This window comes from Helicobacter sp. 23-1048 (genome assembly GCF_053654545.1).
On the sequence record NZ_JBSIUT010000002.1, the window covers coordinates 1 to 57,671 of the forward strand.

Sequence of the window (57,671 nt, forward strand, 5' to 3'; positions counted from 1 at the left end):
ATTTAAGTAGAGTTTTTAAGAATCTAGCCGATAAACTTCGCCATATCAAGGATTCTATTAGCGTAACCACATTCGTTGTCATACCACGCCATTACTTTTGCTAGTCCATTTGGTAGGGTGAAAGTCAAATCGCTCGCCACAATGCCACTATACGAATTATCGATAAAATCACTGCTCACACGGAATCTCTCATCGATTTGGAGGATTTTTTTCATTGTGCTTTTGCTTGCGTTTTTGAGTGCGTCATTTATGTCTTTAGCACTTGGATTTTTACGCAACTTCACGCTAAAATCCACCATTGAGACATCAGCCACAGGCACGCGCAAGCTATGCCCGTGTAATTTGTCTTTGAGGTTTGGGAGCACTTTATAGAGGGCTTTTGCTGCGCCTGTGCTTGTGGGGATAATGTTTAGTGCTGCGGTGCGCGCACGCCGTTTGTCGCTTTTATGCGCGTTATCGAGCAGGTTTTGGTCATAAGTGTAGCTGTGAATGGTGCTAAGCACGCCAGATTCTATCCCAAATTCAGAATCTAGCACTTTAGCAATGGGTGCGAGGCAGTTTGTCGTGCAAGAAGCATTAGAGATAATTGGTTCGTTGTTATAGCATTCATCATTCACACCCAGCACAAATGTGGGCGTATCATCAATAGCTGGCGCGGAGATAATGACTTTTTTCACGCCTTTTGCTAAATGTGTTTGCATTGAAGCACAATCTAAAAATTTCCCGCTTGATTCCACCACCACATCAGCACTGCTTAAGTCAAGCTCATTTCTAGGGATATTGCAAAAAAGTGGGATTGTTACATTTTGTATGTGAGGGGAGATTGCTTTAAACTCTAAGATTCCATAATGTTCATCTTTTGGCGTGAAAGTTACACTTTCAAATATGCGTTTATGCACAGAATCATTTTCTAGCAAATATGCGAGCATTTCTCCATTAGCAATATCGTGCAGTGCGACAAACTCGACATCACTGCGCTTAATGCCCTCGCGCACGATACTTCTACCAAGTCGTCCAAGCCCATTTAATGCAATTTTTCGCATTCTTTTATCCTTTTTAGAATCTAAAGGCGATAATTCTAGCACACGATTTGTGTTTTTGATTATTTTAGGCGTTATTTTGGAAATACATTTGCTTACATAACTAATGGAAAAGTAGGCGTTTTAGAATAGCAAAAGAGTATTATTAAGGATTAGTGATGAATTTTTCAAAAATTGGATTTGTGCTTGCCGCACTAGGCAGTAGCATTGGGTTAGGGCATATTTGGAGATTTCCATATATGGCTGGAGAGAATGGTGGTGGAGCGTTTGTAGTGCTTTATCTTATTTTGGCATTAAGCATTGGTGTGGCGATGCTTGTGGTAGAAATGCTCATCGGGCATACAGCGCGTAAAAATGCGATTGATTGCTATCCCGCACTTATGGCAAAAAATTCTCACACAAAAGAGAATCCGCGTTTTGGTTGGTTTGGATTTACCGTCATTGGCGGTCCTTTTATCCTCTCATTTTATGCCATTATTTTGGGTTGGATTTTTTATTATTTAGGACTTGGCTTTAGCGCGTATCCAAGTAGCACGCAAGAGGCAAAAGAAATGTTTGAAGACCTCGCTGTGTATTCGTTTTGGATTCAGAGTGTGTGCTTTAGCGCGATGCTTGCATTTACGGCTTTTGTCGTGGCAAAGGGGATAAAAGATGGCATAGAGCGGTGTAATGTCGTTTTTATGCCATTGCTTTTTGTCATTTTTATTGGATTGCTTGTATATGCTTGCACGATGAGTGGGTTTGCCCAAAGTGCGGAGTTTTTGTTTAGTTTTGATATTACTAAAATCACTCCGCGTGTGTTTATCGAGGCTATGGGGCAGGTATTTTTCTCCCTCTCGCTTGGTGTGGGGACAATGGTTACTTATGCGATTTATACCCAAGAGAAGCAAAATCTACTAAAATCATCTTTGTGGATTGTGTTTAGTGGTATTGTGATTTCACTGATTGCGGGGTTGATGATTTTTGCGTTTTTATATGAGTTTGACGAGAAACCCTCACAAGGCGCAGGACTTATTTTAAAGGCTTTGCCACTTGCCTTTGGTAAAATGAATGCAGAAATCGCTCAAGGTGTCGGGCAAGTGGTGGGTGCGTTGTTTTTTATCGCAGTGATTTTTGCTGGCATTACCTCGACTATCTCTATTTTAGAGCCTTGTGTGGCAGTGGTAAAAGAGAAGTTTAATATCTCACAAAACAAAAGCACTTGGCTTGTTAGTCTTTGTATATGGGCTTTTGGCGAGGTGATTATCTTAAGCTCACAACCAAGTTTGGCTGAGAGTTTTAGTATTTTTGGCAAAAGTCTTTTTGATACTGTGGCGTTTGTCTCTAGCGATTTTATTATGCCAATAGGGGGAATCTTAGCCATTGTATTTGTGGGGTATTGTTTGAAAAAAGAGTTTTTAGCCAAAGCAAGCGAGCATTTTTTCAACAAATGGCAGTTTAGTGTTTGGTTTTTTATCGTGCGGTTTGTCGCACCTATTGTGATTATAGCGATTTTGGTGTGGGAGATTGCCTCACAAATCCCTGCAAGCGATTAGCGTTGAATGAAGCATTTTCTTTGCCAAAAAGATTTTTTAGACAAGCATTATGAGGCATATAACATTAGGAATAATATCAATGAACAAAACCCAGACCCATTGCTTGTGGTGCGAAAATATGAGGGGCATAAACATTTTGCAGAAATTGCCCTTTTTTGTGCGTTGCTCTCCTATGGCAGCGCAAAAGAGATTGTGAAATTTTTGGGGCGAATTGATTTTGCACGCTTAGATTCTCTTACTTTTGTAGAATCTAGCGCGCCAACTTCTTTGTATTATCGCTTTCAAAGCGAGCAAGATATAAGAATGCTCTTTGCGCTATTTGCACGCTTGATTGCTGAGGGAGGGATTAAAAAGATTTTTATGCAGGGATTTCATCAAAGCCAATACACACCACACAGAATTTTAAATGCTATTTATCATAGTATTGATTCTTTGCGCGTGTATGCGCACGATATGGGTGAGATAAGCTATGGAGTGGATTTTGCGTTAGGGAGTGTGCCACAAGATTTGAGCGCAGATTCTATAACGCACGCATTTAATGCTAAGACAAAAAGTCCCTTAAAACGATGGAATATGTTTGCGCGATGGCTAGTGAGAAAGGACAACATTGATTTTGGCATTTGGAATGATGAGATTAGCCCGCGAGAGCTCATTATCCCGCTTGATACTCACACTTTTAGGCTTGGACGAGAGATTGGGTGCATTTCGCGCAAAAGTGCGGATTTGCACTCCGCGTTAGAACTCACTGCATACTTACAAACGCTTTGTAAAGATGACCCCATAAAGTATGATTTCGTGCTTTATCGGCTAGGACAGACACATAGAGCGACTATACAGGAATTATTGTGAATCTACGCTACCTTGATATATTACGCACCAAAAAAGAAGATCACAAGAAATCCCCCGCAAGCGATACGCGCGTAAAGAATCTCCTTGCCTTTTCTGGTGGGGTGGATTCTAGTGCGTTGTTTCACGCACTGCTTGAGCACCAAATCCCCTTTGATATAGCGATTGTAAATTATGCTGTGCGGGCACAATCTAGCGATGAGGTGGCGTATGCCAAAGAACTTGCAAAGACTTATGGCAAGCGAGTTTTTGTCCATAATGCAAAGCACATTTCCTCAAACTTCGAGCATAATGCCCGCACTATCCGCTATGAATTTTTTCACTCTCTTTGTAAAGAGCACCATTATAGCAACCTCATTGTAGCCCATCAGCTTAATGATAGGCTAGAGTGGCTTTTAATGCAGTTGTGTCGTGGGAGTGGGATTTGTGGATTGAGTGGATTTCGTGGTGTGCAAGAGAGTGAAGATTTTTACATTGTGCGTCCAATGTGCGAAATTTCTCGCGATGAAATTGTGGCGTATTTGCACGCACACAATATTAAGTTTTTTACCGATGAGAGCAATGAAGATATGCAATTTACACGCAACTACATTCGCTTGGAGTTTGCCAACAAGCTCCTTGCAAGGCATAAAAGTGGAATCTTGCAAACCTTAGAGATTCTTAACACTCAAGTGCGTGAGTTGTTTATCGCGCCTATGCGCATCACACCAATGCTCTTTGTCGCGCCATTACATAGCGTGAGGGAAATAAATCTCCAAAGCATTGATAGTGCGCTTAAATCTTTGGGTTATGTGATGAGTGTAAAACAACGCAAGGAATTAGTGCGCTTAGATTATCATATAGAGATTTGTAAGACAGGAGAATGCTTTATCGTGGGGAGTAGTAGAGAGTGGATATTTATCACAAAGCGTGCAAGCAAAAAAAAGATAAGTATGCCTAAACACATTAAAGAGCAATATCGCGTGAAAAAAATTCCCAAAAACATTCGCCCTGCATTATTTGAAGCAAAAATCTATGACAAGGCATTAGAGCAAATGCTCTTAAAAATACAGAATCTCGCTCGTTAATTAGTTGCTCTTAGCGTTTGGTAGGCTTTTTCTATTTTTTGTAAAAGTGGAGCATTTGTTTCAAGTATTGTTTTTGAGATATTTTTGTTATCGAGCACCGTGCCTTTTGTCTTTTTCAAAACTTCCGCATACGCAGATTCTAACTCTTCATCACTAAAGCCTTCTTGTAAGCCTAAAACCTCTAGGGCTTCTTGTTTGCTTAATTGCTCGCCACCAGTGTATAATGACTCAAATCCGTCATAAATTTTATTAAAGTCGTCATTGTCGATTTCAAAATACGCAGCAATGTCAATAATCATCTCTCTTTCAGCATCGCAAAATTCATTATCCGCATACGCCAGCACAAATAAAAACTCTACAACCTTTAATCGCTTTTTATACTCGCCCTTTGTTTTTTCGTTAAAGTCCATACAAAGCTGTTCTAAATCTCTCGGGTTTGCGTCATTGTAGATTTCCAATAAATTTTCTTTGCTTATTTTGCTAGAATCTTTTGCCATTTCATCAATCATATCTTCCACGAGCACGCATTGTGCTTCGCAAGCGTTTCCATCGGCACGGCAAAATACACCTAAAATCGCACTTAAGATTCCATATTCGCTTTCTTTGGCTTTATTATATGCACGATTTTTTTCATCATCGACAAAGCTCACTCTTGGCATTGGGCTAGGACTTGGTGCCTTTGTGAATTCTTGCGGGTGGAGCGGATTTTTAAGATAATCTTGTAGGGTAATATACAAAAAATACGCGACACCAGCACCAATGAGTAATAAAATAAATTCCATACACTTCCCCCTAAAAATATAAAGTATTTTAGCAAAACCAAATCCACTTTGTATGAAATTTCACGCAAAAAGTGGATTTTTCGCCAATACTTTAAAATTGCAAGTTATCTATTGAGCTTTTTTTCTAGCTCGGCGACAAACTGCCAAGTTTTCACCACAGAATCTGGATTCAGTGAAATCGAGCTAATACCCTCTTTCACAAGGAATTCCGTTACTTCTGGGTAATCACTTGGTGCTTGCCCGCAGATTCCACAATATTTATTGTGCTTTTTGCACGCTTCTATGGCTTTTTTAAACATCACAAACATTGCTGGATTGCGCTCATCAAAGATATGGCTTACTAGCTGTCCATCTCTATCTACGCCTAAAGTCATCTGTGTGAGGTCGTTTGAGCCAATGGAGAATCCATCAAAGAGTTGTAAAAATTCATCGGCTAAAATCACATTCACAGGCAATTCGCACATTACATAAACTTCTAATCCATTGCGCCCAGATTCTAATCCATTACGCCGCATAATCTCAAGCACCTTTTTGCCCTCTTCAGGAGTGCGTAAAAACGGAATCATTACTTTCATATTGCCCAATCCCATTTCATCGCGCACCATTGCTAATGCCTCACATTCCCATTCAAACGCATTGCGATATAAATCAGAGTAATATCTACTCGCCCCGCGGTATCCTAGCATTGGATTTTCTTCTTGCGGTTCGTAATAACTCCCTGCTATCATTCCTCGATATTCATTTGATTTAAAGTCGCTAGTGCGCACGATGACAGGATTTGGGTAAAAGGCTGAGCAAATCATACCAATGCCCTCAGCGATTTTTTTGACAAAGAAGTCTTTGGGGCTTTCATAGCCTGCCATAAGTTTTTCAATCGCTGTTTTTTCTTTGATTTCTTTGCCTTTGCCATTTTGAATATCAAGTAGCGCAAGGGGGTGTGCTTTAATTTGATTTAAAACAATAAGTTCCATTCGTGCCAAGCCAACTCCTGAATTTGGTAAATGAGCGAAACTAAAGGCTTTTTCTGGATTCCCAACATTCATATAAATTTTTGTCTTTGTTTTGCCAAGATTGTCTAACTCAACAACTTCGATTTCGTATTTATACTCCCCAGCATATACATAGCCCTCTTCACCCTCTGCGCAAGAGACTGTAACTTCCATTCCTGTATAAAGTCTATCAGTCGCTCCTGCTGCACCTACGATAGCAGGCACGCCAATTTCACGCGCTACAATCGCTGCGTGGCAAGTGCGCCCGCCACGATTAGTAATCACCGCAGCTGCTTTTTTCATCGCTGGCTCCCAATCAGGGTCAGTATTATCCGTTACGAGAATCTCCCCCTCTTTAAAGGTATTCATATGCTCTAAGTCATTGATAATACGCACTTTTCCAAATCCAATCTTGCCACCAATGGCGCGTCCTGTCAAAAGAACTTCTTTATTTTCATTTGGATTGACAAATTTGAATTTCTCTAAGCGATTGCCACCTTGATTTTTAAGTTTTTGGCTTTGCACAGTCTCAGGTCGCGCTTGAACGATAAAAATCTCGCCACTATCGCCATCTTTTGCCCACTCCATATCCATAGGGCGATATTCACCCGCTTCTTTAGTATAGTGCTCCTCAATCTTTACCGCATAACGCGCAAGGGTTAAAATGTCCTCATCGGTTATGGAAAAAGTGCGAAGTTCCTTTTGTGTTGTTTTGATATTTTTTGTTGGGTGTTCGCTTCCTCGTGGAGCATAGACCATTTTTTGGTGTTTATGCCCTAGTTGTCGTTTGATAATAGGTCGTTTGCCATCTTTTAGTGTTGGTTTAAATACATAAAACTCATCAGGATTGACCGTCCCCCCTACGACATTTTCACCAAGTCCCCAAGATGAGGTAATAAACACAGCATCTTTAAAGCCCGTCTCTGTATCAATGCTAAACATCACCCCAGCGGAAGCCTTATCTGCACGCACCATTTTTTGCACGCCCACAGAAAGAGCGACTTTAAAATGGTCAAATCCTCTTGACGCACGATAGCTCACAGCCCTATCAGTAAATAATGAAGCAAAGCACGACTTAATGTAGTGGATAAGCTCTGCCTTGCCCTTAATGCTGAGATAAGTGTCTTGTTGCCCAGCGAAGCTCGCATCGGGCAAATCTTCTGCTGTGGCACTGCTTCGCACGGCGACATCTGCTTCACGCATATTATACTCATCGCTAAGTTTTTTATATGCAGTGAAAATCTCTTCGCGTAAGTCTTCAGGGAATGGCGTGCCAAAGATAAGCTCGCGGATTTTTTTCGAGCGCGTTTTAAGCACATCGATTTCGGTTACATCTACACCCTTAAGCAAGTCGATGATTTTTTGGCGGATTCCACCAGAATCCAACAGATACCAATACGCCTCACTTGTGATAGCAAAGCCATTTGGCACTTTTATTCCTTCGCTTGCTAATTCTTGAAACATCTCGCCAATACTAGCATTTTTACCACCTACGATAGGCACATCTTTGTTGTTTAGTTCCTTGAAAAACTTAATATACTTCACACTTTCTCCTTGTTGGTTTTTTATTTAATGAATCTTAAAATATTCTAATCAACCAATATTTAAGATTCTATAAATTGTATCATTTTTTGTAACATCGTTATTTTTTTTGAAACACCATTGTTTTATCCTTAATTCTTTATTAAGATTGCATAAGAATCTGCGCAATCCGCTCTGAACTGCCTTGCATCAAATACTCTCTTAGTTTTTTTGATTCTTTTGTATATGTTTCATAGTTAAAATTTTCATAACCTTTTAGGAGGTTTTGCACACTTAAATCATCTTGGATATACTCATTATGCAGTCTTGCTTCGCCTTTGCCAACGGGTTGTCCCAAAGCCGCTTGGTATAAAATGTTTGCCAATCCTACGACATTTAAATGCACAAATGCTCTAACGATATAAAATTCAACCTTGCGCATTGTGTAAGCAAGGCAAAATGGCGCACCCAATAGCGCAGCTTGTAGTGTTGCTGTGCCAGAGCAGATGAAAGCAAACTTACACGATTGCAAATGAAACACCGCATCAAAGCTTACGCTAAAATTTTCAATTTCTTGTCCATAAATTTTATACAGTTCTTGTTTGCTCAGTTTGGCAAAATGAATTGGGAGCACCAGCACTTTTGGGCTATCATTGAGTTTTTGTGAGAGTTCTATAAAGAGCGGGAAAATACGCTTTATTTCGCTTTTGCGACTGCCGGGCATAAATACGATATTCTCGCCACGCGCTTTTATGGACTTTAATGGAAGGGAATCAAGCAATGGATGCCCGACAAATTCTGCACGATTTTCTTTGAGTGCATTAGGATAGAGTGAGAGCTCAAATGGGAGAGTAGCGCAGATTCTATCACAAAACTTCTCAATAGTCTTTGCCCTCCAAGGTTTCCAAGCCCACACTTGAGGGAGAATGTAATACATTATTTCAGGTTTTTTGTTATTTTTGCGAAGTTTTTTTAGTCCTTTTGCTAGTGGGATATGAAAGCTCGAGCTATCAATAAGCAGTGCTTTATCACAGGTATTGGCGAGTTGCACCATTTCATCATTCACGCGCTTGTAGAAAAAGATTCGCTTAAGCACATCAACAAAGCCCATAGTTGCAAATGCGCTTAATTCGTAGCTTGATTTTACATCTATGTATTGGAGATTCTCAAACACACTGCAATCAAAAATCCCGAGCAACTCGACTTTTTCTTTATTTGTGCGTGCTAACTCGTTTAAATGCTTGCCAAGTTCGCGCAAGTGGATATTGGCACTTGGTTCTAAAGCACTGATAAAAATACGCATTAGTCTTCCTTTGTATTAGTAGAATTTTCTAATACGCAAGAATCCACGCTAGATTCTGTGTTTTTGTTGCTTTGCGAGAGATTGTTTAAAATCTCAAGGTCATCGAGCGATTGGAGGATTTGCTGTGCTTTTTTATCTTGTCTATTTTGCTTGTGTTGGTAATTTTGCTTGTCGCGCTGCTCTAATTCGAGCTCTTGAGCTAAATCGCGCACTTCAATTTGCAATCGTTTGTTTTGGAGTTCTAGTTTTAGAAGTTTATCTACACGATATTTTGGGTCTGGAGTCTTGTCTGGGAGGCTTTGTTGCTTTTCATCGATGATGGATTCTAAGTGTGCTTTTTGTTTTTTGAGGACGCTGATTTGCTCGCGTAGTTGTTTTAGCTCCTCTTTTGTTTGTTTGATTTCGTCTTGATAATTTGCTATTTCAATTCTAAACTCCGTGCGTTGCTTTTCAAAAATATTCATCACTTCCCATAGGCTCATTGTTTCAATGTCTTGGTGTAAGAATTGGTTAAAGATTTGAGAATCTATGTCTTTTTTCACGCGTTTTCCTTTGTTTCTAACTCTAAACTAAGTAAGAGCAAATCCTTTCCCTGTATGATTTCTACGGCATTGCTTCCGCATTTTTGACACTTTGAGTAGGGCATTTGTCTTGGTGTGCTTTCTTGCTTGCAATCCTTGCAAAGAATCACAATATCTTGCTTTTTAATCTCTAAAGTGGCGTTTTGACACAAAGCGTAATCATTTCTAAACACCTCAAAAGTATTTGCCAAAAGCTCGCTATCCACTCCGCTATGCTTCCCTACACTAATGACAATCCTCGCTATATTGTGGGCTTTATTTGTCCTTGCTACTTCGCAAGATTGCTCCAAAAGCGCACTTACAATAGAATACTCGTGCATTGCTATCCTTTAGCCAAGATTGCATATCCTTGCATTATACAAAATCTTAAAAAATTTTTAGTCTTATCAAGCCTTTTTTAAGCTACAATTTGATTTTATTACAACACTTTTGCTTTCAAGGAGTGAGAAAGACAATGCAACGCGTAAAAACCAAACAAATTTTCGTGGGTAATGTCGCCATTGGCGGTGATGCGCCCATATCAATCCAAAGTATGACTTTTAGTAAGACTTGCGATATTGAGGCGACAAAAGCTCAAATCGATAGACTTGCTCTTGCGGGTGCTAATATCGTGCGTGTGGCGGTAAGCAGTGAAGAGGACGCCAAAGCACTTAAGACACTGAAAGCAGTTTCGCCTCTGCCAATCGTTGCGGATATTCATTTTCGATATAGATTTGCCCTTATTGCTGCAGAATCTGTGGATTGCATTCGCATAAATCCGGGCAATATTGGCAGTAAGGAGAAGATAAAGGCAGTCGCTGATGCGTGCAATGCGCGCAAGATTCCCATTCGTATCGGGGTAAATGGTGGGAGTTTGGAGAAGCAATTTGAGCGCAAATATGGCGCGACACCGCAAGGAATGATAGAATCTGCACGGTATAACATTGGGCTTTTGGAGGATTTTGGGTTTCACAACATTAAAATATCTCTTAAAAATAGTGATGTGGTAAGCACAATGCAGGCATATCGTGGATTGCGCCCTTTGGTTGAGTATCCATTTCATTTGGGCGTTACAGAAGCGGGCACACTTGCACACTCAAGCGTGAAGTCTGCTATGGCGTTAGGCGGGCTTTTAATGGAGGGCATTGGCGATACAATGCGTTGCTCTATCACAGGTGAGTTAGAAGAAGAAGTCAATTTAGCGCGTATGATTCTTAAATACAGCGGACGGCAAAAAGAGGGCATTACACTTGTATCTTGCCCTACTTGTGGGAGGATAGAAGTGGATTTGGTGAGCGCAGTAAGAGAGGTAGAAAAGAAAATCGCCCATATTAAAACACCTCTACAAATTAGCGTTATGGGCTGTGTTGTGAATGCGCTTGGTGAAGCCAAACACGCAGATATTGCCATTGCTTTTGGCAAGAAAGAGGGGCTTATTATCAAAGAGGGCGAGCTTGTCGGCAAGTATAAAGAAAATGAAATTTTAGAAATCTTTATGCAAGAAGTATTTAATCTTGCTGAGCAAAGAGCCAAACAAGATTCTTAAAAGATATTTCTAAGTTTGGCAGGAGGTGTGGTTTGGAATCTCTCAATCATAGTGCAAGTGTAATGCTGGGAGATATTGCGCTTGGCAAGGCATTTTTTTTGCGATTACACAATGCTTTTTTGCTTGCAAATAAGGGAGATATAATTGAGGTGTTAAGCGACTTTGATAATTTGGAATCTGAACTTAGCTCTTGGGCGCAATTTAGTGGCGAGAAGTTTCTTTTTAAAAAGCCATTAAAAAACACTTACAGCTATTATTTACAAAAAACTTCTCACAATAAATTTCTTACACCCATTACAAGCGTAGAAGACATTGCGCCATTAGAGATTGGGCTAGCTCCTAGAGGCGTGGCTTGTGAGATTGGTGTGCCTCATTATCATTTTGAGCTAGGCGCGAAGGAAAATGTATGGACGCAAAATGTAACAAAACTCTATGAAGATGCTAAAAACGCACAATGGAATGCTACAAATGACATCGCGTGGAGTGAAATCGCGCATTTTCCCCCAGCGTATGAGCGCGCACTCGCTCAAATTATGACTTATTTGATTGAAAATGAATTTTCCGCGTTATATATTCCAAGTTATTTCTTAAATCGCATTTCGCCGTTTTTTACTGAAGTCCCGCTCTTTCTTTCTAGTGTCATAGGCGATGAGGCGCGCCATATTGAGGTATTTTTCAAACGCGCTAAAGCCACAGGACTTGGTTTGCAACATTCCACCATAACAACACAACAAAGCCTTTACACGCTTTTTAGGGAAAAAGATTATGTCAAATCAAGCTTTTTGCTCCATATAATGGGCGAGGGGACATTTATTGATTTGCTCGCTTTTTTAGAAAAATATGCTAAAGATGCGCCAACAAAGAGAATTTTTAACCTCGTTCGCATTGATGAATCTCGTCATGTAGCCTATGGTATGGCGCATATAAAAACCGCTCTAAAGGCAAATCCACAAAAAATTACTTTGTTAAAAAATGCAGTGTTTTCACGCAAAGATTATCTTGATGAGCTCAGCACAGAATCCACCCTCCTTATAGAATCTTTAGCCATTTATGCGGGTGGCGATGATAGCGCAAAGGCGTATAAAATGGGACTTGAGCTCGTAGATGAGCTTAAGAAAAAAATGCAGACAAATCGCACGCAACGACTTGTCGCCTGTGGCATTGATGAAGAACTCGCCAATGAAATGAGTAGGGCACATACGCCAAATTTTATGTAGGGGTGATGAAGCAATGAGTAGCGATTCTAAAACACTTGATTGCGTGGAGCTTACGCGCACACTTATTACTTATCCAAGTGTTACGCCAAATGAATGCGGGATTTATAAAGTAATTATGCACGCCTTTTCTCATCTGCCATTTGAATGTATCACGCAGGAAAGAAATGGCACAAAAAATTTATTTTTGCATACCAAAGATTCTCAAACTAACGATTCTAGTCCTGTGGGCAAGCCTCATATTTGCTTTGCTGGACACATTGATGTCGTGCCTGCTGGGGAAGGCTGGAGTGAGAATCCTTTTGGCGGTGAAGTGAAAAATGGGCGTATTTTTGGACGCGGAAGCCAAGATATGAAAAGTGGCGTAAGTGCATTTGTGTGCGCACTCAAAGCCTTTGTAGAAGAGAATCCAAAAATTATAGAATCTTGTAAGATTTCTATCTTGCTTACAAGTGATGAGGAGGGCGATGGAGAGTTTGGCACTCGCTATATGCTAAAGCATTTGGAGAATCTTAATCTTTTGCCCACAATGGCAATCGTAGCTGAACCAACTTGCGAGAAAGTTTGTGGCGATACCATAAAGATTGGACGGCGTGGAAGCGTAAATGGGAAAATCACCATTTTTGGCAAACAAGGACACGCGGCATATCCGCAACATTGCATTAACCCCACAGAGCTTCTTGGTGTGCGTTTGGGAGATTTGGCAGGGGTGGATTTGGATAATGGCGATGAGAGTTTTGAGCCTTCAAAACTTGTGATAACGGACATTCGTGGCGGTATGGAAGTAGTGAATGTAACGCCTGATAAACTCACTATAATGTTTAATGTGCGTAATTCTCCAGCCACAAAAGTCGAGCACATAGAATCTTATATTAAAAAAGTGCTAGATGGGCTTGATTTTGAGCTTTCAATCAAGCAAACCTCTCAAGGATTTATTACACAACGCGATAATGCGTTAGTAGCCTTAATGCAAGAGAGTATTCAAGCTGTGTGTGGCATAACGCCAGCGTTAAGCACGAGTGGTGGGACGAGCGATGCGAGATTCTTTGGCGCACGCGGGATACCTGTGGTAGAAATTGGCGTTACTAATGATAGAATCCACGCTATTGATGAATGTGTACCAATAGAGCAAATTAGGCAGTTACAAAGCATCTTTGCACGATTCCTAATCAATCTTAAGCACCGCTAGGAACGCCTCTTGAGGCAAATCCACCTTGCCGATTGCTTTCATTCGCTTTTTGCCCTCTTTTTGCTTCTCTAGCAGTTTGCGCTTGCGGGTTATATCGCCTCCGTAGCACTTTGCCGTTACATTTTTACCCATAGATTTTACCGTCTCGCGTGCGATGATTTTGCTCCCAATGCTCGCTTGAATCGCCACTTCAAAGAGTTGTCGCGGGATTAGCCCTTTCATCGCTTCGACTAGTGCGCGCCCTTTTTCTTGTGCCTTGCTCCTATCGACAATGATTGAGAGCGCATCGACTATTTCGTTTGCCACGCGTATATCAAGCCGCACCAAATCCCCTTCTCTAGATTCTATGGGCTCATAATCAAAGCTCGCATAGCCCTTCGTGCAAGATTTTAGCTTGTCATAAAAATCCATTACGATTTCATTGCTCGGCAGGGCGTATTGCAGTAGGACGCGATTTTGCGTGATATAGTCCATTTTTTCTTGCACGCCACGGCGGTTTGAGAGAAGCGTTATGATATTGCCGACAAACTCGCTGGGGGTTATGATATTTGCCCGCACAAAAGGCTCTTTGATAAATGCGATTTTTTGCACTTCGGGCAGTTCGCTAGGATTTTGCACGCTTAGTACACTCCCGTCCGTGCAATGCACCTCATACACCACTGTGGGTGCAGTGGCGATGAGACTTAGCCCAAACTCTCGCTCCAATCGCTCCTTTACCACCTCCATATGCAGCAGTCCTAAAAACCCCACTCGGAATCCAAATCCCAACGCTACCGAAGTTTCAGGCTCATAGCTAAGCGCGGAATCATTGAGGGCGAGTTTATTAAGTGCGTCTCGTAGCTCCTCAAATTTATCCGTTTCAATCGGGTAAAGCCCCGCAAACACAAATGGTTTCGCAGGCATAAATCCCTCAACAGCCTTAGCTGTGGGATTACTAGAATCTGTAATCGTATCGCCCACGCGCAAGTCATTAAGCGATTTTAGTCCAAGACACACGATACCGATTTCGCCACAAGAGATTTGTTTGGTAGCGATTTTTTGCACGGGGTGGGGATAATAAAGGCTAAGCACCTCGTATTTTTTGCCCGTGCTCATTATGAGAACTTCGCTTCCTTGCGTGAGATTCCCATCTTTTAGTCGCACAAGTGCTAGCGCGCCTAAATAATTATCAAACCACGAATCATAAATTAACGCCTTTGTGGGTGCATTTGGATTCCCGCTTGGGGCGGGGATTTTCTCTATTATTGCTTCGATTAGATTTTGGATTCCCACTCCGCTTTTGGCACTCACTTGCAGGGCGTTGGTGCAATCTAGCCCTATGCTCTCTTCAATCTCTATGCTGACTTTGAGCGCGTCAGCAGCGGGCAAGTCGATTTTGTTGATTACAGGGAGAATCTCCAAATTATTATCCAGCGCGACATAGACATTTGCGATAGTCTGCGCCTCTACGCCCTGTGTAGCATCAACGACAAGCAACGCCCCCTCACACGAGCTAAGCGAGCGTGAAACTTCATAGCTAAAATCCACATGTCCGGGGGTATCGATGAGATTGAGTGTGTAAGTCTTGCCCTTGTAGGCGTAGTTTAGTCGCACGCTTTGGGCTTTTATGGTGATACCGCGCTCTTGCTCTATATCCATAGTATCCATCATTTGGGCGTGCATTTCGCGCTCACTCACCGCGCCACATACTTGGAGGATTCTATCTGCGAGCGTGGATTTGCCGTGGTCGATATGGGCGATGATAGAGAAATTACGGATAAGATTTTGCATTTTGTGCCTTTTAGTTTTGTGTTAAATTATTATGAAATCTAAGCAAAATTGTAGCAAAGCAAACCTAAGAAAAGCAAATTTTAAAATACACATTTTGCTTTGCGTTTATCTCTTGGTTTTTGTATTATAACAATTTTGTTATATAATGCCACGCGTGTGAAATAAGTTAGCCAAACTATTTCTATAAGGAGAAAAAATGAAAACACAAATAGATAAAAAAGTAGTGGCGGAGTTTTTTAGATTCTGTGAAGAAAACGCAGTAGAGTTTATCGACTTTCGATTTACAGACATCAAAGGCGTGTGGCATCATCTTGGATTTTCCGCAAATGCCGTGAGCGAGGATAGTTTCGAGGGTATCCCCTTTGATGCGAGTTCGATTGAGGGGTGGCAGCCTATCAACAAATCCGATATGATTCTTATCCCAGACCCCGTGCGATATTTCATCGACCCATTTACCGCAGATACCACCGTGGTGGTGTTTTGTGATATTTGGGATATTTACAAAAACGAGCCTTATGAGAAATGCCCCCGCTCTATCGCTAAACGCGCAAGCGAATACCTAAAATCTAGCGGTATCGGCGATGTGGCGTATTTTGGACCTGAAAATGAATTTTTTGTCTTTGATTCTATCAAAATCAAAAGCGCGGTGAATTGCCAATACTACGAAATCGACACAGAAGAGGGCGATTGGAATCGCGACAAAGAGTTTGATGGCGTAAATATCGGACACCGCCCGGGCATAAAAGGAGGCTATTTCCCCGTGCCTCCTGTGGATAGTATGATGGATTTGCGCGCTGAAATGGTAAAAGTGCTAAACCAAGTGGGATTAGAAACCTTTGTCCTCCACCACGAAGTCGCACAAGGGCAGGGCGAAATCGGCGTGAAGTTTGGCACGCTAGTAGAAGCTGCGGATAATGTGCAAAAATTTAAATATGTCGTAAAAATGGTAGCACACCTAAATGGCAAGACTGCGACATTTATGCCAAAGCCCCTGTATAACGACAATGGAAGCGGAATGCACACGCATATAAGCATTTGGAAAGGTGGTAAAAATCTTTTCGCGGGCAACGCATATCAGGGGCTTAGCGATATAGCATTGCATTTTTTAGGTGGAGTGCTAAAGCACGCCCGCCCGCTAGCAGCCTTTACCAACGCTAGCACAAACTCTTATAAACGGCTAATTCCCGGATTTGAAGCCCCTAGCATTCTCACTTATTCTGCGCAAAATCGCTCTGCTAGCATACGGATTCCATACAATAGTGGCGAAAAAGCAAAGCGAATGGAGTTTCGATTCCCCGATAGCTCGAGCAATCCTTACCTAGCATTTAGCGCATTGCTTATGGCAGGGCTAGATGGAATCGAGCACAAAATCGACCCTGGCAAGCCTATGGAAGTCAATCTCTTTACCCTCACGCTTGATGAAATCCGCGAAAAAGGTATCAAACAGCTTCCGCACACGCTCCGCCACGCTATCGAGGAAATGCTCCAAGACAAAGACTACCTAAAGCAGGGCAAAGTCTTTAGCGAGGAATTTATCCAAACTTACAAGCAATATAAATTTGAAAGCGAAGTGTGGCCGTGGGAGGGGCGACCACACCCATTTGAGTTTATCACGACTTATAGTTGCTAGGTTGTGGGGCTTAAAGTGGTGATTTGATGGATTTTCCATAGTTCGTTGCATAAGCCCTACGCAATGGAGGGGGAATGTTTGCCCTCATTGCGAGCGGATTTGTCAAAATCCGCGTGGCAATCCAAAACCCTGTCATACTGAGCTTTTGTCAAAAAGCGAAGTATCTCAAACAAATCTAGAATCTAGAGATATTTCGATTTTTTCAAGCCTCAATATGACAATAAGAGAGATATTTCGTTTGCTACGCAAACTCAATATGACAAAAAATAAATTGCCACGCGCAATAAATTGCGCTCGCAATGACAAAGCCAAATACAGAATTTAAAACAAAAATAAACAAAAAATACAAAACTCTAAGGGGACAAAATGAATACAAACCATTCTCAAAATAAAGCCCTCTCTCTCTCTCTAATAACAACCAAAATCTAACCCCAACTTTAGACACCAATCCCACAACTTCTAGCCAAAATCCCCAAACACAAAACTACCATACACAAAATCCCCACACTAATGATAATCACAAATCCATAGCCCCAAGCCAAAAGCCCACAAATTCCAAATTCACAAACAACACCGACCCAAACACCCTTTTAAACAAATTCAAAGATATTATCAACAACGATAGCATAAAAATCACGCACTTGTGCTTTCTCATAGGCTTTTTCCGCGCGAGTGGATTTACACATTTATGGGATTTGATTGCGCCTAAAATCGCGCGATTTCAATCTATCCGCATTCTCGTTGGATTAAACGCAGATTTACAAACTGCCAAACTAAACCATTTAGCAGAGGATTTAGCGCGAAATCCGCATAAACAACACGAGATTTTCGCCACATTTAAGGACAATTTTTACCACGCACAAGCAGAGCATTTCGCTACTGCGCCATATTGCGCTTCAAGCGAGACTTCATTTGAGCTACTCATCACCGCGCTAAAAGAGTCCAAACTCCAAATCCGTATCATCAAAGATAAGCCAACCCACGCAAAATTCTACATTTTCTCCACCGAGCCTACCACATCGCACACAGGGCAGACAAACTACAACGGCTCACTTATCGTAGGTAGCTCAAATCTAAGCCAAAACGGCTTGTATAAAAACTACGAGTTTAATCTCGAATCTAGAGATAGCGATGATATAGGCTACGCGCTTTTTGAGTTTGAGGAGCTTTGGGGCAAATCTATCGCGCTTACAAGCGAGGATGCCGTAAGGCTAGAATCCACCATAAAAGAGCGCACCTATCTCAAAGAATGCACCCCAAAAGAGATTTATTACAAACTTTTAATTCAATACTTTGGACTAAACAAAATCAAAGTAGATTCTAGCCTTAAATCCTTTTTCCCGCGCAAGTTTAAAAAGCCCGATTATCAGCTTACCGCCGTAAGCGAGGGGCTAGATAAACTGCAAAAATACAATGGCTTTTTCCTAAGCGATGTCGTAGGGCTTGGCAAAACTCTCATTGCCTCTATCATTGCCAAAAAGTTTGAAAGCGAAGATGAACATTTTAAAACCCTTGTCGTTTGCCCTGCAGCCTTAAAGGCAAATTGGGAGGAGCATTTAGAGCTAGTGCGGCTAAATCACCGCAAAGTGCTAAGCTATGATATGCTCCAAAAGCAAGTCAAAAATCCTAGCGAATATAGCCTAGTCATCATCGATGAGTCTCACAACCTAGCCCACACAAGCACAGGGCGGTATGAAGCCCTGCAAAATATCACAAAGACGCCGACCCCTAAAAATGCGCGTAAAAAAGTGATTTTGCTCTCTGCCACCCCGCAGAAAAACTCCCCACAAGATATAGAATCCCAACTTTGCCTTTTCCAAGACAAACTTGCTTGCAATATCGAGGACATAGACAATTTAGAAGCATTTTTCGCCCCGCTAAAAAGCGATTTTAAAAAAATCAAAAAAGAGCTAGAATCCGCGTTTAGCAAAGATGACTTCGACACAATCAACGCCCAAAAAGCAAAGCTCCAAGCCATTTCACAGCACATTAAAGACAAATTATTGCGCTTTGTTATGGTTCGGCGCACGAGGGCGGATATTACGAGTATTGAGAGTTTTGCGCGAAATCTAGCGGAGCAAGATATTGTGTTTCCCCAGATTTTGCCACCAAGCGAATTGCTCTATGATTTGGGAGAAAAAGCCCACGCCCTAGCTCTAAACACCCTGTATTTGCTAAATGAGCAGCAAAACTCCATAGGCAAGTTTGGCTATTTTCGCTACCTCATTTATCCAAATCTAAATGAAAACGGAAAAGCAAAATTTGAAAAAGAATATGGCAAAAGCAACTTCACCCAAAAAGCCCAAAGCCTAGCAGGACTTATCAAAATCATTTCATTCAAACGCTTTGAATCAAGTATGGAAGCATTCAAAGCCACGCTAAACGCCCAAATCACTTCGCTCAAAGCATTTCTAAAAATGTTTAGCAACGGCACAATCGCAATCCCAAAATACCTAAGCAATCTCTACACATTCTACGATGATATTTTAAGCGATGAGGGGAGCGAGAAAATCGCGCAGTATTTAGACAAAGACAAAGCCTTTATATTGCAAAAAGAGGATTTTGCTCCAAGCTATGAAGCAAATTTACAATCTGATTTAGCCACACTCCAAACTTTGCTAGCCAAATGGCAAGAAATACATACCGACCCCAAATTAGACACGCTCAAAGCCAAGTTGCAAGACTTTTTCCAAACCCAAAAAAGCGAAAAAATCATCATTTTCACAGAGGCAAAGGCAAGTGCGGATTATCTAGCGACAAATCTAGCAAACCACAAAGTCCTAAAAATCGATTCTAGCAATAGAGAAGCAAACGCCCAAGCTATCCGCGAAAACTTTGATGCAAACTACGAATCTAAAAAAAATGATTTTCATATCTTAATCACCACCGACACACTCGCAGAGGGCGTAAATCTCCACCGCTCACATATCATCATAAACTACGACTCCCCGTGGAGTGCCACAAATCTAATGCAAAGAATCGGGCGTATAAACCGCGTAGGCACGCCACACGAGAAAATCCACATTTATAATTTTAAGCCTAGCAATTTAGGCGATGCGATTTTAGGATTTAACGCTAAGGCATATCAAAAGCTCCAAAGTTTTCATTTCACTTTTGGGGAAGATAGCGCGATTTATGATAGTAGCGAGGAGTTTGGCACACAAAAGCTTTTTAGCGATACGATTTACAAAGAGCAAGATGAAAAAAGCGATGATACGGAGTTTTTAAACGACATTAAAAAGCTCTATGTAAATAATCCCGATGAGTTTGCTCGCATACACGCGCTAAAGCCAAAATCGCGCACCTTTATCACGGATACTTTGCAATGCTTTTGCTATATGAAAAATCTAAGTGGCAATAACTATTTTTACGCCATTCACAGCGAAGATTCTAGAAAATCTAAGGTTTATCCAAGCGACTTTTTCACAATGGCGCGCTATCTCAAATCCCGCATAAACACCAAACCCACAAAGCCTACCAAATCCCAAACCACACAGCATTACAGCGATATAGAGCGCATTATAGAGTTTCACAAATCCCAATTTAGCGCACCACACAAAGACACGCTATTTGAAATCCCAAACACCACAAAAGACCCCAAAGTCCAAAAAGCCCGACTAAAAATCACCAACGCCCACTCTATGCTAAGCGAGGCACAAATAGAAACAATCGTGCGTGTGCTAGACAAAGGGATTTTGACAAATCTCTACAAAGACATTGACAAAGCAAAGAGCAAAGAGGATTTTGAGCGCATTTATCAACAATGCCAAGACAAAATCCCAAGAGAAAATCCCACGCCCTCCACAGAGGACAAAACCCCACAAATCCAACTCTCCATTTCAGCATTTCCACACAACCCCACAAATTCCCCCTCGTTAGCGGAATCTATACCCCACCCTAAATCCCTCCCGCAAGGGGAGGGACTTTCTTTAGTTTCCCCCTCCCTTGCGGAGGGGGATACAGGGGGTGGGTTGTCATTGCAAACGAGCAAAGCGAGTGTGGCAAACCAAGTAGCCCCGTCATTGCAAGACTTGCCAAGCGCAAGTCGTGGCAATCCACAAAAACAATCTTGTCATACTGAGCTTTCGCAAGAAAGCGAAGTATCTCACTCAACAAAAGAGATTTTTCGCTCCGCTCAAAATGACAATAGAGATATTTCAGGCTTAGCCCTCAATATGACAAAAACTAATCACACAAAGGACACCAAATGAACGACAAAATCACACATTTCACACAAAGCACATTTGAGATAGAATCATTCAAAGCGATTTTAGTAGAGATTTTCCCGCAAATCCACTTCATAGAGCCAAACAAGCGCACATTGTCCCACAGCATACTAAAATCCCAAACCGCCATTTGTGAGAACTTCAAACTTAGCAATAAAAATTTTGACATATATATCTTTGAGTGTGAGAGTATCCGCGCAAAAGTGGGCATCCACACCGAGCTAAAATCTATCCTAAAACACGCAGGATTAGACGCGATTTTAGCGATTTTCCACACGCCAGATTCTACCTCGTTAGCGCGTGGCGACTCTGAATCTTCCCTCTCCCTTGCAAAAGAACCCCACCCTAAATCCCTCCCGCAAGGGGAGGGATTTTCTTTGGTTTCCACCTCCCTTGCGCGTGGCGACTCCACACTTTCCCCCTCCCTTGCGGAGGGGGTTAGGGGGTGGGTAAATCCAAACAATCCGTCATTGCAAACGAGCAAAGCAAGTGTGGCAATCCAAAATAAAAACATAGATTGCCACGAGGATTCTACGAATCCTCTCGCAATGACAAAAAAAGCAAATTCTAAGATTTTTGATGAGATTGTGCCAGAGCGAAAAAGAGCGAATGAGGCGCACTTAAGCGTGCGCCGCAATGAAGCGAATTTGAGCTATGGTGCAATCTCGCAAAAAGCTGAATTTGCAAACGAATTTCGCCTATCTTTAATCACCAGCGGTTACGACTACGAAGCAAACAAACCCACTTACTCCAACCTAAAACGCCAAAGTTTTATTTTAGGGCATACCAAAACCGCCACCGCGCAAAAAGCCCTAGCAAACCTCATCGCCAAAGCCCAAAAATCCCCACTCACGCAAAAAGATTTAGAGGAAGCCTTTTCCCAAGAGCCTGTAAGCAAAGAGTTTTATAACAAAATCATTACACAATATTTAGAGATTTTAGAGCGTAGCCACTTCCCCACACACGCTAGCGAGTATGACAAGCGCAGTTTTGTTTTGCGACTACTTTGCAGAATCTTATTTTGCAAATTTTTGGAGAAAAAAGGCATTATAAATTGCGCGATTTGGGATACAAATTTAAGCAAAGATTATTACCACGAAGCATTAGAGCCACTCTTTTTTACCACGCTAAACACGCCAAAAGATTCACGCGATTATGACTTTTTGCCCGAGCAAATCATTAACCTTTTAAGCGTGATACCTTATCTAAATGGAGGCTTATTTAGCCCACAAGATAATGACTTTTTTAGCACACAAAATCCACACGCCCATCTCCACGACCTACATATCCCAAATCAATCTTTTAGCAATCTTTTTGCGTTGCTTGATATGTATAACTTCACGCTTGATGAGCAAAGCCCTAGTGAGCAAGAAGTAGCCCTCGACCCAGAGTTGCTAGGCACGGTGTTTGAGAGCCTTTTATCTCAACTTTTTACGGATAACAAAGTAGAAAAACTAGACAAAAACACCCTTCGCAAAGCCACAGGGAGCTACTACACGCCCCGCGAAATCGTGCGCTATATGGTGCGAAGTGCGATTTTAGCGCATTTGCAAACACGGCTTAAAGACAAAGTCGATTTACAATTTTTAGAAAACCTTGTGTTTGATTCGTCATTGCGAGATTTTGCGAAGCAAAATCGTGGCAATCCAAATACCCCAGAATCGTCATTGCAAGAAAATCCACAGGATTTTCGTGGCAATCCACAAAATAAAGCCATAGATTGCCACGAATCTGCCACTTTTGACAAAGTCGCAGATTCTTGCTATGACGCGCAAACGCGACTAATCCTAACAGCCCTAAATAATATCAAAATCCTAGACCCCGCCTGTGGTTCGGGTGCGTTTCCTATGGGGATTTTGAGTGAGATTATCCGTATCCAAAGCGATTTAGGCGACACACGCCCACCTTATACGCGCAAACTCGAAATCTTGCAAGAGTGCATTTATGGCGTGGATATTCAGCCGATGGCTACCGAAATCGCGCGACTTCGTTGCTTTTTATCCCTTATCATTGATGAGGATTTTAGCGATAATAAAGAGCCAAACCCCCTGCCAAATTTAGAATTTAAATTCATTAGCGCAAATTCGCTCATTCCCCTGCCAAAAGATAATGCCCTGCAATATGACGGCTATATAGCCGATATGCGTGAGCTAAAATCTTTACGCGAAGCATACTTTACCGCTCACGCGCAAAATCCAACCGAATCGTCATTGCGAGACTTGCCAAGCGTAAGTCGTGGCAATCCAAAATCTTGTCATACTGAGGGCGAAGCCCGAAGTATCTCAAACATACAAAACAGAGATATTTCGGTTTCTACGAAACCTCAATATGACAAAAAAATATATTCCCCCTCCCTTGCGGAGGGGGATACAGGGGGTGGGTTAAAAGCGCAAAATAATAGTCCCGCAAAATTTGCAAACGGCGATTCTACCCACCCCTTAAGCCCTCTCTCCGCAAGGGAGGGGGGACAAAAGGCAAATCCTAACGCAAAATCTCGCAATGACGCCCACAGCTCCAAATCCACTATCCAAAAAGCATATATGACTTTACGCACCAAAATCGCCACCACCATTCAAGCTGTCCAGCGACAAGATTTCGCGGACAATCCTATCCTAGACTACGACCCGTTTAGCAATACCAAACCAGCGCAGTTTTTTGACAGCGCGTATATGTTTGGCGTAGAATCTTTTGACATTGTGATAGGCAATCCACCCTACGGTGCGAAAATCGATGAACCCCAAAAGCAAAAATTTAAAAACGCCTATAAACACGCCAAGCAAGGCACTTTGGATACTTACAAACTTTTTATAGAAAAGGGCTTTGACTTACTCGCCCAAAATGGCAATCTTAGCTACATTGTCCCACTTAGCGTAACAAGTAGCAAGTCAAATACGCAACTCCACAAAATGCTTTTGGATAATTGCGAATGGATTGAGGTTAGCAACTACGGCAATGCACCAGCGCGGATTTTCCCAAACGCAGACCAGCGAGTAAGTATCATAAACTTTGCCAAGACGCTTACAAAAGCCAAAAATCTCTTTACCACAAAGGTAAATCTACGCCACAGCACTACTTCTATCGCAGAGATAATCGACAAATTGCACTTTATAGATTCGCTTGATTTTATCCAAAATGGCGCGTTTTGCAAGATAGGATTGCCTATCGAAAAATCTATAATGCAAAAGCTTTACGCCCAAACGCACACGCTAAAAGACGCAATGAATGGCGATGAGCAAATCTATTATAGGGACACAGGCGGTAGATATTATGATTTATACACAAGTTATTCTACGACAGAATCCACTACGCAAAAGAGTTTTGCGGTGAGCGATTCAAAAGCGTTAGTCGCGCTAATGTCAAGCACTCTTTTTTGGTGGTTTAGAAATGCTTATAGCGAGGGACGACATAGCTATGTGTATGAATTTGAGCGATTTCCTATCCCAACATTTAGCGATAAAGTCCTAAAACAATTATGCGATTTGGGCGAAAAATATGAAAGCGATATAGAGAAAAATGCAGATTTTAGCAATGGCGTAAAAACCTACAAACTCCGCAAATCCAAACACATAATCGATGAAATCGATAGGCTAATTTGCCCGCTGTATGATTTGAGCGATGAGGAAACAGACTTTATCATAAACTACGACATAGCCTTCCGCACGGATTAGAATCTAGATTCGCGATATATCCAAAAAACCGCCGATGAGATTGTAAATCTCGTGGATACGATTTTGGAGGCAAAAAATCTTTGTCATACTGAGCTTTCGCAAGAAAGCGAAGTATCTCAATCAACAAAAGAGATTTTTTGCTCCGCTCAAAATGACAACAAAGATATTTCGGTTTCTGCGAAACCTCAATATGACACAAAAATCCAAGATTTACAATCCCAAATCGACTCGCTAGTCTATGCCCTCTACGAGCTAGATTCTAATGAAATCAAAATCGTAGAATCCAAAACACATTAAAAACTAAGAATATTTTAAGTTTTTTTATGCAATAATCCGTTTGTGTTCGAGGGGATGCGTTTCCCCTACCTTCTTAAAACTTCATTTTAATAACTCATCTATCAAATCATTCAAAAATACTTGTATCTTAGCAGTTTCAAGGTTTATTACAATTTTTGGATTATTAAATCTTGCACTCAATCGTGGCTTGTTGTAGTTATTTAGCTTATAGAGATTTTCAAAATGAAATGCACGATTGCGTAAGTTGCGGAGTAAATGCAAAAGCAAATTTGCCTTTTGATAATTTTGTAGATTTGTCTTATCTTTGAATCTACTGGTATTTTTCGCATAATACCGCTTAAAATCCAAATTATCCAAAAATGCTTTCTCAAAAAGTTTGCTCTCAATCTTGTAACGCTCCGCAACTCTCACCCAAAATCCCAAACTTTGAATCGATATGATTTTATCGCGCGCGGGATTTGGCTCTTTGGGCGTTTCTAGCTCTATGTCGTTAGGCAGATTATCAAGCCACGCTAAATCTATCCCGCTCATCACAGAATCGATTTTGTTTCGCAGTAGCACTTCTGCTATGCCTAGATTTTCAGCGATTGAGCCAATGAGTGCAAAATTTTCAAAATGCTGATTGATATTGTCATAGCTTGAAATGCGCCTATGTGAAAATAGTTCGCAAATCTTATCTTTGCTAAAATTACTAAAATCTTGCATTGCTATCCTTTGTGTTTGATGAAGCAAAAAGTATAATGAAAATTTGAAATTTTTAGCTACATAATTATGCTAAAATTTACGCAAAAGATTCACAAAAGGCGGATAATGAAAGGCACAACAAACTTAGAGCAAGACTTGCAAGCAGCTAAACAAGCCACCCTCACGCTCGCTCTTTTAGACAATGCAAGGCGCAGTGCGGTAGTGCGCGATATGGCGAAGTTTTTGCGTAATGCCAAAGATGAGATTATCAAGGCAAATGCCATTGATTTGTGTAATGCCAAAGACCTTGCAGAATCTATGCAGAAGCGACTAGAACTTAATGAAAAAAAAATAGAGGCAATGGCAGATTCTTTGGAAGTCATCGCAGGCTTAAGCGACCCATTGCAGAGAATCTTAAGTGGCTGGGAAATGCCAAGCGGGATAAAAATCCAAAAGGTCTCCGTCCCACTAGGCGTAATCGGCGTGATTTATGAATCGCGCCCCAATGTAACGAGCGATGTAAGTGCGCTTTGCTTAAAGAGTGGAAATGTATGCGTGTTAAAGGGCGGTAAAGAAGCCCTGCATTCAAATAGGGCGATTTTGCAATGTTTGCATAACGCACTAAAGGCACATAATCTCCCATTAGAGTGCATAATAATGCTAGAAAGCCACGATGATGTCGCGGAATTTTTAAAGCAAGAGAAATATATTGACTTGCTTATCCCGCGCGGTGGGGAGAATCTTATACGCTTCGTGCAAGAGCATTCCAAGATTCCTATCATTAAGCACGATAAGGGTGTGTGTCATTTGTATGTGCATAGTGATTTTAACGAACATTACGCGCTTAGCGTTGCGCTAGATTCTAAAACGAGCTATCCTGCCGCGTGTAATGCTATCGAAACACTTTTGCTTGATAATGCCATTGCTAAAGACTTTTTACCCACACTTGCTAAAGCCCTTAAACAAAAGGGCACGACATTGCTAGGAGATAGCCAAGTGGCTAAAATCATCACCATAGACGGGGAAGCAGACTACACCAAAGAGTATGGGCAAAATGTCCTAAACTTTAAAATTGTGGGTGGATTAGATGAGGCGATTAGTCATATTAACGCATTTGGCTCACAGCATTCTGATAGCATTATTACGAATGATATTGGCGTGGCGGAAGCATTTTTAAACCAAGTGCAAAGCGCGTGTGTGTATGTGAATGCTTCTACGCGCTTTAGCGATGGTGGGGAGTTTGGGTTTGGTGCGGAGGTTGGGATTTCTACTTCTAAACTTCACGCGCGTGGTCCTATGGGGATAGAATCTCTTACTACTTATAAATACAAAATCACTGCAAATGGTGCGGTGAGAGGGTAGATTCTCTAAAATATTAAAATAAAGGTGTAAAAGAATGCGTAAAATATTTTTTCTTATGGCGTTTTGTGTGTGTGTGATAAAGTCCGAAGATAGCTTCCAAAAACTTGGCGACATATTTCGTCTTGCTCCTTTAATCCCGCTTGCTATAAGCATTGGAATCGAGGACTATGAGGGAGCTATGCAGTTAGCACTCGGCACGGCGGCTTCTCAAGTGAGTGTTGAGGTTATCAAGTTGGGATTCCACACCGCACATACGCAAGGCGCAAGCGTGGCTTTTGCGAAGCGACCTTGCTGTGATGAATATCGAGGTATGCCAAGCGGACACGCGGCGGGAGCATTTAGCGCGGCTTCGTATGTGTATTATCGCTATGGGTTTAGGCAGTCTTTGCCACTTATTGGCATTGGTGTGGCTACGGCGGCTTCTAGGATTCACGCTAAGAAGCATTCTTTTGCTCAAGTGCTTGTAGGAGGTGCGATAAGTTGGGGGTTTGCGTGGCTTTTCACTTCGCCTTATAAGCCTAAAAATATGGTTATCACGCCTGAAGTTGGCGAAGATTCTTTAGGTGGCGATATGGTGGGAATCCGTATAGGATTGCGATTTTAAGCCTATATAAAGAGTGAATTTACACTTTCACTATGCTGGATTCTGCGAATCACTTCAGCAAAGAGCGGGACGACATTTAAGACTTTGATTTTTTTGTTGTGTTTTTGAAGCGGGATTGAATTTGAGACGATGACTTCATCTAACGCGCTTTTTTCGATTCTCTCATAGGCTGGACCGCTTAGCACGGGGTGTGTGCCAAGTGCCATTACGCTATGTGCGCCTCGCTCTTTTAGCACATCAGCAGCCTTACACATCGTGCCTGCGGTATCAATCATATCATCAACCAAAATCACATCTTTGCCTTTGACATCACCGATGATATTCATCACTTCGCTTTGATTTGCCCTCTCTCGCTTTTTATCTACGATGACTAAATCCAATCCAAGCTTATCAGCGAAGTATCGCGCTCGCGCCACGCCACCAATATCAGGGCTAGCGACTATGGGGTTGGCAAAATGCTTAGACTTAATGTAGTCGCGGAAAATGATTGAACCATAGAGATTATCCACAGGAATATCAAAAAACCCCTGAATCTGCCCTGCGTGCAAATCCATAGTAATAAGGCGGTTGATTCCAGCATTTTGAATGAGATTGGCGACAAGTTTGGCACTAATTGGCACTCGTGGAGCGGCTTTTCTATCTTGTCTAGCATAGCCAAAGTAAGGCACAATGGCATTTATCGTATTTGCGGCACTTCGTTTGAGCGCGTCCGTCATAATGAGAAGCTCCATTAAATTGTCATTAGTGGGCGCACAAGTGGGCTGGATAATGAATACATCTTTGCCCCGCACAGATTCTCCAATTTGGACATTGATTTCTCCATCGCTAAAGCGCGTGGTATTAGCGTTTGAAAGCACAATATCCAAGTATTTACTCACTTCTTTGCCAAACTCTGGGTGGGCTGAACCACAAAAAATCTTAAAACTCCGCATTCTTTCCTCTTATATTATCAAGTTTTAGAATCTTTAAGCAAAATTAAATCCATTTAGGGCTTGTGTGAATCGTATATGAAAAATATTAAACATAAACACAAACATAATCCAAATAAAGATTCTCAACAAAATAACACCAAATCACGCAAAAATACAAATCACGCAATCTCACTCTTTTTTGCCTTTAGCGTTTATGATGATTGGCACACCGCTAAAGCCAAATTCCTCGCGTAGGCAATTTATCAAATAGCGTTTGTAGCTGAAATGCAGCGCATTTGGGCGATTCATTACGAGGCTAATTTGTGGTGGGCAACTCTCAAACTGCGTGGCATAATAGATTTTTACAATTTTGCCTCTATCGCTTGGGAGGTGGTGCTTAGCGCACGCACGCATTATGAGGTCATTAAGGGCGGAAGTTGGGATTCTATACATAAAGTGTTGCCACACTTTGAGAATCTCATTTTTTAGCATTACAATGTTGCGTTTATTAAGCGCGCTTACACAGATAATGGGCGCGAAGTAAAGAAATTTAAACCTCGTGCGCACCGCGTTATTTAAGGTCTTAAAGTCCTCTTTGGTGATGTCGTATTTATTTAGCACGATGATGACACCAAGATTATGCTTTTGTGTAAGCGAGGCGATTTTCTCATCGAGCTCGACAAACGCAGAGCTACAATCTAACACAAGTAGCGCGATATGAGATTGCTCTAAGATTTGGTTTGTGCGCATTAGCGCGTATTTTTCTAGCCCTTCAATTTTCCCAGCGCGTCTAATGCCAGCGGTATCGATAAATTCTACATTAAAGTCATCAAGCTCGATTACTTCATTTACAGGGTCAAGTGTCGTGCCCTCTAAATCGCTCACCACACTGCGATTTTGTCCTAAAAGCGCGTTTAAAAGTGAGCTTTTACCGACATTTACGCGCCCAATAATGCCAATTTTAATATGCTTTGTATCTTTGATTTGGGAATCTGGCGCATTTTCTTGTGTAGGTAAATCTCCCTCGCTAGGCAAAGAATCTATAAAGTCCTCAATGCTTTGCTCATCGTTCCATTCTAGCACTTCTCCTAAGCCAAAATACGCGCCAATGCCACTAAGCAACTGACTTATCCCGCGATTATGACTAACAGAAATATGATACATTTGCTCTATCCCAAGTGAGCTGAAATGCCACGCTTGGTCTTTAATTTTGTCATTATCGATTTTGTTAAGCACCAAAAACAATGCACTATGCCTTTGAATCGTGCGAATATGACGCACATCTTCATCATCTAAGCCCATTTGTCCATCAAGCACATAGAGCACAAGGTCAGCATTTTTGCCTGCGTTAAGACTTTCTTGCGATACGAGTTTATAAAGTTCGCTTGCGAGTTTGGCGCGTTTTTTTTGCTTTTTATTTTGCACAAGTTCGTAGTTTTGGGCTTCATCGATTCCACCTGTATCAAGCAGGCAAAACTCCTCACCACTAATGGTGCAAATTCCCTTTTTTATATCACGCGTTGTCCCGCTTATGTCTGAGGTGATAGCAATTTTTTGCTTACATAAGCGATTAAAAAGGCAAGATTTGCCAACATTTGGTTTGCCTAAAATAGCGATACTTTTCACATAAATCCTTAAGAGAAATTCAATTTTAGCGATATATTAGCGTAATTTAGGGCTAGGATTTGTTATGATAGTGAAAAATTATGCCAAGATTGTGTGTTTGTTTTTTACTTTGAGCATTGCTAATGCTGATAACTTTATCACACTAGGCGGTGCGAGCGTGTTTCCTAGCAGGGAGCTTCCATCAAATTATGGCACGGATATTATAGATTTTGTCGAGGCACGCGGATTTTTGCTCGCCAAAAAGGACGCAGATATTGGAATGTTTGATGAATCGTATGCGTTATATATAACTTCAAAAAAACTCACAAAATTTATCGATGGCGATATATCACAGGGCAAAGAAAAAATCCGCATTATGCGCACCAAAAATGGTTTGCTTAATACCCGCTCAAGCGGGTTTTACTACTATACCAAAATGGCTTCAAACAACCACGCCTTTTTCGCCCCAAGAGCTCACGCGCTTTATCAAGTCAAGCCATATATTTTTCTTATTAGTGATTACACACCAAGTATGGAAAAAAGTGCGTGCTTACTCGTGCGTAGTAATGCCTTTGTAAAGGAGACTTTTGGGATTAAAATTGACATAAATTTAGAGCAAAATTACGCAGATTCTAAAAACGCAAGTTTTTGGTTAGAGTGTGAGAGCACTCAGGGTTTGTAAGCGTCTAAATCGCCATTCTCACAGCATCGCTTAGTAAATCAGCATTATGAAATGGCACAAAAAGCTCCACACCAAGATTTCTCGCCTTTATCATAAAATCACTATTTCCGCTTTCTGGCACGATTAAGATAAAAACCACAGAGCAATCACTTTTGCTTTGCTTAAACTTTCTAATGAAATCAACAGCATTTACTCCCTCATTTTCCCAATCCATAATCACAATGTCATAGTTTTTTGTGCATAACTCATTAAAAGCTGGTATCATCTTTTGTTGTGTAGCTACCGACACACAGGAATCCACCTTTAAAATAACCTGCATATCCCTGTTAATATCAGATTCTGATTTCCCAATAAGTAAAATTTTCTTTTGGCTCACAGATTCTAAGTAATGGAGTAGTTTAAATAGCTCCTTGCTTTTATCTGATATTTTTTTCTTATCCAATCCACGCAAAAAATACTGCAAAAATGTCTTTGAGCTATATCCGCCTACAATGCCCGCATCACGGAAAAACGACTTGACATTTTCGCTTTTTTTCGCTCGCCCCCATAAACAAGAATCCAAATCATACGCTTTCGTGTCTAAAAGCGTGATAAAATGCTCGGTGATGTCTTTATTCATCGCGCCATACACCAAAGAAAACTCCTGCAAATGCGTCTCTCTAAATATTTTCATACGCTCTGTGGTTTTGACTAAAAGTTCTTTTTGTTTAGCAATGTATTGAAGCAAATCTACATCGCGTTTGCGCAGTGATTTTACTTCGCGCTCTAATAAGAGATAATTTTCGGTGTTGGCTTTGTCTCCTAAAAGTTTTAATGAGCTTTCCTTTTCTTCGAGCTCTCTGCTTACCGTGCGGGATTGGGCTTGAGCGTTTGCAAGAGAGCTTTGCGTCATTTCGATAAGCTCCACCGCCTTTAGATAAGCACTTTGACGATTAAGGAATATTTTTTCAAAGCTGTATTCCAACGAATAACTTGTCTTTTTGTTATAGGACTCGTAATCCCCATATAAAGAGAGAATCTCATCTTTTAAACTCTTTAATCTGGAGTCTGCAAGTGCATTATCTATTTCGTTGAGGTGATTATACGCCGTGAGGATAAATCTTTGTGCGCGCAGAAAATCTAGCCGTTTATGCCCTTGCGTGAAATCTTTATATTTTTCTAATATTTGCATTTCATAAGCGAAAAATTCATCGATACATTCCTTAGATTCTTTAGTTACAGGGATTTCATCAGGGTCTATGGGTTTGGGTTTTGGGCGGATTTTAAATACTTTGCCATTCTCCGCGTCAAATTCAATTTCTGCTCCAATCTCAAGCTCACTTTCCTTGCCCTCCCATAGCTCAAGTGCGAAATCATATTGTCGTTTATTGACGGCTTGCTCTATTTTGCCACTTTGTTCTTGGGGATTGAGTGCTGTTAAGATTCCTTGATACATTTCTATACTCGCAATTATGCACCAAATGTCTGCCCATAGGCTTTGGTTCTTTGGTTGCTATTGTTGTTGGAATTGCCAAAGTAGCCACTTTTGCCAGCATTGCTAGCCGCTCCTCCAGCACCGCCCATAGTTTTGTTATTAGCGAAGCTATTTTTGCTTCGCTCATAGGCTTGTGGGGATTTATAGTTGCGTTGGGCGTTTTGTTGAAAGTTTGGATTATTAAAGAGTTTGTTCCCAATGTAACTCCCTAAAATCGCGCCAGCCGCAGAAGCTAAAATCGCTCCACCAAGTCCAAGCCCACCGCCGTTTGGGTTAGTAAGTTCGCTTGTGTTAGAATCAATCTTTTGCTCCTCTAGTTTGATAAGCGCGTCAATTTCGTTTTGACTAAGCATTCGCTCATTGCCATCTTTTGACTTTAAAAGCACGCGAGTTTCATCGCTTGGATATTCCTCTAGGACTTTATAAGTGCCATCTTCTTGCTCCTCGATGATGACAAATGCCCCGCTTTTTTGTGAAGTTTGTAAAATTTGAGAATCTTGGTTGTTTGTGTTTTCACATCCTTGTAATGCAAACGCCACTGCCACACCGATTCCACCTACCATTGCATAATCTTTGATTTTTCGTAGTTTCATTTTTACCTCTTACGCCATTTTGTATTTTATAAAGAATTATAAAATTTTTAGAATCTAATGTCAATTTAAGCAAGCAAATTGACAGTAGGTTTGATGTAAAAATTTCAAATTTTCTTAAATCTTTAAGTCAAATTTAAGTCAAAAGCTACTAAAATCCGCAAATATTTTTTGAAATACAAAGGAGTGTGTTTGATAATCAAGCAAAACAATCAAATCCATAACGCAAATGCGTTGAATCGAGCTCGATTCACTACTACAAATCCTCACTCTACACACTTTTTACCGATTTCATATATATATATATATATATATATATGTTAGCACGCTCGCACTTCACGCGCTAAATCATAATTCATTAGACAAATCATTTAAGAATACGCATTTATTGATTCGCTTTTATAATCTTGTGCGAATCTATCTTTTAAAGTCGCGGGGTTTGGATTGCTTCGGCGACAAATCACCTCGCAATGACAAAAACTTCATATTTCTAACCACCCACAAAGGAATCCAAATGATTACTTAAATCTCTATTTCGCGCTTGTAGATTCGCGCATTCATTTTTAGAATAAAGCAATCTTTTGGATTTTAAGTCGGCGGTTGGCAAACAAGATTCGCCCCAAAAGGGCAGATAAAATTTCAAAACATAGAAAGGATAAAAAATGAGAAATTTACTCAAAGTTTGTGTGCTAGGGATTCTAGCATTTGGATTAAGCGCGTGTGATAACGATAAAGATAAAGCATTTTTATCGATAACAAAAAAATGCGAAAGCGAAAAAGACAAAATAGATGGTTGCGTAAAATTAAAATATAGCGAAGATGATTTTAAAGTTAGGCAGTGGTATCAAGGCGGAAAAGTTGTGTTTGAACTAAGCACGGACGAAAACGGCAAAGTGCTTATCAAACAACGATTGGATAAAGTTGAAGATGTCAATATCGTGTATGGTTTCCAATCACACGACTACAATCTTACCGAAGAAGACTATGAATCGTATTGTGTTGCCACAAAAGAAGCAAGTATAGAAGGTTGTGCGCGATACAACACACAGCATACTGAACTGATAAAAGCTTGGCGTGATGAAAAACTCTATGATAATTGTGAATATATTGATAGTAGCAGAGCTATGAGTAGGATATACATAAATGGTGTATGTGGTGTAGGCGAGGAGCAAATAAGACAATGCTTTAAAGACGGCAAGAGCTATGAATGCGATGAAAAAGAAATGCAAAAATTGCTCTCACAAGATTTTAGTGATTTTTATAAACGATGTGTTCGCAAAAATAAAAATGGCGGTGGGTTTGAAATATATCCCGCACCTTGCGAAAATTAAATAAATGAAAGGACAAACTATGGGCGAAAAATCCACAATTACGCTTGATAATCCAAGCACATTTGCAGATGACTTGTGGCGCAAGATTGTCGATGAGCGATTATTTAGCTATCAAAAGAACGATATTTGCGATTATTTGCTGTATTTGTTTAATAAACACAGCAAATCAAAATTTTTGGATTCAAACAGCAATGCGGAAAATGAGCTATTATTGCGAATGTCTACCACCAAAATCAAAACCACAAAGAAAAATATTTTTGTGAAGTTTATGGATAAAGACGAAAAAAGCGAAGTGTTTGAAATGTTTTTAAGCGACTTTGTGGCAGGTAAGATTGCCATAAAAGACGCAAACACAAAAGGGCGCATTAAGCTAGTCATCGAAAATCCCGTATATCGCAATGTGCTTGAATCAAAGCTCAAAGAAAAAGTGCAAGAAAGTTTTGATTATAGCTTAAATAGCGAGAGCGTAGAAATATCGTGTATTGCGTTTATCGCTATGCTACAAATGGAGGCAGAGCGACTACAAACAAGTGCGAATCTAAATAGGGTTTTAAAAGAATTTGAGGCTACAAAGAGATTGCAAACTACAAGCGAGTTTATCAGCGCAATCGCGAAGTCGCCTAGTGATTTTGGCGCAGAGTTTATCAAAACCTACGCGCCAAAGGCACTAAAAGCAATTTATGCCAAAATGAAAGGAAACTAAAATGAGAAATTTACTCAAAGTTTGTGTGCTAGGGATTCTAGTGTTTGGATTAAGCGCGTGTGATGAAGTGGCAGATAACGCTGGCAAGGCGATAGATTCTGCTACAACAGAGGACAAGAAAGTAGCAAGGGCATTAAGCATAGAATCCCCGTTACTTGCGATAGATTATGATAAAAATTACGACCCATATTTCGTCATTCAATCCCAAGATAACAATACCATTATCGAGGATATTATCCTAAATCGCGGTAATTGTGGCGTGGTAAAGTATAAAAAAGACTATGATATGGCAAACGCGTATAGAGAGCTAAATGGCGATAAGCTAAAAACAAAAAACGGACAATTCGTTGATATGAAAAGCATTATTTGGACTAATGAGACAAATTACTACGACTCTTTGGACGACGATTCAAAGACAATATACAAAAAGATATTTCCCGTAAAGCTATCCTATGGCAAAAAGTTTGCAATACCCTATCAACTCAGTAATTTGTATGGACAAAAAATCGGTTGCAACACAAACAGCATTATCGAAATAGAAGTCATCGTAAATGGCGGTGGCAGCTATATCTTTAAGCCAAAAGAATGATGCTATTTTAGGGGGGATTCGTATGCAAAAAGAACCAAAAGATTATACAAAAATCTTTGATTCTAGTGAATCAAAGAGCGCAGTGGAGTTTGCAAATACGCTTTGGCGTGAGATTACCAAAAATCAGCTTTTATCCAAGCAAAAGAACGACATTTGCGACTATTTGCTGTATTTGTTTAATAAGCACGATTCGGAGCATTTTTTGGATTCGCGGGCAAATGCAGAAAATGAGCGATTGCTCCAAACCACAGCGACTAAAATCAAATCCACAAAGAAAAATATTTCGGTTAAGTTTATGAGTGAAACCGAATACAAGCAAGTTTTTAGGGATTTTCTTAACTCGCTAAATGACAAAAACAAGCGCATTGTCAAAGAGATTCGCCCAAAAGATAAGGACAAAGAGCCGTATTTGGAATTTATCATCGAAAATAATGTGCTAAAAGATATGTTAGAAGCGAAGTTGAAGCGTTGCGTAGGCGATACTTTTAGCTATACGCTAAATAGCGAAAAGTTGGAATTATCCTATGAATCATTTATCACAATGATAAAAAAGGAGGTGCAAATTTTAGGCAAAACAGATGAATACGAATCGGCGATAAAACCATTAGAAAATCAATATAGGATTTCTAAAATAAGCGATTGGGCAAAAGCGGGACTTAAAGCGATAAAAGAATATGTCCCGCTTATAGTGGCGTTAGTATAAAATCAAAATGAAAGGACAAAAAATGACAAGGACATTTAACAAAATAGGCAAAATAGTGGCGGTAAGTATAGGAATCGTGCTAATGGGCGCGGTGTTTGCTAGCACCAAAGCAGAAACGACAGATAATGTCATAGAATGTAGTGGCAATGAAATCAAAACGGATACAAGCATAGAAAAAGGCGAATGCGAAGATGGCAAAAGAAAGGGTGTGTGGAAATACTACGATAAAGACGGCTATATACAAAAAGAGATTACTTGGCAAAATGGCGAAATAGTTTTACAAAAAGAGTATGATAAAAATGAAAATCCAAAACTTACAACGGCGTATAATAAAGGCAAAGTTGTATCAAAACGCAAATATGGATATGATAATGGTGTGTTTTTGGATGCAGACCAATCTAACGAACAATTTTTAACGCATTATTATACAGAGGATAATGTAAGCGTTGAGCGCGAATATAGCATTGCGAGTTTAATACGCCAAACAAATAACAAAATATATGAGGCAAGGAAAGAAGCGGCAAAAATAGCCGAGCAACGCGCCCAATCTAAAGTCAAAAAGCCCACTATGCAAGAAGTCAAAAGAGCAAAAGATAGAGGGCAGGACGCTATGAAGACATATAGAGAAAAGCTAAACGCCCAATATGAAAAAGAATGGCAAATCGAACTAGCCAAAATCCCTACTATGCCAAATTTTGATAGTTACAGTAATGATGAGCTAATAACATACATAAAAAACAATAAAATATTTCCAATGCGCGAGGTTATCAAATTTGTAAAATTTAGCCCAACCATCGAGGGAGATACCACAGAAAATTTAATATTGTTATGGGAGGATGATGATGGACCTCTGGATATTCATTTTGAAGATACTAAAAAATCGTTAGGAAAGATCTATGAAGATTCTGCTGGTAGAGGATTTTATTGTGAAGACAAGGGCATTAACGATTATACTTGTCGCACATTTGCTAAACATTATAAGCAGTTGATTGATAAGAGTGCGTATAAAAATATGATTTATAAAGTTTTGCCCAAACCCAAAAATTTATGATTTTTTAGAAATGAGTTTTGACACATTGTAAGGCGAATCTAACGCCATTTATGTGAATCGAGTGTGAATCTATCTTGTAGATTCACACAAATTTAAAAGGATTTTATGCCATTATAAGATAGTTTTATATACAAAACGCGCTTCACAGCACAAACGGCGTATCCTGATACACACAGAAATTGAGCCAATTTGCAAATATCACACTTGAATCTGCCCGCCAATCATAGCGCACCGCGCCCTTATCGTCAAAATAATTTATCGGCGCGCTAATCTCTAATCCCTTTGCTTTATCGCGCTCATATTCGCCTTGTAGCGTGAGTTTGCCATACTCGGGGTGTCCTAGCATAAAGATGTCTTTGTCATCTTTGAGCACACTTATGCCAGACTCCGCGCCTTTTAGCAAAATATCTAAGTTTGATTCCCCCGCCACGCGCTCCGCCACTGCTTCATCTACGCCACTATACCTTGAATGTGGGATTTTCACAATATCACCTAAGCCCGATAGTAGCACATTTGGCGTGATGATAGAGTGCTCATAAATGCCTGAGAGCTTCGCACTTAGCGCGACTTTTGGGATTTTGTGGAAGTGATAGAGCCCCGCCATCGCCCCCCAGCAAAGATAGAGCGTTGAGGTGCATTGAGCGCGTAAAAAGTCCATTATCTCGCGCAGCTCAGCCCAATATTTCACTTCTTCAAACTCCAAATGCTCGATAGGCGCACCTGTGAGTATCGCACCATCAAAATTGCGCCCCTTTATACTCTCAAAATGCACATAAAATTTATCTAAGTGGCTTTGTGGCGTGTTTTTCCCCACATAGCTTTGCGTGGTAAGAAGCGTGATATTGATTTGCAAAGGCGAATTTGCAAGCAGGGATAAAAGCTGGTTTTCGGTTTGGATTTTGGTTGGCATTAGGTTAATGATGAGAATCTCTAACGCGCGAATGTCTTGGTGCTTGGCACGCGCCGTATCCATTACAAACGCGCTTTTTTCTAACTCACTAAATGCGGGAATGTCCTTTGGGATAATGATTGGCATAAAAAATCCTTGTAAATGTAAATTGTCCCTGCAAATTTTACACATAATCGCATTATGTTTTGCTTAAATGCGATTTTAATGCAAAATTATGGGGATTTGGCATTACGATAGAGAATCTAGCACGATTCGCGCTCCCATAAAGGGCATATTGAGGCTTTCTCTCACTGCCTTGCCTATAATCAAAATGCTTGGATTCTCACACATTTGTGCCATTTGTGGCAGTTCGCCTAATGTGCCGATGATTGCCTTTTGGCTTGGGTGTGAGACTTGCGAGATAAACGCAGCGGGGAGATTTGCGTCTATGCCCTGTGCCAAAGCCTCATCGCGTATGCGCTCCGCAAAGCTATGCGCCATAAGCACGATAAGCGTGTAAGGCGAATCTTTTAGCCACGCAATCCACTCCGTGTGAAACACGCTCTCGCGCAAATGCGCCGAAACGATAAGCGCACCCGAACTCACTCCACGCAAAGTCGGCGCAACCCCGCTATACAGCGCACCACAGAGACTTGAAGTAATCCCGCTGATATATTCCACCTCGATATTATGCGCGTGGAGGAAACTTGCTTCCTCCCACACACGCCCAAAAATCACAGGGTCGCCACCTTTGAGACGCCCTACGATTTTGCCCTGCTTGGCGTAATCTAGCATTAGCTCATTGATTTGCTCTTGCGTGAAAGACGCCACTCCCTTGCGTTTGCCGACATTTACGCATTCAATGCCAAGTCCTTTGATATGAGAGAGAATCTCCGCGCCGATGAGATTATCAAAAAGCGCGACATCAAGCAAAGCAAAGGATTCAAGCGCGTTTAGCGTGAGAAGCCCAAAGTCGCTCGGTCCGCAACCGATGATAAGCACCTTGCCAAGCGCGGTTTGGCACTCTTTGGCAATGGCGTCTTTGTCGCTTTTGCTTTTGGGCGGGGCGATTTGGCGCAGATTTTTTAGGCGGTGAGATAGTGCAGAAATCGTGCGTGGCAAAATCGCGCTAATCTTATCGCGCAAGATTTGCGAGAGAATGGGGCTTGTGCCATTTGTGCTCACCATAACGCTCACATTTTCGCGCCTCACAATGCTCCCAAAATAAAAATCACACAAATTTGGCGTATCCACGACATTGAGCAAAAAGCCACATTTTTTACGCACGCTATGCAAAAACGCGCCAAGTTGCGAATCGCCACTTGCGTCAATGATAATTTCAAAATTTTTTAGGGTGTCTAAATCGATATTTGCGTCAATGGTGCGAATTTGAAAAAGCGTAGAATCTGTGTTAGATTCTACGCTTTTTGTCTCAAAATACGGCGTGAATCGCTTATCAGCAACTTCCCGCGCCCATACGCATACTTCCCATTTTGCGCTCATTAGCACTTCAAACTTCTGCCACGCTACCGCCCCCGCGCCGATAAGCAAAGTCTTTTTTGCTATAAGCGCGATAGGCAAACTAAAAGATTCGTTAGATTCTTGCATTGCTATTTCTTTTGGATTATTCATTTAAATTTAAAGGCGTGATTATAGCTTAAATCCTTAAAATATAGCGAAAACATTGTGCTTAATTTACCCAACCAAATAAATATTAAACTCTCGTGGTTTGTTGATTTCATATTCAGTCTCAAGGTAGCCATTGCCTCTAATGTTTAAAATCTCATATCCCCAAAAGTTACAAACATCTTGCAAATAAGATTGCATAATTTTTTGTTTCTTATCGGCTGTCTCTTTATCTAGTGCCTTATCCCAATGTTCTATTATCAAAACAAAGCGTTCAAATTTACCAATCAACCATTCTAAATCATTTATCCAGCAAAGCAAAGGATTACTAGGCGTATGCAACCAAAACATACTCTCATCAGTGGGCGTTTGAAAAGCAGCTTTCGCAGTGGCTACAAACTCATCATAAGTATGCAGTTTTGAGCCATCAAGTTTGACGACAAACAAATCATCGCTATCTTTCAAGGTAATTTCATCTAGGCTTTTTACCTTGTAGATTTTATTGTCTTTTTTGTCTTGCATTGTGTATTTCATTTCGTGCAATCATAGCGCATTTGCATTTGTGAGCGTTAGCACATAAAGCATAAAAAGCGAACTTAATGTTTTCATTTTCTCATTTCCCCTAGCACCGCGCTATCGTTGCTACAATCTTAAATGTGCCATTGCCTAAATCAAACAATATATATTGTTGGTCGCCACAATCAGTGGCATACTCGATAGTGAGTCGTTTTTTGTCCTTGCTCCACTCATATTTCGCATACCATTCCTCGCTATCGCACTTATAGTATCGAGATTTTTCACTTCTGCATTTACCATTGTATCGATAATCTTGCTTTGGCAATGTCCCTAAAAATTCAAGTTTATATTCATATAACCCCAAATCTATCGAATCTCCGCTTCCCCATCGCTCCCAATATAAAGTCCCTTTTGCCTTTTTTAGTTTATCGTGCGCTTCTTGCATACTTTTGGCTTTTATTATGGTAAATACAGGCTCTCCACAAGGCTCTACATCGTATTTAGGATTTGCTATGACTTGTCGCTTATAATGCACATAAGTTTTTTTCTTTTCATCAAATTCCTTAAAATATTCCCACCGATATGGAATCTTGCTCTCATCGAGTTTCTCAAACTCACAATCCGCGTAATCCCACTGCAAATCATCTTTTGCATTCTCAGCAAGCACCACCGATACAAACGCCACGAAAATTACCAAGCTTAATTTTTTCATTGTTGTCCTTTATTCAAAAGCAAATTTACAAACTTCACTTTAAGCTAACCCGCGATAGTCCAGCGATAAATCACTTCGACAAAATCGCCCTTTTGCGTGAAAATAGTGGCATCTCCGCTATCATAGCCACTGCCACTTACCCAAAGTCGCCCATTCTCCCAAATATACCAATTGCCTACGCCGTCATATTTTAAGCCCTCATCACAGCAGTAAGTATAGACATTGCCTTTGGGTGCTTTGTCCTTTGTCTTGTAATATAACCCAAAGGCTTCATCTATGCTTTTTGCTTTGATGAAATATTTTCTTAACCCGTCAAGTTCGCCTTCGCTATGAGTGTCGCTTACAATGCAGTTGTTGCTGTCATAAGTTTCGCCCTCAAAAATGCCTTCTTGATACCTCACGCCATCAACAATGCGGTGTTTGCACAAATCAATAAATTCCAAGCCATTGTTTTCATCAACTTGCACTTTTGTGCTGTCATAAACGAGCGCATCAAGCGCACTAAAACCTTGTGGCGACACAATAAAGGACATATATTGTTTAGTCTCATCAAGCACTCTCTTTGCGTCATCATCGCTCAACGCTTCTGTAAATTTGCGCAAATCTTGTGAATCTTGCGTGGATTCATTGTTAGATTCGCCCGTAGATTCTTGTGAATCTTGTGATAAATCGCTAGATTCAACCTGCGAATCGTTAGCATTTAGCGTTTGCGATTCGTGTGAATTTGCATTAGATTCAACTTGTGAATCCTTTGAATCCCCACACGCCACAAACGCTACCGATATAAACGCCACGAAAATTACCAAACTTAATTTTTTCATTTTTTACCCCTTTTTAAATTTTCACTAGATTCGTGTGAATCGTTATGCGAATCGCCCACAAATGCGCCATTTTTATCGACAAGATTATCGTTTGTAGCTTTTTTAATAATATCACTTAATGCGTTAAAGTCATAATTTTTATTTTTTGTCATAATAGATTCATAGTATTCCTTTGGATTTGGATAAAAGATTTTTTCAAATATAGGCTTATGTGCGGGAATATTGTAGATAAATTGCGTGATTTGCCTAAAGGCTGTTATATACCCATCTGTTATGCAATCGCTTTGTGCCATTTCAAAATGGATAGGATTTCCCCGCATTCCCTCTTCCTCCATTTCTTTATGTGCTTTTGCGATACGCTCCATACTCTCATCGATACATTTTCGTCTATTTTTTATCATATCACGCGAGACTTGCTTGATTTTAGGCTTATCTTTAGAATCGATATTTTTCATCACAAGTCTATAATAGCTTGAATAAAAATTATCTTGCAAGGCAAGATTGGCATTAGAATCTATATGGCTAAAATCGCCACAAATTGCACCCTCATCGTCATATTTTGCCTTACTGCAATCAAAGCTAGGTGCGATAAATTCTTGAGCCATCATCTCATCAAAATTTAAGGCATTAAGGTTTGTGAGCGCGATACCTACCATTACAAATAAACTAACGAAAATCTTTGAAAATGTTTTCATTGCTTCACTCCCTTTTTTACATTTTCACTAGATTCGCGTGAATCTATGAATCGTTGCTCGAATTGCCCACTCTATGTGTGCGATAAAGCATTTATTGTTCTACCACATTATCACTTTTACTTGAAATAAGTGCATTTTAATTCTCTTTTGTTATTTTGTAAAAGATAGATTCTAATATTTGGATACATATCTGCCTTATCCTCAAAAAATCTATTACTTTCTAAAAAAATATAATTTTTGCCTTCAAACTCCATAACCCCATAAGATAATTCGCTTAATATAGGCATAAAACCAAGCTCATCTCCCATAAAGTCCAATCGTTGTGAAATTTTATTTGCTGGAATAGCGTATGTGGTTAATGCCATACAAGCCTCCTCGCTGCTTATACAAATACTCTCTGTGGTTTTTGACCCTCTCAAATGTAAATCATCGCCATAGATTCTATCGCTTGCTTTTTCATCTAGCTTACCATTTTTATATATCCAAAGCACTCCAAAATAGCTTCCTAGCGTATAAATCACACTTTCTAATGTCCCATCATTATCAATATCAATCTGTCTTTCATAGCTATATGGGAAATTTATATATGGAGATTTTTCGCGAATGGCTTTTGCCACTTTATCTTTTTTAATTTCTCCATTTTCAGTGCAAAAAGTCTCAAAAAAGACATCTCTATTGTTTCGTGCAAAGGCGCACAATCCTATACTAAATGGAGGTTTAATTGATGGTGAGATTTCTCTCCATCTGCTTAAATCATCTTTATATGCTCTTGCATATTCGCATAATGCTTTATTATTAGAATCTAGCACCGCCCCCAAGTCATTTAGCAATGTTATGGTTCTTTTTTGATATAAATGCTTTATGTCATCTGTATCAATGAGATTTTCTCTATCGCGGATAAACTCTTTTTGGGATTGCAAAATGCCTTTTAATCTCTTGTCTTTATCGCTAAAATTTGACTTTTTTAGCTCATAGATAAGCTGCGTATAAACTTCGCCCATATATCTATCCAAATTTTGCAATTCTCCACTCTCATCACTGCATATCATTTTTTCTGTGTTGCTTTTTGCTTTTGTGCAATCAAAGCTAGGTTTCGCTTCATTGGCAGATTCTGCGTTTGCTAGATTCGCACACGCCAAAGCATAGAGACATATTTTTAGAATCTTTGTAGTAACTTTTTGTTGCATAATTTATCCTTTTATTTTTTTTGATTTGCGCAAATCTTGCGAATCTAGCGTGGATTTTTGAGTAGATTCGCCTGAATCTTTTGAATTGCTAGAATCACCACACGCCACAAATGCCACCGACAAAACCGCCACCAAAAATAACAAACTTAATTTTTTCATTTCGCCTCTTTGCTACTGAATGCTATATAGCCACACTTCATCGCCCTTTTGTATAAAGCGCGTTCGCAAAATTGTATCAAGTTTGATTTCTAGCATATTGTCCCCCAGCCATTTATATGTGCTACCGCAAGAATCGCCGTCCTGATAGACAAAATCTCGCGTTTGTAGCGCAGGGGCTAGGCAATTTTGCCCCTCTATTTTTGAAATCCCTGCATAAAAGATTTTATATGCTTCGTGCAAACTTTTTGCCTTATAAATTTCTTTTGTGATAGTCATTTCCGCGCCCTGTGGTGCTTTGATATGCTTACAATAAAAATAACTGCGCCCTAATTCCTTATCATAAGTGGGTTTTGTATCACAACGCAAATCCTTTTCATCAAGTAATTGCGCATCTGCAAAGAATTTCTCGGACGCGTTTTCATCGCCAAATAACGCAACAATACACAATAACAACACCGATAAAATTTTCATTTTTTACCCCTTTTTTACATTTTCGCTAGATTCGCGTGAGTCTGTAAATCGTTGTGCGAATCAGTCGATTCGCATATTTTAGCGCAGAATTTTAAATCTCTTTACAGCCCCATTCTGGGTAATGTTCGCGGATAAATGCGTTGAGTGCCCTCTCTTGTGGGCTATATTTGCGCTTTGAATCCACCGCAAGATTCGCCGAATCAGCATTATTTTCTACCACTTCGACAATCATTCCCGCGCCCAAAGTCGCGTTTGTGTATTTATCGATGATGATGAAACTCCCTGCCACGCGGTTATTGTTGTAGGATTCAAGTCCCAAAGTCCTATCAAACTTCACCACACACCGCGCTATGTCATTTAGGTGCAAGTTATGCGCAGGGTGCTCGGTAAAGTCGTTTATGTCCTTTTTGTAGAGGATTTGCTCCACACTGCCTTTGAGCGTGGAGGTGGCGCGTTTGATGACATAGCTAGATTGCAACTCTAATGCCACCTCATCAAACCACACAATGTCCGCCACCACGCATTTGCCAAGTTTCAAACTATGCTCTTTTTTTGCGATAATATCGCCCCGCGTAATGTCGATTTCATCTTCTAGCACAAGTGAGACACTCTGTGGGAATCCCGCGCTTTTCACCGCGCCTAACGCCTTTTTATCAAACTTTTTGCAATCCAAATCCGCAATATTTTGGCTTACAATCGCCTTAATTTTGCTTGTCTTATTTGATGGCAACGCCACGATACTATCGCCCACTTTGATTTCGCCACTCTCTATATTGCCACAAAATGCGCGGTAGTCCAAATTCGGGCGATTGACAAACTGCACGGGGAGAATGAAATTTTGACTTTGTCGCTTGTGAATCTTTGCGTTATCTAAAATCTCCATTAGCGATTTGCCTTTATACCACGCGATTTTTTGGCTTTTATGCAAAATATTTTCGCCTTGCAGGGCAGAAATGGGGATAAAGTCAAAGACAATGTCGCTATGATAGGCAAGCTGCGGGATAATCGCTTTGTAATCGCGCACGATAGATTCAAAGACTTCTTGCGAATACTCCATCAAATCCATTTTATTTACCGCGACAATGATGTGCTTAATGCCAAGCAGACTTACGATATATGAGTGCCGTTTGCTCTGTGTCAGCACACCCTTTCGCGCATCAAGCAAAATCACGGCAATATCCGCCGTGCTAGCACCTGTCGCCATATTGCGCGTGTATTGCTCGTGCCCGGGCGTATCAGCGATGATATATTTGCGCTTCTCTGTGCTAAAAAAGCGATATGCCACATCGATTGTGATTCCCTGCTCTCTCTCGCTTGAAAGCCCATCGACAAGCAACGCAAAGTCCAAATTCCCACCTTGTGTGCCGATTTTCGCGCTCTCTTTTTCCAATGCGCTTAGCTGGTCTTCAAACAACGCCTTTGAATCATAGAGCAATCGCCCAATAAGCGTGGATTTGCCGTCATCTACGCTCCCGCAGGTTATGAATCTACATAGCTCTTTGTTTTGGTGCTTTGTCAAATATTCGTGCAAAGTCTCGTGTGTCGCGTTCTTTTTCATTAGAAATACCCCTCTTGTTTTTTCTTTTCCATACTTGATTCCTCATCGCTATCTATGAGCCGTCCTTGTCGCTCACTCGTATTTGCTAGTAAAAGTTCCTCGATGATTTTTTCCAAAGTATCTGCGTTTGATTCTACCGCGCCTGTGAGCGGATAGCACCCCAAAGTGCGGAATCGCACCATTTCTTTATGCGCATTTTTGGCAATCTCGCTAGGGACGCGCGAATCATCAATGAGAATCTTTGTGCCTTTATATGGGCTTACCAAGCGTTCTTTGGCGAAATACAGGCTAGGAATGGGGATATTTTCAAGTAAGATATATTGCCACACATCAAGCTCCGTCCAATTACTAAGCGGGAAAACGCGAATAGATTCGCCCTCTTTGTGCCGTCCGTTGTAGAGATTCCACACTTCGGGGCGTTGATTTTTAGGGTCCCAGCGGTGATTTTCATCGCGGAATGAATACACGCGCTCTTTTGCCCTTGACTTTTCCTCATCGCGCCTAGCCCCGCCAAACACCGCGTCAAACTTATACAAATCTAACATTTGTTTTAGCCCTTGCGTTTTCATAATGTCCGTATGCATTGCACTTCCGTGCGTGAATGGTGAAATGTTGATTTTATCGCCCTCAGGGTTGCTATACACGATGAGCTTCATACCCACTTCCTTTGCGCGTTTATCGCGAAACTCAATCATCTCGCGAAACTTCCACTTCGTATCCACATGCACCAGCGGAAATGGCGGGATTGCGGGATAAAACGCCTTTTGGATTAGGTGCAGTAGCACCGAGCTATCCTTGCCAATGCTATACAGCATAGCAGGATTGTCAAACTCCGCGACAACCTCGCGGATAATGAAAATCGATTCAGCTTCTAAAGCCTTTAAATGCGTGGTTTTTGTCATTTATAACTCCTTATAATTTTAATTTCACACAATCCTAAATCTCGCACTATTTTTACAAAAAATGCTATTGTAGTCAAAAATGTCGCTAAAGCCAAATTCCCATAGCCAAAATTCGTTTTCGCGCTTTTCAAAAAATAGCGTGATGACTTGCTTTTGCGTGTGAATACTCCATTGTCTCATCGGGTAGTAAAGCTGACGGATAATGACATTACTCGTATGTGAATTTTTCGCCTCTACAAGCACGATTTTATCCCGTCCCTCAAACCCACTATCTACCTCCGTTTGCACGGACACCACGCTGATATTTTGATACGCGTTTGTGTGAAAGCTAAATTGTGGCGTGTATTTGCGTCCACGAATGCTTAGCACCAAGCTATCATCGCCCAAAAATGTGCGAATTAGGCTTGAAGCATAGGCAAAATCTAAATGTTGCATTTCGGAATCGCCCACTTTGGAGCTTTTTAGCTCAAAATCAAGTTTGCTTGTGTAGTCTTGCGCTTGTGTAGTAATGGGCGGAATATCGACATAGCCTTCGCCCTTGCAGATGATATACTCGCCGTTTTTTATAGGCAGGATAAAGAGTTCATTATCGATAAAAATTTGTGGTCTATCCTCTCTGCTGTCTTGTTTGCATAGCACACGCACTTCTTTTTGTGAAGTTTTGGCAAAATCCTTTACGCAACGCTTAATCTGCTCGGCATTTATGGGGAATGGTGCGTTATTAAAATCGTGCTTTGCTATGCCTAAATCATCATAGATTTTCGCCCAAGATTCATTATTTTTACTCATATTTGCCCTTTATGATTAGCTCACTTACCTTGCCCCGTTTATCGCCCTTGCAGTTGATTGCCCGTCTTACTTTGACTTCGATGAGTTCAAAATCTTTGTAAAGTTTGCGGATAAATTCTGTGTTTGAATTGCTTTGCAAGACTTTTACCCCTCTAGTTTCTAAAATCTTAAATGTTTCACAAAGCCTTATTTGCTCACTTTCTAAAAAATTATCCGTATAACTCACAAAACTTGAAGTCTTATTAAGCGGAAAGTAAGGTGGGTCAAAATACACAAAATCGCCTTTTTTTGCGCTCTTGCACACACTCGCAAAATCCGCGTTGAGAATCTCCACACCCTGCAAGGCATTATGCGCGGACAAAATCAAGTCCTCATCATAGATTTTAGGATTTGTATAGCTTCCCATCGGCGTGTTAAACTGCCCTTTAGAATTGTAGCGACACAGCCCATTAAAGCAGGTTTTGTTGAGATAAATAAACCGTGCAGCGCGAAAATCCGCGCTTAAATTTTCAAAATCCGCGCTTCTATCAAGGTTGCGGATTGTGTAAAATACTTCTTTGCAATGTGATTCTTGCAAGGATTTTAGCCCACCTAAAACTTCGCTAGGACTTGCTTGAATCGTTCTATAAGCGTTGATTAGTTCGGCATTTTTATCGCTTAAAACTACATTTTTAGTGCGTTTAAAATTTAAAGTATTTGTGCGAAAAATCCCGCTATTTTGCAAGGCAAAAAACAGCGCACCACCGCCCAAAAACGGCTCAAAATACGCATTAAAACCCTGTGGCACAAAGCGCAGTAGCAAATCTAAAATCCCAGCCTTACCCCCAGCCCATTTAAGAAATGGCTTTGCAGTGGGCTTAATCAAAGGCTTGTGTGCGCCATACATTGCTTGAAATTTCGTGCTAGAAATTGTCATATTTGTCCTTTAAAAACGCAATTTTAGCATAGATTTACACATTAAAGCATAACGCCACGATTACCGCGCCAAGCATTAACGCAAATCTTTTCATCTTTTTACTCCACTTAAATCTAAAATTTTAAAAGCGCAATTTTAGCAAAAAATTTATGCGTTTTAGATTCGCGAGGTTTTTAGATTCGCGTGATTTGAATCAAAAATAGCTTTAGATTCGCACCAAATTCACGCGAATCTAAAAACGCAGATTCGCACAAATCTACTCACACGACATTTTTAGCTGTGAGCTGTGGATATAGCCATAGATTGCTGCTTGTGGTTTTTTGGCATTTGGCGGGAGGTAAAAGACTTCCAACCACTCATTTTTTGGGAGCGATTTTGGCATATTCTCGGCGAGTTCAGCAAATGGATATTTCGCCCACATAATCTTTGCTTTTTCCTTGCCACAGCGCATATCACTTGCCTTAATCTGTGCGATAATCTTGCCCTTTGGATTGTCGCGTAGATTTATCACACTATCTTTTGAGCCGTATTTGAGCGATACATACTCATCATTTGCGCCCCATTTATAGACTTCGCTTAAAGGGCTAAAATCTATAAGCGTGGCATAAGCACTACTTCCTGCTTCGCCCTCGCCGATAAACTCATAGTCTTTTAGTCGCACTTTTGCGCGAATGCCATTGCCACCTAAATGTGTATTGACAATCTCTTTTGGTAAATCGCTAATTGCCCTAATCTTTATGCCATAAGTGCGACTATCTTGCAGATTCCAAAATTCTAATTCAACCTTACTGCAATCCCATTTTTGCGCCCTCTCATCAAAAACCGCGCCTTGATATTCCAATGCACTATCGCACAAACTATATGGCAAAAACGGCAAACCCACATTTTCATCGGGGTGAAAAAACACCACAAATGACGCTGTATCAACTTCTGGGCTTTCTATTGCGTATCTGCTCGTAATCGCGCCTGTAAGCTCTACTTCGCCACTAAAACAGCCAAGATTATAAACGCCGTATTCATTTATTTCTTTGCAATCTACGCGTTGTAGCGTGTTTAGCGTCATTACGCCCTTTTTGCTTGTAAATGGGGCGCAATCATCGCAAAAATAAGGCGGATAAGAATCACTGCCAAACGCCACCGCGCCAAATGCAAGTGCCAATAAGATTTTGACTACATTTTGCATTTCTCACACTCCGTTTAAAATTTAAATTTTAAAAATGCGATTGTAGCGAAAAATCTGCGTTTTAGATTTGCGTGGTTTTTGAGATTCGCACCACATTCACGCGAATCTAAAACACAGATTCACGCTAGATTCACGCGCAAATCAATCATCAACGCCTTCACAACCATCAGAATCTCTATCAAAATCACACTCATCTAACTTTTTAAGCTCTTTTAGACTCATTCTTTTTATGTGGCAGCTCCAATGATTTTTTTTGCAAGATTCATAGCCGTTGCGACAGAAGTTTTCGCAATCTTTGGCAAAGTAATGCTTTGCTTTTGTCAAATCTTTTTTGACTTTTTCCCCGCCTACGATTTTGCCAAAAAGATAGATTCGCCCCAAATCCCCACAACCTTCGCCCAAAACACACGCCTTGTCATAATAATGCAAAGCCTGTTTTTGGCTAATAATCTCACGCATACCAAAGTTATCAATTTCCTCTCCCTCCTTGCGCTCATCGTAAAAATATCCAAAACTTAGACAAAGCCCAGCATTTTGCAAATCCTCACAACCCACCTTAAAATAATCCAACACAAATTGTTTTTTGGTATTTGCCTCATCATCAGTTTTGCTTTCCAAATGCGCAAGCGTTACAAGGGGAACAATCTCGTCCCTATGGAGAAACCCCTTGTGTTTATAAGTGTCTGTAAGCATTAAAGCCACCTTTTTGCCATACTGCCTTGCCAGCGTATAGTTTGATTTAGGCTTATAGCTATAATAAAAATACGCCAGATATTCACAGCTTTGTTGGCTACCCAAATCACAGCCTTTTTTGGCTGCGTTTTCAAATTTACGCGGATAGATTTTATCAGCTTGGCTTTCATAAGTGTCCTTGCCAAAGTCATAATAGCGTTTTCTGTCCTCAGTCAAAAATTCATAAAAATTTGAAACCAGCACACTGCAACTTGTAGCGTTATTGTCATCGCACTCTTTTTCGTGCATAGCTATAAGCTCATCTCGCCCAGCACACGCACGCTTTGCAATGCGTGAATCCACACCCTCCCAGCGACAAAATGCATCTAACTTTTCAATGTAATCAAAGTTTTCCTCTTTGCTTTTTTGCACATAGATAGCCACATATTTTTCTATCAATTTGTCGCGCTGTATGCAGGCTTTGGGTAGATTTCGCTTACATATTTCATCAAACTCTCTTACAAATTTCCCCGCACCAAAATACTCATTAAACTGCTCCTCCCTTATCAATTTGACTTTTTGATACTCAAAACAAGCATTTGTGTTCTCTTCATAACTTCCATAACACAATTTGCTAAAAAACTCCTCTACATCATATCTTTCACAAGAAATACCACTCTCATCTTCTTGGCACTCTTTAAACACCATACCACGACCACGCTTTGCTAACTCTGCCACTGACTTAGTCAAATGCTCACAAGCACTATCTGGTGTATTTACCTTGCACGCCCTTGCATAGTGCAATATCGCCTTTTCTAAATCATCTTTTTCCTCTAACTGCGCGAGTTTGAAACACTGCGAATCGTCTTTTTGCTTTTGCTCTGCGCTTCTGTTATCATCGTTATAAACGCTATAATAGCATTGATTATACAGCTCCTCTTTGTCTGCACAAGCACAAAAGGCTATGACAAACAACAAAAACACGATATTTTTTTGCATTTCTCACGCTTCCTTTGAATCGAAAAATTTAAAAGTGTGATTGTAGCGAAATTTTGTGCGTTTTAGATTCACGCGAATCTAACACAGATTCGCGCCTTTATCAAATCTAAAATATCCATTTATTTATCTTTTCTCCGCATTGTGCCAAAATATGATATGCCCCACGACAATGTCAAAAAGAATAGCAAAATAGGCAAAGTCCATATTAGACTTACGCTAAAAATATATCCACAAATCCAAATCGCGCTCTCATCTGTGAATCTATTTCTCATTCCAATATCATCATAAATAGCAAGGCAAAATGGCACAAAACAAATGGCACACCAAAGCACAAAAATTACCATTTTGCGTCTTGCAAATAGTGTGGTTGCAAGCATTACAAAAAGCTCACACGCGATGATTTCTTCGCCCCGCATTTAGAATCCCAATAAAATATCTATAATCTTTAAAAGCGCAATTTTAGCGAAATTCATATTTGAGATTTTTGCCATTTAGGATTTGGAGCATTTTACTATCTTTGCATTTTCTGGCGATTGCAATCGCGCTTTGTCCTTTGTTATTTTGCGCGTTTGGATTTGCGCCTTTTTTGATAAACAATCTTGCAATATCATATCGCCCTACATTCTCCACGCCCTCTTCCTCATAATAATGATATGATAAATCCTCACAATTATCTATCACTGCTCTTATAAGCGCGGTATTGCCCTCATCATCTTTTAGATTCACATTTGCACCTTGCTTTATGAGCCACTCATTTATCTCAACATCCCAACTTTGCATTAGCACACTCTTCCTAGAATCATTTGCAGCATTGATATTTGCACCATTTTTTAGCAAAAATGCAGCCATATTTTTATCGCCATTTTTTACCGCTTCAAAAAGCGGTGGCTTACTTTTTCTATCCCCATTTAGGACGATTGACATTTGCGCCTTGTTTTATCAGCAACTTTGCAATGTCATAATGTTTATGGCTCACAGCGATACTAAGCGCGGTGTGGTTATTATAATAATCCACAAAGTCAATCTCTGCACCATTTTCTAGCAAAATCATAACCAAATCTATGCGCCCCAAATATGCCACACGCCACAGCGGGGAAAATTCTCTATCTAGCGCATTTGGACTCATTCCTTGTGCTAGTAGAAACCTAAACATTGCTTCATCGCCAAATTCCACTGCTTTAATCGTAATGTCGTTATTAAAAATCTCTTGTGCATTTTGTCCTTGCGCTTTTTTATTTTCAATAAGTAGCTCTGCCATTTTTATGTCGTTATAAAAAATCGCAATGCCTAGTGGTGTGTAAGCCTGCCCAAAAAACCCGTGAAAAATCCCATCATAAAAGGCGCATTGTCTGCACGACATAGGTTGGCAGAATGCTTTGGCGTATTTGGGCGCAAGTTTAGAGTGAAGTAGCTTTTGTGTTTTTTTGTAATTGCGCGAAATCACGGCATCAAAGAGTGCTTGATAGTCCGTCTTATCGCCACGATAGCCCTCGTTAAATTTATTGCAATCTTTGAGTAAATCTATAAAACGCGATTCTGCATAGCGCAATACTTCTTGCTCACTCTTATTAGATAACATTTGTATTTCTTTTTCTGTGAAAATATTTGGCTCGGCGAACGCCACTTGTGCGCTAAAAATTGCCATAATTGCTAATCCTAAAATTTTACCTACATTTTGCATTTCTCACACTCCGTTTAAAATTTAAATTTTAAAAAGTGTGATTGTAGCAAAAAATTTATGCGTTTTAGATTCGCGTGAATCCTGTCAATCTATTCTCATTCATAATCACCAAACACGCCACAAAATCTAGCAATTTTAAACATTACAAATAATGCAACGCTCCAACATATATGCCACCAAAGCACAAACTCTACAAGAAAAATCAACTTTGCATAATCATTGCTATATGCCACTATGCCCATAATGCAAAGTGTAAGCGCAACAATACAAAAAATAAACTTTTGAATCTTCATGCTTTTGAAGCGCATTATGAAGAATTGCGCCACCAAAGCACATATTGCGCTAAAAATAGCATATAATGGCACTTTAAAAATCAAAAAATATAGCAAAAATATTATAATTGCACCACACGCGCCTTTGTAGCTCTTATCATAGCTGACAAAAATAACCGCACTCACAAATCCGCAACATATCGCCAAAATATCATATATAATGGAATGGTGGTTTGATTCAAATGGTGCGAATCTCGCGCCTACAATCACAATGGCAAAACACAAACTAGCAAAAATTATGCTATAAATTTTATATGATATTTTTTGCATTTGAATCCTTTGTATTGTTTTAGATTCGCGTGAATCGCGCCTAATGTTGCTGATATTTTTTTCTATACAATTCACGCAATGAATCAAGCAAGATACGCACTTCGTTACCTTTTGAATCTAAGCGCAACACTTCCCACCATAAAAATCCATTTAACCGCTCTGCCTTAACGCCTTTAAGTTTCGCACAAAGTGAATGAATGTCGAAAATCTCGCCATTATATTCTAATCTACCATTTGCGGTAAGGTTTGCGCTTTTATCGCTACCTTTGATATAGAGTGTCTCGCCCACTTGCAACAATCCGCATTCTATCAAATCCACAAGATTCACACGCAAGGGCTTTTCATCAAACTTCGCCCTTGCAATGTCGCTATTTTTAAATACTATGCTATCTATGCGCTTTTGCCCTGCATTGATATACTGCTCGTTTTGCTCGCACATTATGTAGTTTCGCCCAAGTTTCTTTGCCACTGACGCAGTTGTCATACTGCCACCAAAAGGGTCTAACACAATGTCGCCCAAATTACTACTAATAGCGATGATTTTATACAGCAAGGCTTCGGGCTTTTGTGTGCTATGAAGTTTTTCGCCACGCTCATTTTTTAGTCGCTCTGCCCCACTACATACAGGGATTTTCCACACTGAACCAAGCTGTTTTCGCACGCCTTTGGTAAAATCAACAATGTCGCTATTTAACTCTTTTGCGGTTTTGTAGTGAAAGGTGTAGCGACTTTTTTTGCTTTTTGTCGCCCAAATGAGTGTCTCGTGGGAATTATTTAGGCGTGTCCCCATAAAGTTTGGTGTGGGATTGCTTTTGTGCCACACAATGTCATTGATAAACCAAAAGCCCAAATCCTGCATAATCCCACCAATCGTATAAATGCACTGCATTGCGCCGATAATCCAAATACTACCATTTGGTTTTAAGATACGCCGACACTCCGTAAGCCACGCACGAGTAAAGTCGCTGTAATCTTGTGTCGAGTTAAATTGATTATCCCATAAATCATCACACCCACTAAAATCACTACCCTCAGGGCGTTTGAGAGTTCCCTCCACACGCATCCAATACGGCGGGTCGGCAAAAATTAAATCAATGCTATCATTTGGGATTGCCTTTAATAATTCCAAACTATCGCCGTGTAGGATTTGGTTTAGGGGGAGAATTTGGGATTTGAGATTCATAGTTTTTTATGCGGTATCTCTAATCGCTCTAATATTTTCTTAAAATCCGCTAATGAATTTTTATTATTTTTTAATTCCAAAAATTCTATATTTAAAGATTTTAATTGATTTTTATTTTGTGTGCTTAAAGTGTTGGCAATAAATATATTTGTGTCTCTTGCTATTACGGCATCCGCGGATTCGGGATTTCCTTTGCCCATTAGTTTTACTTCCACTCTATAAATTTTGCTTTTATCAATATTGAAAAGTTTAAAATCCACTTCTCTATCAAAATCTAATTCCCCGTCTTTCTTAAAAATATCTGCGTTTATAAAATCTTTTGGCACTCCGCATAAACGACATAATTCCAACATTAAAGGTTTTTCTACTCTTTTTCCAATACTGCTCCAAGCTCCGCCACGCAAAGCAATTTTCTTTGTGGCAAGAGCGTTTATAACAAGCAAACTTTCGCTTAAATTTAATTCAACGCTAATATTTTTATAAGAAATTTTTATGCTAATTCCTATATTTTGCGTTTCGTTTCCAAGGGAATCTAAAATAGACTCCAAATAATCAATATTACTATTTGCGACATTTATCATAATTTCTTTTGTCGCGCTTCCGTAAATATTGCTAACCGTCTTTTTATTCATTCCCGCAAAAATCGTCGCGTCATCGGGTTTGATTTTCTCATTGTTAATAAAATTCTTTTTATACCAATCTAAATTTATATTTGTGTCGTTCATTTTTGCATTCAAAATTTTCTTAAAAAATTCCAAAGCGAAATCTAAAAATTCAATATTGATTGCGTTAATGACTTCCTCTCTATAATCTTTCCCGCTAATAAGTTTATCTATTGTTTGTTGAATTATTATTTCATTAAATTTCATAAAAACCGCTCTTTTTTAATTTGTCGCAATATTCTTTATTTTGTTCGCAAAGCAAAGGCGTTCTATTCATTTTTATAGCGACTTTTCCAAATGTCCCGCTTCCTGCAAACGGGTCGCATACAATATCGTTTTCAAAAGAATAATATTTTAAAACCTTCTCGCAAAGTTCGGAGGGAAAAACCGCGGGGTGATTTTTGTCAGATTTTGGCGAAATATACCAACAATTTGTAGAATCGATTTGCTCGTCATTTTTAAAATTTTTATCATACATTTTAATATTTTTATCAAGTAGAAAAGGCGAATTTTTGCGATAAACCATAACGCTTTCCGTAATGCAATTTGGCTTATAACTTAATGGCTTTTTAGTTTGCAAATATCCCGCTATTCTATTTGGGACGGAATACTCGGGCTTTATCCAAATAATTTCATCAATAAAATAAAATCCAGCTTCTTGTAAAATTTTATGAAAGTCAAAATGTATTGGATAGCGAATCGATTCAAATTCTCTTCCCGCTCTTTTTGTAATCACGGGCGAAACATTGATAAGTATAAATCTTCCATCTTCTAAAATTCTATGACATTGTTTTAGACTTTCAAGCATAGAATTTAAATATTCCTCATAACTTTTATAGTCGCTGTAAATTCTCGCGTTATAATATGGCGGAGAGGTAAAAATTAGTTGAATTTGTTTGTCGTGGATTTTATCAAGTGTAGTTCTGTTATCGCCGATTAAAAGTGATGGCTTTGTAATTTGTTTTTCTTGTGATTTTATGTTTTGTCGTTGTTGCTTAAACTCGTAATATTCAAACATTTTTTGCATAACTTCGTTGTTATAATGCGCCAACATTTTATCACGCAAAATTTTAAATCGCTCATCATCTTTTGCCTTATATAACGCCGTGCGAAACATTTGATACACAACTTCCATATAATGACTACCAAACGCTTCTTTGGCTAAAAATTCATAGATTTTGTCATTATTTTTTTGCCTACCGATAGATGAGGCAATCTCTCTTTTTAGCTCGATTTCAAAATCCTCATAAAAAAGTTTTAGCAAATTTTCAAGGTTATTTTCACTGCGCTCTAATCCAAGTTTTTTGATTGATTCTAATGTGATTTTTGGCTTTTGGATTGTTGTTATGAAATCCAAAGAAATAGATTCGGCGGTAGAATGCGTAGAATCGCTATAATCAAAAAGCGCGTTTGTCATCTTATATCCTTGTAATTTTTTTTGTATTTTATCGCATTTGACATTATTTTTCTTTTAAAATTCAGATTCACACTACCACAAACCACACATTAGAAAAAATGCCGTGATATTACATTAAAGATTACGACAAACACAAGCCACAAAAAAAGTGTCTTTTTGCTTAAACTTTTATAATCTTTGAAAAATCCACCCAAACCGCCAATCCACATATTTACTATCCACAAAACTGCGACAATAGCCACAAATACCCCAATTAAAATCAATAAATTAAACAAAGTTTCCATAATTTATCACATTTCACTAGGTAAATCGCGCTTATTTTGTGGGATTATCACCCAAAATCCATAGCCCTTACCGCCTATGCAATCCACATTCTTTGTGGTCGGGGTTTTCCCACCACCAGCGTCCTGCGCGTATGTCCTCGCCATCTTTGATTGCGCGGGTGCATACATTGCACCCGATACTGCTAAATCCTTGTGAATACAGCGCGTTTATGGGGAGATTCGCGCTTTTGGCGTAGTCCCACATTTTGCTATCCTCCCAGTCAAAAAGCGGATTG

53 protein-coding genes (1 of these 53 running past the window's edge) are annotated in these 57,671 nt (G+C 40.1%); 18 read left to right on the plus strand and 35 right to left on the minus strand.

Annotated elements, in window-relative coordinates; all coding sequences use genetic code 11:
• Nucleotides 1–23: 23 nt before the first annotated feature.
• Nucleotides 24–1,043: a type I glyceraldehyde-3-phosphate dehydrogenase gene (gene gap, locus ACWIWK_RS06805; RefSeq protein WP_454152046.1), complete on the minus strand. Its 1,020-nt coding sequence runs from the start codon at nucleotides 1,041–1,043 to the stop codon at nucleotides 24–26.
• 155 nt (nucleotides 1,044–1,198) lie between these two features.
• Here gap and ACWIWK_RS06810 point away from each other — a divergent pair, with 155 nt between their 5' ends.
• From ACWIWK_RS06810 to tilS, 3 genes are read left to right on the plus strand one after another with little or no spacing between them, the layout of a single operon-like run.
• Nucleotides 1,199–2,575, plus strand: a complete 1,377-nt coding sequence (locus tag ACWIWK_RS06810; RefSeq protein ID WP_454152047.1) for a sodium-dependent transporter — start codon at nucleotides 1,199–1,201, stop codon at nucleotides 2,573–2,575.
• Nucleotides 2,576–2,581: 6 nt separating this feature from the next.
• Nucleotides 2,582–3,424 (plus strand): TIGR02757 family protein, encoded by an 843-nt coding sequence (locus ACWIWK_RS06815; RefSeq protein WP_454152048.1) that lies wholly within the window; start codon nucleotides 2,582–2,584, stop codon nucleotides 3,422–3,424.
• Complete coding sequence (tilS, locus tag ACWIWK_RS06820) at nucleotides 3,421–4,488, plus strand: tRNA lysidine(34) synthetase TilS (RefSeq protein WP_454152049.1); 1,068 nt, start codon at nucleotides 3,421–3,423, stop codon at nucleotides 4,486–4,488. The genes ACWIWK_RS06815 and tilS overlap by 4 nt, the downstream gene beginning before the upstream one ends.
• Here tilS and ACWIWK_RS06825 read toward each other — a convergent pair.
• The 5 genes from ACWIWK_RS06825 to hypA form a co-directional block, all read right to left on the minus strand.
• On the minus strand, nucleotides 4,485–5,270 hold the full coding sequence (locus ACWIWK_RS06825) for a TerB family tellurite resistance protein (protein ID WP_454152050.1): 786 nt from the start codon (nucleotides 5,268–5,270) through the stop codon (nucleotides 4,485–4,487). The two genes, tilS and ACWIWK_RS06825, sit on opposite strands and share 4 nt — an antisense overlap.
• A gap of 104 nt (nucleotides 5,271–5,374) precedes the next feature.
• Nucleotides 5,375–7,804 carry a pyruvate, water dikinase gene (ppsA, locus tag ACWIWK_RS06830; RefSeq protein ID WP_454152051.1) on the minus strand — a complete coding sequence of 810 codons (2,430 nt, stop codon included), beginning with the start codon at nucleotides 7,802–7,804 and terminating at the stop codon, nucleotides 5,375–5,377.
• Between the two features lie 139 nt (nucleotides 7,805–7,943).
• A complete protein-coding gene (gene lpxB, locus ACWIWK_RS06835) occupies nucleotides 7,944–9,083 on the minus strand; it encodes a lipid-A-disaccharide synthase (RefSeq protein ID WP_454152052.1) in 1,140 nt (379 codons plus the stop codon).
• Entirely contained in the window at nucleotides 9,083–9,625 is a 543-nt protein-coding gene (locus ACWIWK_RS06840) for a hypothetical protein (RefSeq protein ID WP_454152053.1), read from the minus strand. Before ACWIWK_RS06840 ends, lpxB begins: the two co-directional genes overlap by 1 nt.
• Complete coding sequence (gene hypA / locus ACWIWK_RS06845) at nucleotides 9,622–9,984, minus strand: hydrogenase/urease nickel incorporation protein HypA (RefSeq protein WP_454152054.1); 363 nt, start codon at nucleotides 9,982–9,984, stop codon at nucleotides 9,622–9,624. Before hypA ends, ACWIWK_RS06840 begins: the two co-directional genes overlap by 4 nt.
• A gap of 134 nt (nucleotides 9,985–10,118) precedes the next feature.
• Between hypA and ispG the strand changes: the two genes are divergently transcribed.
• The 3 genes from ispG to dapE are packed head-to-tail and all read left to right on the plus strand — an operon-like array spanning nucleotide 10,119 to nucleotide 13,592.
• Complete coding sequence (gene ispG / locus ACWIWK_RS06850) at nucleotides 10,119–11,189, plus strand: flavodoxin-dependent (E)-4-hydroxy-3-methylbut-2-enyl-diphosphate synthase (RefSeq protein ID WP_454152055.1); 1,071 nt, start codon at nucleotides 10,119–10,121, stop codon at nucleotides 11,187–11,189.
• A gap of 32 nt (nucleotides 11,190–11,221) precedes the next feature.
• On the plus strand, nucleotides 11,222–12,406 hold the full coding sequence (locus ACWIWK_RS06855) for a ferritin-like domain-containing protein (RefSeq protein WP_454152056.1): 1,185 nt from the start codon (nucleotides 11,222–11,224) through the stop codon (nucleotides 12,404–12,406).
• 13 nt (nucleotides 12,407–12,419) lie between these two features.
• Nucleotides 12,420–13,592 (plus strand): succinyl-diaminopimelate desuccinylase, encoded by a 1,173-nt coding sequence (dapE, locus tag ACWIWK_RS06860; RefSeq protein ID WP_454152057.1) that lies wholly within the window; start codon nucleotides 12,420–12,422, stop codon nucleotides 13,590–13,592.
• On the opposite strand, the gene lepA is transcribed toward dapE, so the two are convergent.
• Nucleotides 13,569–15,362 (minus strand): translation elongation factor 4, encoded by a 1,794-nt coding sequence (gene lepA, locus ACWIWK_RS06865; RefSeq protein WP_454152058.1) that lies wholly within the window; start codon nucleotides 15,360–15,362, stop codon nucleotides 13,569–13,571. The genes dapE and lepA overlap by 24 nt on opposite strands.
• Nucleotides 15,363–15,558: 196 nt before the next feature.
• On the opposite strand from lepA, the gene glnA reads away from it, so the two are divergent.
• The 4 genes from glnA (at nucleotide 15,559) to ACWIWK_RS06885 (ending at nucleotide 25,183) form a co-directional block, all read left to right on the plus strand.
• Complete coding sequence (glnA, locus tag ACWIWK_RS06870; RefSeq protein WP_454152059.1) at nucleotides 15,559–16,992, plus strand: type I glutamate--ammonia ligase; 1,434 nt, start codon at nucleotides 15,559–15,561, stop codon at nucleotides 16,990–16,992.
• A 695-nt stretch (nucleotides 16,993–17,687) separates the two neighbouring features.
• Nucleotides 17,688–21,203, plus strand: a complete 3,516-nt coding sequence (locus ACWIWK_RS06875; RefSeq protein ID WP_454152060.1) for a helicase-related protein — start codon at nucleotides 17,688–17,690, stop codon at nucleotides 21,201–21,203.
• The gene (locus ACWIWK_RS06880; RefSeq protein ID WP_454152061.1) at nucleotides 21,200–24,886 is read left to right on the plus strand and encodes an Eco57I restriction-modification methylase domain-containing protein; all 3,687 of its coding nucleotides are present in this window, start codon (nucleotides 21,200–21,202) and stop codon (nucleotides 24,884–24,886) included. The genes ACWIWK_RS06875 and ACWIWK_RS06880 overlap by 4 nt, the downstream gene beginning before the upstream one ends.
• Nucleotides 24,887–24,949: 63 nt before the next feature.
• The gene (locus tag ACWIWK_RS06885; protein ID WP_454152062.1) at nucleotides 24,950–25,183 is read left to right on the plus strand and encodes a hypothetical protein; all 234 of its coding nucleotides are present in this window, start codon (nucleotides 24,950–24,952) and stop codon (nucleotides 25,181–25,183) included.
• Nucleotides 25,184–25,264: 81 nt separating this feature from the next.
• Here ACWIWK_RS06885 and ACWIWK_RS06890 read toward each other — a convergent pair whose 3' ends face one another.
• Nucleotides 25,265–25,888 carry a hypothetical protein gene (locus ACWIWK_RS06890; protein ID WP_454152063.1) on the minus strand — a complete coding sequence of 208 codons (624 nt, stop codon included), beginning with the start codon at nucleotides 25,886–25,888 and terminating at the stop codon, nucleotides 25,265–25,267.
• A gap of 105 nt (nucleotides 25,889–25,993) precedes the next feature.
• On the opposite strand from ACWIWK_RS06890, the gene ACWIWK_RS06895 reads away from it, so the two are divergent.
• Both ACWIWK_RS06895 and ACWIWK_RS06900 read left to right on the plus strand, forming a co-directional pair.
• Nucleotides 25,994–27,229: a glutamate-5-semialdehyde dehydrogenase gene (locus ACWIWK_RS06895; protein WP_454152064.1), complete on the plus strand. Its 1,236-nt coding sequence runs from the start codon at nucleotides 25,994–25,996 to the stop codon at nucleotides 27,227–27,229.
• A 34-nt stretch (nucleotides 27,230–27,263) separates the two neighbouring features.
• Nucleotides 27,264–27,833, plus strand: coding sequence for a phosphatase PAP2 family protein (locus ACWIWK_RS06900; protein ID WP_454152065.1), 570 nt, complete (start codon nucleotides 27,264–27,266; stop codon nucleotides 27,831–27,833).
• Nucleotides 27,834–27,835: 2 nt separating this feature from the next.
• Here the strand turns inward: ACWIWK_RS06900 and ACWIWK_RS06905 are convergent, their stop codons facing one another.
• Both ACWIWK_RS06905 and der read right to left on the minus strand, forming a co-directional pair.
• The gene (locus ACWIWK_RS06905) at nucleotides 27,836–28,765 is read right to left on the minus strand and encodes a ribose-phosphate pyrophosphokinase (protein ID WP_454152066.1); all 930 of its coding nucleotides are present in this window, start codon (nucleotides 28,763–28,765) and stop codon (nucleotides 27,836–27,838) included.
• Nucleotides 28,766–28,933: 168 nt separating this feature from the next.
• Nucleotides 28,934–30,370, minus strand: a complete 1,437-nt coding sequence (gene der / locus ACWIWK_RS06910; protein WP_454152067.1) for a ribosome biogenesis GTPase Der — start codon at nucleotides 30,368–30,370, stop codon at nucleotides 28,934–28,936.
• Between the two features lie 64 nt (nucleotides 30,371–30,434).
• Between der and ACWIWK_RS06915 the strand changes: the two genes are divergently transcribed.
• Nucleotides 30,435–31,031 carry a hypothetical protein gene (locus ACWIWK_RS06915; RefSeq protein ID WP_454152068.1) on the plus strand — a complete coding sequence of 199 codons (597 nt, stop codon included), beginning with the start codon at nucleotides 30,435–30,437 and terminating at the stop codon, nucleotides 31,029–31,031.
• Between the two features lie 4 nt (nucleotides 31,032–31,035).
• Here ACWIWK_RS06915 and ACWIWK_RS06920 read toward each other — a convergent pair whose 3' ends face one another.
• Together ACWIWK_RS06920 and ACWIWK_RS06925 are read right to left on the minus strand one after the other, a co-directional pair.
• Complete coding sequence (locus ACWIWK_RS06920) at nucleotides 31,036–32,466, minus strand: hypothetical protein (protein ID WP_454152069.1); 1,431 nt, start codon at nucleotides 32,464–32,466, stop codon at nucleotides 31,036–31,038.
• A gap of 14 nt (nucleotides 32,467–32,480) precedes the next feature.
• Nucleotides 32,481–33,098, minus strand: a complete 618-nt coding sequence (locus tag ACWIWK_RS06925) for a UPF0323 family lipoprotein (protein ID WP_454152070.1) — start codon at nucleotides 33,096–33,098, stop codon at nucleotides 32,481–32,483.
• A 659-nt stretch (nucleotides 33,099–33,757) separates the two neighbouring features.
• Here ACWIWK_RS06925 and ACWIWK_RS06930 point away from each other — a divergent pair.
• From ACWIWK_RS06930 to ACWIWK_RS06950, 5 genes are read left to right on the plus strand one after another with little or no spacing between them, the layout of a single operon-like run.
• Complete coding sequence (locus ACWIWK_RS06930; RefSeq protein WP_454152071.1) at nucleotides 33,758–34,426, plus strand: hypothetical protein; 669 nt, start codon at nucleotides 33,758–33,760, stop codon at nucleotides 34,424–34,426.
• Between the two features lie 19 nt (nucleotides 34,427–34,445).
• Nucleotides 34,446–35,129, plus strand: a complete 684-nt coding sequence (locus tag ACWIWK_RS06935; protein ID WP_454152072.1) for a hypothetical protein — start codon at nucleotides 34,446–34,448, stop codon at nucleotides 35,127–35,129.
• Between the two features lies 1 nt (nucleotide 35,130).
• Entirely contained in the window at nucleotides 35,131–35,718 is a 588-nt protein-coding gene (locus tag ACWIWK_RS06940) for a hypothetical protein (RefSeq protein ID WP_454152073.1), read from the plus strand.
• 22 nt (nucleotides 35,719–35,740) lie between these two features.
• Nucleotides 35,741–36,421, plus strand: a complete 681-nt coding sequence (locus ACWIWK_RS06945; protein WP_454152074.1) for a hypothetical protein — start codon at nucleotides 35,741–35,743, stop codon at nucleotides 36,419–36,421.
• Nucleotides 36,422–36,443: 22 nt separating this feature from the next.
• On the plus strand, nucleotides 36,444–37,472 hold the full coding sequence (locus ACWIWK_RS06950; protein WP_454152075.1) for a hypothetical protein: 1,029 nt from the start codon (nucleotides 36,444–36,446) through the stop codon (nucleotides 37,470–37,472).
• A gap of 142 nt (nucleotides 37,473–37,614) precedes the next feature.
• On the opposite strand, the gene ACWIWK_RS06955 is transcribed toward ACWIWK_RS06950, so the two are convergent.
• From ACWIWK_RS06955 to ACWIWK_RS07065, 23 genes are all read right to left on the minus strand, one after another.
• The gene (locus ACWIWK_RS06955) at nucleotides 37,615–38,508 is read right to left on the minus strand and encodes a homoserine O-acetyltransferase/O-succinyltransferase family protein (RefSeq protein ID WP_454152076.1); all 894 of its coding nucleotides are present in this window, start codon (nucleotides 38,506–38,508) and stop codon (nucleotides 37,615–37,617) included.
• 102 nt (nucleotides 38,509–38,610) lie between these two features.
• On the minus strand, nucleotides 38,611–39,969 hold the full coding sequence (gene cobA / locus ACWIWK_RS06960) for a uroporphyrinogen-III C-methyltransferase (protein ID WP_454152077.1): 1,359 nt from the start codon (nucleotides 39,967–39,969) through the stop codon (nucleotides 38,611–38,613).
• 87 nt (nucleotides 39,970–40,056) lie between these two features.
• Nucleotides 40,057–40,521 (minus strand): hypothetical protein, encoded by a 465-nt coding sequence (locus ACWIWK_RS06965; RefSeq protein WP_454152078.1) that lies wholly within the window; start codon nucleotides 40,519–40,521, stop codon nucleotides 40,057–40,059.
• Nucleotides 40,522–40,609: 88 nt separating this feature from the next.
• A complete protein-coding gene (locus ACWIWK_RS06970) occupies nucleotides 40,610–41,215 on the minus strand; it encodes a hypothetical protein (RefSeq protein WP_454152079.1) in 606 nt (201 codons plus the stop codon).
• A gap of 44 nt (nucleotides 41,216–41,259) precedes the next feature.
• Complete coding sequence (locus ACWIWK_RS06975; RefSeq protein ID WP_454152080.1) at nucleotides 41,260–42,036, minus strand: hypothetical protein; 777 nt, start codon at nucleotides 42,034–42,036, stop codon at nucleotides 41,260–41,262.
• Entirely contained in the window at nucleotides 42,033–42,731 is a 699-nt protein-coding gene (locus tag ACWIWK_RS06980) for a hypothetical protein (RefSeq protein ID WP_454152081.1), read from the minus strand. The genes ACWIWK_RS06975 and ACWIWK_RS06980 overlap by 4 nt, the downstream gene beginning before the upstream one ends.
• Nucleotides 42,732–42,847: 116 nt before the next feature.
• Nucleotides 42,848–43,918 carry a lysozyme inhibitor LprI family protein gene (locus ACWIWK_RS06985; RefSeq protein ID WP_454152082.1) on the minus strand — a complete coding sequence of 357 codons (1,071 nt, stop codon included), beginning with the start codon at nucleotides 43,916–43,918 and terminating at the stop codon, nucleotides 42,848–42,850.
• A 3-nt stretch (nucleotides 43,919–43,921) separates the two neighbouring features.
• Entirely contained in the window at nucleotides 43,922–44,077 is a 156-nt protein-coding gene (locus ACWIWK_RS06990; RefSeq protein WP_454152083.1) for a hypothetical protein, read from the minus strand.
• A gap of 12 nt (nucleotides 44,078–44,089) precedes the next feature.
• Nucleotides 44,090–44,548, minus strand: a complete 459-nt coding sequence (locus ACWIWK_RS06995; protein ID WP_454152084.1) for a hypothetical protein — start codon at nucleotides 44,546–44,548, stop codon at nucleotides 44,090–44,092.
• 91 nt (nucleotides 44,549–44,639) lie between these two features.
• The gene (gene cysN / locus ACWIWK_RS07000) at nucleotides 44,640–46,106 is read right to left on the minus strand and encodes a sulfate adenylyltransferase subunit CysN (RefSeq protein WP_454152085.1); all 1,467 of its coding nucleotides are present in this window, start codon (nucleotides 46,104–46,106) and stop codon (nucleotides 44,640–44,642) included.
• Nucleotides 46,106–47,008, minus strand: coding sequence for a sulfate adenylyltransferase subunit CysD (gene cysD, locus ACWIWK_RS07005; RefSeq protein WP_454152086.1), 903 nt, complete (start codon nucleotides 47,006–47,008; stop codon nucleotides 46,106–46,108). The genes cysN and cysD overlap by 1 nt, the downstream gene beginning before the upstream one ends.
• Nucleotides 47,009–47,032: 24 nt before the next feature.
• Nucleotides 47,033–47,797 (minus strand): type II restriction enzyme, encoded by a 765-nt coding sequence (locus tag ACWIWK_RS07010; RefSeq protein WP_454152087.1) that lies wholly within the window; start codon nucleotides 47,795–47,797, stop codon nucleotides 47,033–47,035.
• On the minus strand, nucleotides 47,790–48,713 hold the full coding sequence (locus ACWIWK_RS07015; protein WP_454152088.1) for a DNA adenine methylase: 924 nt from the start codon (nucleotides 48,711–48,713) through the stop codon (nucleotides 47,790–47,792). The genes ACWIWK_RS07010 and ACWIWK_RS07015 overlap by 8 nt, the downstream gene beginning before the upstream one ends.
• Nucleotides 48,714–48,969: 256 nt before the next feature.
• Nucleotides 48,970–49,896 (minus strand): hypothetical protein, encoded by a 927-nt coding sequence (locus tag ACWIWK_RS07020; protein ID WP_454152089.1) that lies wholly within the window; start codon nucleotides 49,894–49,896, stop codon nucleotides 48,970–48,972.
• Nucleotides 49,897–50,037: 141 nt separating this feature from the next.
• A complete protein-coding gene (locus tag ACWIWK_RS07025) occupies nucleotides 50,038–51,567 on the minus strand; it encodes a hypothetical protein (protein WP_454152090.1) in 1,530 nt (509 codons plus the stop codon).
• Between the two features lie 119 nt (nucleotides 51,568–51,686).
• Nucleotides 51,687–51,983: a hypothetical protein gene (locus ACWIWK_RS07030; RefSeq protein WP_454152091.1), complete on the minus strand. Its 297-nt coding sequence runs from the start codon at nucleotides 51,981–51,983 to the stop codon at nucleotides 51,687–51,689.
• A 43-nt stretch (nucleotides 51,984–52,026) separates the two neighbouring features.
• On the minus strand, nucleotides 52,027–52,491 hold the full coding sequence (locus tag ACWIWK_RS07035; RefSeq protein WP_454152092.1) for an ankyrin repeat domain-containing protein: 465 nt from the start codon (nucleotides 52,489–52,491) through the stop codon (nucleotides 52,027–52,029).
• Nucleotides 52,466–53,248, minus strand: coding sequence for an ankyrin repeat domain-containing protein (locus ACWIWK_RS07040; RefSeq protein ID WP_454152093.1), 783 nt, complete (start codon nucleotides 53,246–53,248; stop codon nucleotides 52,466–52,468). Before ACWIWK_RS07040 ends, ACWIWK_RS07035 begins: the two co-directional genes overlap by 26 nt.
• A 95-nt stretch (nucleotides 53,249–53,343) precedes the next feature.
• Entirely contained in the window at nucleotides 53,344–53,850 is a 507-nt protein-coding gene (locus ACWIWK_RS07045; protein WP_454152094.1) for a hypothetical protein, read from the minus strand.
• A gap of 40 nt (nucleotides 53,851–53,890) precedes the next feature.
• Nucleotides 53,891–54,979 (minus strand): DNA methyltransferase, encoded by a 1,089-nt coding sequence (locus ACWIWK_RS07050; protein WP_454152095.1) that lies wholly within the window; start codon nucleotides 54,977–54,979, stop codon nucleotides 53,891–53,893.
• Nucleotides 54,980–55,029: 50 nt separating this feature from the next.
• The gene (locus ACWIWK_RS07055) at nucleotides 55,030–55,902 is read right to left on the minus strand and encodes a CfrBI family restriction endonuclease (RefSeq protein WP_454152096.1); all 873 of its coding nucleotides are present in this window, start codon (nucleotides 55,900–55,902) and stop codon (nucleotides 55,030–55,032) included.
• The gene (locus ACWIWK_RS07060; protein ID WP_454152097.1) at nucleotides 55,892–57,112 is read right to left on the minus strand and encodes a DNA-methyltransferase; all 1,221 of its coding nucleotides are present in this window, start codon (nucleotides 57,110–57,112) and stop codon (nucleotides 55,892–55,894) included. Before ACWIWK_RS07060 ends, ACWIWK_RS07055 begins: the two co-directional genes overlap by 11 nt.
• Before the next feature lie 351 nt (nucleotides 57,113–57,463).
• On the minus strand, nucleotides 57,464–57,671 hold the end of the coding sequence (locus tag ACWIWK_RS07065; RefSeq protein WP_454152098.1) for a phosphoadenylyl-sulfate reductase. It continues 512 nt past the right edge of the window; the window shows 208 of its 720 coding nt (coding positions 513–720); its start codon lies off the right edge, out of view; its stop codon occupies nucleotides 57,464–57,466.

Excerpts from the sequence above, each read along its gene's own strand:
- lepA (WP_454152058.1), bottom strand. The coding sequence starts at position 15,362 with ATGCAAAATCTTATCCGTAATTTCTCTATCATCGCCCATATCGACCAC.
- ACWIWK_RS07055 (WP_454152096.1), bottom strand. The coding sequence starts at position 55,902 with ATGAAATTTAATGAAATAATAATTCAACAAACAATAGATAAACTTATT.
- glnA (WP_454152059.1), top strand. The coding sequence starts at position 15,559 with ATGAAAACACAAATAGATAAAAAAGTAGTGGCGGAGTTTTTTAGATTC.
- ispG (WP_454152055.1), top strand. The coding sequence starts at position 10,119 with ATGCAACGCGTAAAAACCAAACAAATTTTCGTGGGTAATGTCGCCATT.
- ACWIWK_RS07025 (WP_454152090.1), bottom strand. The coding sequence starts at position 51,567 with ATGCAAAAAAATATCGTGTTTTTGTTGTTTGTCATAGCCTTTTGTGCT.
- ACWIWK_RS06930 (WP_454152071.1), top strand. The coding sequence starts at position 33,758 with ATGAGAAATTTACTCAAAGTTTGTGTGCTAGGGATTCTAGCATTTGGA.
- ACWIWK_RS06925 (WP_454152070.1), bottom strand. The coding sequence starts at position 33,098 with ATGAAACTACGAAAAATCAAAGATTATGCAATGGTAGGTGGAATCGGT.
- ACWIWK_RS06895 (WP_454152064.1), top strand. The coding sequence starts at position 25,994 with ATGAAAGGCACAACAAACTTAGAGCAAGACTTGCAAGCAGCTAAACAA.
- hypA (WP_454152054.1), bottom strand. The coding sequence starts at position 9,984 with ATGCACGAGTATTCTATTGTAAGTGCGCTTTTGGAGCAATCTTGCGAA.
- ACWIWK_RS07040 (WP_454152093.1), bottom strand. The coding sequence starts at position 53,248 with ATGCAAAATGTAGGTAAAATTTTAGGATTAGCAATTATGGCAATTTTT.
- cysN (WP_454152085.1), bottom strand. The coding sequence starts at position 46,106 with ATGAAAAAGAACGCGACACACGAGACTTTGCACGAATATTTGACAAAG.
- gap (WP_454152046.1), bottom strand. The coding sequence starts at position 1,043 with ATGCGAAAAATTGCATTAAATGGGCTTGGACGACTTGGTAGAAGTATC.
- ACWIWK_RS07030 (WP_454152091.1), bottom strand. The coding sequence starts at position 51,983 with ATGCGGGGCGAAGAAATCATCGCGTGTGAGCTTTTTGTAATGCTTGCA.
- ACWIWK_RS06900 (WP_454152065.1), top strand. The coding sequence starts at position 27,264 with ATGCGTAAAATATTTTTTCTTATGGCGTTTTGTGTGTGTGTGATAAAG.
- ACWIWK_RS07045 (WP_454152094.1), bottom strand. The coding sequence starts at position 53,850 with ATGCAAAAAATATCATATAAAATTTATAGCATAATTTTTGCTAGTTTG.
- ACWIWK_RS06890 (WP_454152063.1), bottom strand. The coding sequence starts at position 25,888 with ATGCAAGATTTTAGTAATTTTAGCAAAGATAAGATTTGCGAACTATTT.
- ACWIWK_RS06920 (WP_454152069.1), bottom strand. The coding sequence starts at position 32,466 with ATGTATCAAGGAATCTTAACAGCACTCAATCCCCAAGAACAAAGTGGC.
- cobA (WP_454152077.1), bottom strand. The coding sequence starts at position 39,969 with ATGCAAGAATCTAACGAATCTTTTAGTTTGCCTATCGCGCTTATAGCA.
- ACWIWK_RS07020 (WP_454152089.1), bottom strand. The coding sequence starts at position 49,896 with ATGCAAAATGTAGTCAAAATCTTATTGGCACTTGCATTTGGCGCGGTG.
- ACWIWK_RS06945 (WP_454152074.1), top strand. The coding sequence starts at position 35,741 with ATGCAAAAAGAACCAAAAGATTATACAAAAATCTTTGATTCTAGTGAA.
- ACWIWK_RS06950 (WP_454152075.1), top strand. The coding sequence starts at position 36,444 with ATGACAAGGACATTTAACAAAATAGGCAAAATAGTGGCGGTAAGTATA.
- ACWIWK_RS06880 (WP_454152061.1), top strand. The coding sequence starts at position 21,200 with ATGAACGACAAAATCACACATTTCACACAAAGCACATTTGAGATAGAA.
- ACWIWK_RS06905 (WP_454152066.1), bottom strand. The coding sequence starts at position 28,765 with ATGCGGAGTTTTAAGATTTTTTGTGGTTCAGCCCACCCAGAGTTTGGC.
- ACWIWK_RS06970 (WP_454152079.1), bottom strand. The coding sequence starts at position 41,215 with ATGAAAAAATTAAGCTTGGTAATTTTCGTGGCGTTTGTATCGGTGGTG.
- ACWIWK_RS06810 (WP_454152047.1), top strand. The coding sequence starts at position 1,199 with ATGAATTTTTCAAAAATTGGATTTGTGCTTGCCGCACTAGGCAGTAGC.
- ACWIWK_RS06935 (WP_454152072.1), top strand. The coding sequence starts at position 34,446 with ATGGGCGAAAAATCCACAATTACGCTTGATAATCCAAGCACATTTGCA.
- ACWIWK_RS06965 (WP_454152078.1), bottom strand. The coding sequence starts at position 40,521 with ATGAAATACACAATGCAAGACAAAAAAGACAATAAAATCTACAAGGTA.
- ACWIWK_RS07015 (WP_454152088.1), bottom strand. The coding sequence starts at position 48,713 with ATGACAATTTCTAGCACGAAATTTCAAGCAATGTATGGCGCACACAAG.
- ACWIWK_RS06815 (WP_454152048.1), top strand. The coding sequence starts at position 2,582 with ATGAAGCATTTTCTTTGCCAAAAAGATTTTTTAGACAAGCATTATGAG.
- lpxB (WP_454152052.1), bottom strand. The coding sequence starts at position 9,083 with ATGCGTATTTTTATCAGTGCTTTAGAACCAAGTGCCAATATCCACTTG.
- ACWIWK_RS06940 (WP_454152073.1), top strand. The coding sequence starts at position 35,131 with ATGAGAAATTTACTCAAAGTTTGTGTGCTAGGGATTCTAGTGTTTGGA.
- ACWIWK_RS07060 (WP_454152097.1), bottom strand. The coding sequence starts at position 57,112 with ATGACAAACGCGCTTTTTGATTATAGCGATTCTACGCATTCTACCGCC.
- ACWIWK_RS06975 (WP_454152080.1), bottom strand. The coding sequence starts at position 42,036 with ATGAAAAAATTAAGTTTGGTAATTTTCGTGGCGTTTATATCGGTAGCG.
- ACWIWK_RS06980 (WP_454152081.1), bottom strand. The coding sequence starts at position 42,731 with ATGAAAACATTTTCAAAGATTTTCGTTAGTTTATTTGTAATGGTAGGT.
- ACWIWK_RS06995 (WP_454152084.1), bottom strand. The coding sequence starts at position 44,548 with ATGAAAATTTTATCGGTGTTGTTATTGTGTATTGTTGCGTTATTTGGC.
- ACWIWK_RS06990 (WP_454152083.1), bottom strand. The coding sequence starts at position 44,077 with ATGAAAAAATTAAGTTTGTTATTTTTGGTGGCGGTTTTGTCGGTGGCA.
- ACWIWK_RS07010 (WP_454152087.1), bottom strand. The coding sequence starts at position 47,797 with ATGAGTAAAAATAATGAATCTTGGGCGAAAATCTATGATGATTTAGGC.
- ACWIWK_RS07035 (WP_454152092.1), bottom strand. The coding sequence starts at position 52,491 with ATGTCAATCGTCCTAAATGGGGATAGAAAAAGTAAGCCACCGCTTTTT.
- cysD (WP_454152086.1), bottom strand. The coding sequence starts at position 47,008 with ATGACAAAAACCACGCATTTAAAGGCTTTAGAAGCTGAATCGATTTTC.
- ACWIWK_RS06915 (WP_454152068.1), top strand. The coding sequence starts at position 30,435 with ATGATAGTGAAAAATTATGCCAAGATTGTGTGTTTGTTTTTTACTTTG.
- ACWIWK_RS06825 (WP_454152050.1), bottom strand. The coding sequence starts at position 5,270 with ATGGAATTTATTTTATTACTCATTGGTGCTGGTGTCGCGTATTTTTTG.
- ACWIWK_RS06985 (WP_454152082.1), bottom strand. The coding sequence starts at position 43,918 with ATGCAACAAAAAGTTACTACAAAGATTCTAAAAATATGTCTCTATGCT.
- ACWIWK_RS06955 (WP_454152076.1), bottom strand. The coding sequence starts at position 38,508 with ATGCCAATCATTATCCCAAAGGACATTCCCGCATTTAGTGAGTTAGAA.
- dapE (WP_454152057.1), top strand. The coding sequence starts at position 12,420 with ATGAGTAGCGATTCTAAAACACTTGATTGCGTGGAGCTTACGCGCACA.